Here is a 57,671-nt window from a genome sequence, read left to right on the forward strand (position 1 = left end):
GAAAGGGCAGTTAATGAAAAGTCTCCATACTGCTTTTTCGTTTGCACCACCTTCGATTCTTTCCTTAACGATTTATCTTTTTCTTTCTGAAAATGGGCAATTCCGCAATGGAACTGCCCATATATCTTTAAAATATGCGATTTTTAAGGCTCTGCACCGTTTCAAGCACCATTTGGTGTAAATTTGGTGTATTTGTGTATTTTCAGAGCTTTTTCACAAATGAAGTACATCCCGTTTTGTAAGGTAAAACGGTACTTCTTAATAGAGCTTTGCACCTGCCGGAATATGGTCATCTACCATAAGGAGATGAAGCTTTTCTTCGCCTTCTTCTTCGTGTACTGCACTGAGAAGCATACCACAAGAGTCAATGCCCATCATTGCTCTTGGAGGAAGATTTGTGATTGCGATAAGTGTCTTACCAACAAGTTCTTCCGGCTCGTAATATGCGTGAATACCGCTTAAAATGGTTCTATCTATGCCTGTTCCGTCATCAAGAGTGAACTGAAGGAGTTTCTTTGACTTCGGTACAGCAACGCATTCTTTAACCTTAACTGCTCTGAAATCTGACTTTGAGAATGTATCAAAATCAACATCTTCTTCAAACAAAGGCTCAACCTTTATCTTAGAAAAATCAATTTTTTCCGGCTCTGAATTTGGTGTAGAAACCTCTTTAGAACTTACACCATTTTCGGATTTTACACCACCGAGGGTCTTCATTGTCGGGATTTCTAACTGCATACATCTTATACAATTTAATTCCCTTTATTAAAACACTTTACAGCCTTTCATCATTTATTCTCTAAACCTTTAGAACTGATTAAGGCTCTTTAATTTGTCGTACTCTTGTCGTACTATACAAATTTTGTCGTACCTCCTCAGCAAAACTAAATCAGACTCTTTCCTAAAATACATCTAATTTTTTTGCTAATTCCTGCATCGACTCATGCTTTTTTGTTTCTGTAACTTCTGCATAAATGTCCATCGTAGTTTCAATATTTGCATGTCCCATGATAGACTGAATTACCTTTAAATTTGTCTCATTTTCACAAAACCTCGAACAAAAAGTATGTCTCAAATGATGACATGAAAAATGCGGTATAAGAATCGGCTCTCTCTTTTCTTTGGCAGCTTTTAGCACCTCTTCTACATTATATGCTTCGTATATACGCTTAATTGCTCTATTGATAGCCTGTGGATTATGTACATTTCCAAAACGATTAGAAAAAACAAATCCAGACATTCCATCAATTTCTGTTTCATTGAACCCGTTTTCTTCTTGAAATGCATACTCTCTTTTAAGAGCTTCATAAACTGTATCAAGCATAGGAATCATTCTTATGCCCGCCTCTGTTTTAGGTAATGATACGGCAAATGAACAAATACCATGTCCCTTATATTCCCTGCTATAATAAACCAAACTATGATTGATACTAATTATCCGCTTCTCAAAATCAATGTCATCCCACCGGATTCCAATCGCCTCACCTATTCTGCAGCCAGTGCCAAGTAAAAACTTGAATAATGTCACCCAGCTTTCAAACCTTTCATTATTCTCTATGTATCTTATGAAAGCTCTCTGTTGCTCCAAGGTTAGTGCATGTCTCACACCATGATTTCGCCCCGGTAGCTTTTTTACTTGTGCCATTACCCCATCACTCGGATTAGTTCTGATAATATTATCCCTTACTGCTAACTGAAAGGTTGGATGTAACACCGTATGAATAGTCTCTAGCGTATTCACTTGCATTTTCTTATCTTTCAATAAGTATTGATAAAATTGTAGGACATCTGAAAACTTAATCACAGCAATCTTCTTTTTGCCAAACCCATCTTTCACGAAACGATCATACATATATTTATAATTCGTTCTTGTTGTTTCTCTCAATTCTGATTTTGTAGAAATATATCTATCAAAAACAAAATTAACTGTTGCACTGCCTGCAACATAGGTGTCCAGACCGTCTAGCTGATCTTTAACTAACTGTTCTTCACGTTCTCTTAATGTCTTAATATCTTTTGAATAAATGCTGCGTCTTCTGCCTAATGTATCCATATATGTATACACATACTTTCCATCGCATTTACGTTGTGTTTCGCCTTTTCTTAATACCCTCCCTTTTCTATCCTTCCTTGAATATGCCATTTTTCTCCTTTCTCAAGGAAAGAATTTTCACACTTAGCTTCTTTGGGAATCTTCCATTGCATACTGCAAATCAATTCCTTTTTGTAGCACTTCTGTTACGGTCATGTCATGTTTGGACGCATATTCTCTAAGTTTTGTGGCTTCTTCCTCTGTCAGTTTCAATCCAATCAACGTATTTTTCGGATTCGCTGACTTTGGTCTTCCCATTTTAGCCACATCGTACACCTCCATCCATTTCTCCTTTATTATACTTTTGGTTTAACCGTAAGTCAAGTGTATTTTCCTTTTCTCTGAAAATCTTTCCTTATCAAAAATAATTCTTTTACTGCACCCGGAATGTTTCAAGATATTGATCAAAAATATCTAAGTCAACCAATACCATTCTGTCTATCTTCAAGATGGCTCCCGCATCCTTTGCTAATGTCTGAAATTTATTCATTCCCATACTGTACATTTCTGCACCCTCTTTATATCTGACTAACCTTTTCTTTTCCACTTTTTTTGTTGCTCTTTGCATATTCTTTTATTCCTTTTCTCTCTATATTAATATAAAAATTCTGCAGGCGGCTGTCGGGAAACAGCCTCATTGGAATCACACCATCTTTTCAGACCGGGCAGCCATCCCGGAAGTATCATTATCAGAAACAGTGTCTTCGCCACAAAGTTCCCACACTCTGCCTACAGCCAGATATGAATCGCTCATGTCAATTTCTCATAAACACGTATTCACGTACTCCAACCTTGCGACACGGTGTCGCAAAGTTACCATCATGACATTCATGGCGTATCCGCTGCCAGGCTATACTGTTTCATTTGTCCCGCAGAATAAAATATTCTGTTATCAAGGTGCAATTTATTTCTTAAAATCAACTTTTATACGTTAAATGTCTCCTATCAGAAGCCAGCAGAAAGGGATACTGGTTTCCAGTCATTCTTAACGTACTATTTTAAATTCTAAAATCGTTTTCAGCAGTTTCGCTTCTAATCTGTCACGCAGAGTTTTATCTACGCAGTAATGAACGTTTCCATATTCATCATACATTTTTCTGGTTGCCAGCTTTGCTATGTAGCCTTCATAATGTTTCATTACCGTATTAATTGCCATAACATTACCTGTTGTAGCATCCTCAATAATGCAAAATGGAAGCAGCCATTTTTCTTCTGTATTTTTATTTTTTACACTCACTTTTGTTTTCCTCCATTATCTGCTTCAGCAATTCCAATGAACGTGTCCGGTGCTCATGCACCGTACTTCTAACAAGATTCATTTTCCTTGCAATCGCAGCATCACTCATCTCCATAAAATATGACAGCAGAATTACTTCTCTTTTTCTATCCGTCAACGCATTCAATGCCTCTGTCAGTAAAGAACTTTTCACTTTCACATCATACTCACATGTTTTAAAAAAGTAGGATGTTTCATTATATTCATCCACTACTGACAGTTTCCCTGTCTGACATTCAGATAGTTCTGAAAACAATATTTCATGTTTTCTCCGATAATCCATATGCCTGTCATAATCTACCACTTCGCCATCCAGCGCCAGTTTGCACTTTCGATCAAACTGATGCCTGACCGTTGTTTCGTCATAGGAAGAAGATTGCTCCATAGAGTTCACCTCCTTCCCGATCGCAAGATATGAGCAAAGGTCTTTTCCCTTTCACCCATATCCCGTATGGAAAGTACGCGATGTTCGGGTCTGGAAGAATTTTTTTATCTTTATAATAAGAAACGCCTCCTGAGCCGAAGCCTAGCAGACGTTTTTCATTACCGAAACAGTGTTGCTTATAAAAAATAAACGATTCTTTTATCCTCAAATAAAATAAGCGGAAATAATAGATTTCGTCTACTATTCCCGCTTATTATCTCTTTTCTATTTTATACTTTACTACCCCAATATATTGTGAAATCAAAACTGCTGCCATTGTCACTGCAACCAAAGACACTATTGCATTCATCCCAGTAAGTGTACAAATCCCCGCAAACACATATATGCCCACAATAATTTTTACAGCTACCTTTCTGCAGTGTTTTTTTTCATCTGCATCAAGTTCCCGGTTAATGCTTTGTACCGGAGCCATATTCCAAATTAGAACACTGCTCAACACAATTATTCCCCACGCAAGATTTAAAGGTTGTGTATACAAACGATTAACAACCAGTACCAATGTCTGCACAGTAACAGAACACATAAAGCAGGCATCAAAGCTGTTTAGATGCACTCCACCAACAAAACTGCGCAACATCATAAAAATTCCTGTAACCACTGCAAATTCCGGAATCATATGCAAATATACCGCAATTCCAAAACAGGCCAAAAGACAGCTCAACATTTCAAGTCCTATTTGAAACCCATATTGGTATATTTCATATGATTCTTCTGGAACAGCACCGGATTTAACAATATAACTTGTCAGTTTTTCAGAAAAATATTTCATGTTACATCTTTTTCATTTTCCTCAGTGTTTCCGGCATTTTAGGCTGATGGAAGATATAGCAGCATGCACTATCCGCTGACATTTTTCCAAGTTTCAAAGATACGTTTGCTAATGCTTTAGCTGACTGTTTTTTTACATTTTTAGAATTCATAATCTGAATCTCCTTTCATTTGTTTCCTCTACACTACTACAAAAAAAACTGAATTTGTCTTTCTTGTAAAAAAAACGAGTGTTGATGTAACTTTTTCTATTTCCCTTTAAAAATAAAAAGTAGCGGCGACATTTATATCACTGCTACTTCTCTTTTAACCCGTATTTTCCTAAATACCAATTCCATCGGGCAACATCTTCTATTTTCTTTCTATACTCCTCTGAACTCTTGGCTATTTCTAAGTAGTCATAGGCGCCCGCCATTAACGTTGAAAAAATATTTTGCGGTGTTCCTTCTTCCATCAGCGTAAGGATTGGTATCCTTTGTCCCAGCCTCCCCTTTACCTGAACAATTGTTTTAAATGTACCTTTCTTAACCATTTCTTTATCAAAGTACATAATAACTATATCCAGCATGTCCATTAAATGTTCAGGATGCATAGAATGTCTCAAAATGGTGTCATACTGATCTGTATTTCTTATGATGTGTCTTACCTGAACGCCTGAAAATTTCTTTATTACATCTCTAAAACAAGAGTCATCTTTAAGCTCCAAAAACGCATCATACACATATGAAAATCCCGTCAATATTTCATTAATGTATTTTTTTACATTCCTAGAATATTTCTCTGAAAATGGCAAGTTTTTTGCACCTTTAATCTGAACTCTTTGTTTTTCATACCTAACCATATCCGTATACATATTTATTGGCACTAAAACCTCATCCATCACGTATCCCTTACCGTTAATTGCACTAATATCTATGCCTTCATTTACATCATTTTGACGAAGTCTGCTTTCCAAAAGTAGTGTTCTTTTTACACTATCAAATTCATAATTAATTTTCTCGTTTAAAACATCATCATTAAAACTGTTGGGCTGTTGTATAAAAGTTTCTAAATCAATTATTACCGGATATTCTCCATATGCAATTAAATTTTCCATATGCAAATCCGTAGCATTTAATATATATGACAACGCTAAGATTTCTCCAAATCTAATATAAAAATTCTGTAACTCATATTCTGTTTCGCATAAACAATGGTCTAAAAATTCTTCATATCCATGGTCTTCAAATGAGAGAGATTTTAGCTTCTTTAATACATGTATCTTTCCAGTTTTATTAAGAAAATCAATAAGATTATTATATGCCTCATTAATTTTTAAATTTCTAGGTTTATAAACTAGTTTTTTATTATTGGCAAACTCAAGTATAGTAACTGTTTTACCAAAATTATGCGTATCACCTATTCCAATAGCTACTTTATTTAATACGAACTCCCCGTCAACTATCCCAAATTCTTCCTTGAGAATTTCTTTATCATTTTTTATAAAATCCCATATTTCTTTGATATTATTAATAAACAAAATCGAAAGTTCCGTATAGAGTCTTGCAAGTACAGAATATTTTTCATAAAAGCTTTTCAAAAATTCCATATTTTCAAATAATGAAATAAAATATTTGAATCTTTCTGCAGAAGTATCTCCTTTTAGGTTCTGAGATTCTTTAAGATGATTTAATTCCATTATCATTGCTTTATTTCCCAAATCCACTAACTTTAATGTAAATTGACGCAAGATGCCATCCAAACAGTCTTTTGTGAATTTAATTCCCTCCAAAGACTCAATTAATTGTTTTTCTACATATTTCACAAAATGTCTAACAATGTAATTAAACCCCTCATCTTGACCCCAGTACGATTTCTCTTCGTAAAGGATATTAGTATTTAATATTTCCCAATAAGTACAACGCCATATATGTTCAACTTCACTCTTTTCATATAGTTTTACGATATTTTCGTCTGGCTCTCGTGTTACAGCATAAGAAAAAATCTTTTTATCATACTGATTGTACTGTAACATCTTTTGGAACTGTTTTTGTGACAAAAGGCTCATATCATTACGCCACTGAATCAATGCATCAGTATTCTCTTTTTCAATTTTTCCAAACTCTTTTAAAATATTGTATCTTTCATTTATTGTTAATGATTTATAAGACATTATTTCACTCGTATGATGTTTATAGAAGCTAAAACATCACATTTCCCTTTCTTTTAGTGATGTGACATAATACATTCACATGCTATGAACTTTAGATTGTTTTTCTATTTCCCAACTACTTGAAGGAATGTATTACTACGGTTTTATTTTTATTATTTATATTCAGGATGTGCCACGTAGATATTCCTATCAAAGCACTTATTTCAATAACATTCAAAACTTACTACGCAAAAAATGTTATGAAGAAAAATTCCATTACAATGCAAATTGTGTCGTAAAACTAACTCGCATCATTTTTAGGCTACTCACTGACAACATTCTGTTTAACTTAGATTAATAACTAACTATTCATATAAATTTATGAAAAAAACTCTTATGGTGGAATTAAATTTATGGTTGATTTTTCATAGCTAATTTTATATTTTTAGTAAAAAGAACATGTCTAAATTTTTGAAATTTTAAACATGTTCTTTTATTAGCAAGCACTTCATTGTTTGTTATTATTCTTTACATAAAATTGCTGTCGTTAAGTATGATCCTACTGCTGTAAATAGTGCACTGCAGATAAATGTAGACCGCGGAGATACGGTTGGATCATCCCCACCATATATTTCATTTAACTCATTATGAGAAAGTTCTCTCATACTTTCTCCCACAACATTTTTTTTATTCATAATGTTTCTCCTATCCTAAGCATTCTTTATTATAAGAAAAAATACCTGAAATTGCTGATAAAGAAGCACCGATACAAACTTTTGAACTGTTCACCACAGACTTTGAAACTACAGAAACCGTCTTTGCAACTGAACAAGGGATCGTAGAGATAGGTGTTGCTGTATCTGCTCCATAAATATTTACTAACTCCTCCGTTGACAATTCTCTCATACTATTTCCGCATGGATTAATTTTTTTATTCATGTTAGACCTCCTTCAAAATGACTCCGATTTAAGTGCTTGCAATTACATCATAATCTAAGTTTTGAAACAATTTTTGTTTATGTAAAAAAAACTTGTACTATTGTTATTTTTCCTATCGCTGAAACTAAAGCAAGATTCGCCCAAGTAACTCAAAACCCACTTTGTGGATTTTGGTTACGGGCAATCTTGATGGGGATTCCGTTTCCCCATTCCCTCGGTTTCTTACACAGCAAGCTGTGTTTTTCGGCTTCTATATAGAATATAGTCGCAGCGTGATGGTTTCCATCACGAGAAAGGATAAAACATGGCAAGACCAAAAAAGCAAAAGGAACTGAAACGAAATCATCACATCATGCTCCGTCTTAATGATACGGAATATGATATTGTCACAGAAAATGCCCAAACAGCTAATCTGCCTGTAGCGGAATATGCACGTAAGCAAGTGATGAACCAGCGTATTACGATGAAATATGAAGTAGTGGCTGATGTGCCGGAACTGAAAAAACTGATTTCTGAATTTGGAAAGATAGGCAGTAACCTGAACCAGATTGCAAAATATTTTAATCAGGGTGGAATCCATTCACAGGAAATGAGGGCAGCAATTAACCAGTGTATTACCGAACTTTATGAGATGAAATATAAAGTGACCAAAATGGCAGGAGTTTTTCATGGCGATACTGAAACACATAGCAAGTAAAAATGCCGATTACGGAGAGGCACAGCGGTATTTGATTTTTCAATATGATGAATCCACAAAGAAACCGCTGCTTGATGAGAACGGACATCTGCAGCCTCGTGAAGAATATTATCTGGACGGAATCAACTGTGATCCCTTTACCTTTGATACGGAATGTATGGAACTAAATGCAGCTTACCATAAAAACCAAAATTATAATGAAATTAAATCGCACCATTATATTCTCAGCTTTGATCCGAATGACAAGGATGAGCATGGATTAACAGGAGAACGTGCCCAACAGTTAGGTCTGGAATATGCAAAAAAGAATTTTCCCGGACATCAGGCTCTCGTCTGCACACATACAGACGGACACAATGGAAGTGGCAATATTCATGTACATATTGTAATCAACAGCCTGCGGAAATTTGATGTAGAACGTCAGGACTTTATGGAACGTCCCTGTGATTCCCTTGCAGGGAACAAACATCATCTAACAAAAAAATATCTGATTCATCTCAAGCAGGAAGTGATGGATATGTGCCGCCGGGAAAATCTGAATCAGGTGGATTTGCTGACTCCTGCCGAAAGGAAAATTACTGAAAAAGAATATTGGGCAAACCGCAGAGGGCAGGAAAAACTTGATACGAAAAATCAACGTATGATTGCCGATGGCGTCACTCCCCGTAATACTAAATTCCAGACACAGAAACAATTTTTACGGGACTCCATTGATAGTGCCGTTTCATCAGCGCATACTCTGGAAGAATTTCAAAAGATTCTTTCTGAAAAGTATGGGATACTTATAAAAGAAAGCAGAGGACGATTCAGTTATCTCCATCCGGAACGTACTAAACCGATTACCGGAAGAAATCTGGGAACCCATTATGAAAAGAATTATCTTCTGCAGGTAATAGGAAATAATGTAAAATGTCACGATGAAGAGGTTGTAACTCCCGTTCCGAAAGCCGCCATACCTGCACCGGAAATGTATGCTGCTCAAAATAGTTCCATTCCACATGAAACTGCGTTTGCCATTCTTTTTATAAAATCAGATTTACATTTGGTTACGGATTTGCAAAACTGTGTAAAAGCTCAGCAGAATGCCGCCTACGCCAGAAAAGTAAAACTGTCCAATCTGAAAGAAATGGCAAAAACGGTAGCCTATGTTCAGGAACATGGTTACGATTCTCTCGATGCTCTGGAAACTTCCTTTTCATCTGTAAAAGAGCATACAGACACTTTCCGAAAAAATCTAAAATCAACGGAAAGAGACTTACGGGAAATCAACGAACAGCTTCACTACACAGGACAGTACCTTGCGAATAAAGCTATCTATACTAAATTTTGTCAGAGTAAAAATAAGGGTGTTTTCCGTAAAGAGCATTCCGCTGAAATTGCACTTTATGAAACTGCCCGGAAATTCCTGAAGGAGAAATCCGGCAATATAAAACTCCCTTCTATGAAATTGCTGAAAGAAAAGAAAGAAGAATTGTTAAAACAGAAAAAGTCAGCCCAAGAGCAGTATCAATATTATCGAGATTATCAAAAAGAATTGAATACGGTTCGTTCTAATATAAATTCTATTCTAGGAAAAGAATATCCTCACCAAAAAACTCATACAAAAGAACAGACTCTCACGTAATATTGGAATTATACAATGCTTTCAGATACCTTGTTTCAAATGAGTTGCTCTTGATAATTCAGGTATAATATGGTATGTTGATTGAAAGAAATATGAGAAAAGGATAGAATTACATGAATATTGATCTGAATAAAGTACAAAGATTTTTAGACTGGCTCAAAACACAGCTCTATTTAGATACGTTGGTTGTAAACGCAAGCAGACGAGTTGTAAAACGTGGACAAGTATATCGTTGCAATTTCGGTATGGGGATCGGAAGTGAAATGCAAAAAGAACGACCTGCTGTTATTGTACAAAATAGCATCGGAAATTTAAAATCTGGGAATACTATCGTGATTCCCATTACACATGATACAAGCACTTTACCTTGTGTTGCTGTCATTACCACACAATATGAAGCAGATGGTACAACTACCAAACTGGACGGACAGGCAAATGCCTCAAATATCATGTGTGTAAGTAAATCCCGTTTGGGTACATATATCTGTGATTTACCTGCCAGTGATATGAAGAAAGTTGACGAAGCTCTTGCAAAAACAATGGGGCTGATTGGTTACTATGCAGACTTAAATAAAAAGCTTTCTGATAAACTTACATATATTTCCAAAATTAAAGCAGAACGAAATACTGCACAAGATACATTAAAAGAAATTTATTCTGTTTTGGGTCTTGAAGAAACAGGCGATACAACCGAATTACTGGATTATTTAAAAAACCATATTGACACAAAACAATAAATCATGTACTATATAAGTACAAAGAAATCCCTTTCCGGTGTGTTGGGGACATTACCAAATTTTCAAAGGAAAGGGACTCAGGGTGAGTTCCTTTTTGCTACATATTTTATTTTTAATTAACATATGATAAGAACACAAAGTAGCTTTGGATCGGATATCCAAAGTTTTACCGGAGAAGGGAATCCGTTGAACGGTTTTCCCTTCTCTGTTTTTATAAAACGTTACAACCTTTATTTCCGTCTGCGCTCCATATCTTCCGCCACTGCCATCTGCGGTACTTCCTTTCCGCTTCGTTTTGCAATCTCTGCCTGTTTTTGGTGCAGCTTTACCAATACCGATGTCCTGGTCTTTTTCGGAGGCATATTGTTCCGTCTGCCGTCAATCATATTGTAGTTTTGTTCTTCACTGATTTCCGAACTGCGGAGATATTCCCCATTTTCCATATACTTCTGCCAGTTTTCAAGCGGCGGCTTTTCCTCTGGCTTCTGCACAGGCTTTGGTGGGTGCAGATACTCTCTGATCTGCTGCTTTGCGTTCTCATCAAAGCCGTTCCGGTTATCCTCCGCCACAATTTTCCCTTCTGCATCCAGTATCACATAGGCAGCATTCCTGCCGTATTCCATATGTTCCATAAGAAAAAATTCCCTGCCGTCTATAATCAGGGTGTCCAGCACCAGCCAGCTTCCTGCTTTGCCTTCAATATGAAAATTCGTAGTTTCAAAGGTAAGCAGCGCCCCGGATGAGCCAATGCGGATAAAACCTGCAATGACGGTAAAACCTTCTTTTTCTACATAGTAAGCGGTAATCTCGCCCTCTCGGTTCAAAACCAGCACATCACTGACACTGAGGGAATGACCGTCGAAGCTTTTCGGTATTTTCTTTTGCAGGCGTTCTCTTATGTTTTCGGGAGTATCCTGCCGCTGCATTTTGCCAAGATACACCTCCCTGTAATATTCGTACCGCACCTGAATCCCGCTTTGCTGCAGTTTTTCATAAGACCGGAAACGCATCTGTCTCGTCTCCGGCCCGTTTTTTAACTGATATACCGCAAACTGGTTTATATCCATTCCTTATCCTCCAAAAGTTCTGTCAAATACGGGGTTAAATCCATTTTGGAAAATTCCTCCTCTGTCAGATGTTCCATCTTCTCCAATGTCCCCTTTACAAGAGCAGTCATCTCTGTATCATGCTTCAAAAACGGAAGTATCTTTTTCATCTCTTCCTTCGTCTGTTCGCAAGTATCCTCCTGACAAATCGCCATAAGAAGGCATTCATCCTGTTCAAATTTTTTCATCATAATTCCGGTTCTCCTTTTCTGCGTCCCTGTGTTTTCTGTTCTGTCTGTCCTGTCTCCTGCGCTTTCAGCTTCGCCTGCCGTTCCCTGAGCGCCTGTAAGACAGACTGTTTCTTCCCTTTACCCTTGGCTGTCTGTATGTCCGCTTTCGGTGCTTTTTCAGCCGTTTTCTCCAGCTCCAAAGGCTTTTCTTTTTCCGGTTCCGTCAGTTCCTTCTCTTTCCATTTATCTAAAATTTTCTCCATATCCACGATAGCCTGCTGTACCAGCGGACTGTCCCGGTAATGCGGGATTTCATTAATAAATTCCGTCTGCATTTTTCCCGCCGTCATCAGTTCATATGTCCCGTCATAGATACTGCCGTCCTCCAGACGGAAACCAATCCCTTTGATCCCGTTCATCCGGTCTGCCGGGATGGTCTGGTACAGTTCTGCCGCTTCCTGAAGGCTCAAATCTTCATGATATTCTCCAAGAATGTGAAACTCTGTACACTCTGCCACATAAAAGCTGATTTTGGGTTCCGGTTCTTTTCCATCAGAAGCAGATAAGGAATGTCTCGCTTCTTCTATCTCTTCCTGTGCCGCTTTTTCTGTTTTCTCCTGCAGTTCTTCACAGTCTATACGTGTACAGTCCTCCAGCGCATAACCCTCTTCTGCAAGAAGATCCCCCGCAGCTTCCTCGATTGTCATATCATCGCTGTCCTCATAAATGCCGCCGTCTATCTCCCGGTAATCCATACCATAAAATGTATAATCATAACCGCCTTCTGTATCCTGGATAAACAAAAATCGGTCTTCCGCCTGATATGCAAGTTCTGTCTCCTGACCAGAAAGATTCCATATATCATTTTGTCCCATTTCCTGTTCATGGTTCATCTCCTGCCCTGCTTTACGGAACAAATTTACAAATCCATCCAATACTGCCGGATGGCTGTTTACAATATAATCTGCATTCAAGTCTGTTCCCCTGCTGACATTCTCCGGTATTTGAATCGTTTCTGCCCATGCTTTATTGTCTCTGGAATATCTGCCGTCATAAGAATGCTTCTGTATCGTGTTTGCAAGCACAAAGGAAATTCTCTCTGCACCATATGCCTCCAATACCTTTTCTGCAGTTTCCTGTGCAAGATGCATCCCATCAAAATTTTCCTTAATTGCTTCTTCAATGGCATTTTTACAGTCTAAATTCAGCTTTCTGGAATCCAGATAATCATCCGCAGCGCCATGTTCCATCGCATAGGATAATGTGTGAGGATAAACGGGCGGATAATTTTTCTCCAAAGATGTACCCTGTTCGCTCTCCGGGTGTTCCGGTTCCCACGTCATCCCTTTTTCCGCAAGATACTCCTGAATTGCTTCCATTGCACCCTTATCAAAACCATTCTCCAATTCCTGCGCCACCAGTTCGCCGTCTGCATTGACAATGACAGCCGCAACCGAATCACCATATTCATTGTTTTTCATAAGATAAAATATCTCATCCTTGATTTCCCGTACATCAGCGGTATGCCAAAGACCGTCATGCTGCTCAATCTCAATTCCGGAAGTATCCAGTGTTACAGCGGAATCTTCTCTTTTATGGTTCATTTTTACTTCATGCTGACGCTGCAGGATAAAGTCCGGTAATTCTGCAAATCCCATACTGTCCACATAATATGCCTTTGCACTGCCCCCGTTTGTCAAAACAACTACATCACTGACAGAAAGTGAATGTCCCTCATATCCTGCCGGATGGTTGATATTAAACCGTTCATACAGTCCCTCTAGAGTTTCTCCTTCTGACAGCTTTCCTCCATAGACCAGACGGTAATCTTCTGCATTTATTTTTAAATTATGGGCAGTCACAAAATCCATTCCCATAAAACGGTAATCTCTTCCTTTTTCAGAATCACCAAGCTGATAAATGGCATACCGCTCTTCCTTACCGGACAGATATAGATTTTCATTTGCCCGTCCGATGGCATTTTCCATTTTTTCCTGTTCTATGTTCAGGTCTATGGCATTCATTTTTTCCTGATACTCCGCAAGTGTCACCATCTCGCCTGTGAAATTCAGTTCATCTCCAAGCCGGAAATATCCCTGTTCTGGGAGGGAAAGCGGAACTGCTGTGAGAATGGTTGCGGCATGATTGACCATTACCTGTTTTTCTATGGTAAGCGGATAACCGGGATCATAATCTGCCCCTCGTAGTTCATAGCGGTGCAATCCCTCCGGGACAGCTTCCCCGGCTACACGTTCATTTATAAAAAGTGCCGGGACATCAAACAATTCTACTTCCTGATACTTTTGTTCCTTTTCCGGCATTCCGCTTTCTTCTCTGACTGCTTCCCTCCTGTGGTACTTCTCCCACACTGCCTTTTCTATCCCGAAAAGACCGTCATGCGTATCAAGTTCTCCTTCATCATCCAGCATTGCCTCCGTATCATCCGGATACAGGGCGAATATCTCAAAACCTTCCTGAAACAATTCATGTGCCCTCTCCCTTTCAACCGGAAGCATTCCCTCATTCTGATAGCCATAACGATGCAGTTCCGTCATTCCCACCATGCCATCAGGGAGAAACTCGATTTCTTTTTGTATATCCCGGCAGATTTCTGTGGCGGAACGAAGATCTGGAATCGCCTTTGCCTCCGCCAGTTTTCGGATAAGTTTCTCCGTTTCCTCTGCATTGTCAAACTTATACGCATAATTGACCAGCAGATTTCTCTCTTCGCCGCTAAAAAGTGTCCGTTCCTGTTCTACCCTGTCTATCAGTATTTCTGCCTGCTTCATGGCAGACAGTGACAGTTCCGGTTGTTCCCGCATAAGCCGCTGTATCACTTCTGTCATGCTGTCAATAAAAGAACCTGCCGTTTTCCGTATCGTATCCATCGAGGTACGCAGCTCTTTCATATCCATGCTGCTGCTCCATCCGGCAATGTAAGGAAAAGAATAATCCGAAGTATCCAAACCAAAATACTGGCAGACTGTATAGGCAACACTTTCCGCTTCTACTTCCTTTGTCATCTGGTTCTTTTTCTCTCCCTGTTCTTCCATAAAATCCCGGTCATGCAGCATCGCATGGGTAACCTCATGGATGCCTGTTTTCATTGTCTGACTCTCGCTCATACCGTTTTGGATAACAATTTCTTTCTCCGTATTACTGTAATATCCCTTTGCCCCACTGCTGATTTCATCGAAACGTACAGGCACAGGAGACACTTCCTGCACCGCTTTCATAAAAACTTTAAAGTTTTCGACACTCCCCATCAGTTCCGGCGTCTCCAGTTCCGGAAGCGGCTCTCCATCCGTCTGTGAGATGTCAAAGACACTGGCCACACGAAACCGTGGAATCACAATTTCCACCTCTTCTGTTTCCGGCTGTCCGTCAAACCGCAGCACAGGTTCCTGTGTTTCCGGATCAATCTTTTCCACTTCCTGCTTCTCCCGGATAGGTGCAGGTGCGATAATCTGGATTGCCTTCTCCCCTCGCCGCACCTGCCGCTTGAACTTCTTCTGCCATGCCTGATACCCGGCTACCAGTGTGGCGTCTGGTTTCTGCATGGCAATCAAAAGTGTATTGTTAAAACTATAATTATGGAATTGGGACATGGTTCGGAGATATTCTGTATACATTTCTGATGTAAACAGTTCTTTCACTCCCTGTTCCAGCTGTTCTGTGATTTCTTTCATCTGCAGTTCCCTTTTTTCTGCCATAAATCTCCTTTCCAAAAATCCCGTCTCCGATTTGATTTTTCGGGACGGGATTCTCTGCTCTTTATTTTGATTTTCTTTATAACTGTTGTTCTTTTTTCTTTGCGGTATGTTTCCAATTCTTCGCCTCATGGGAAAGCCGTTCTTGTGCCTGCTTCAGCTTTCCAAGCACTGACGGTTTCTGTACACTGTCTGCGGTATGGGAAAGCTCTGATACCCTCCCTGCCATCGTGACTGCACATCTCGGACTATCTGCCACCGCCGCTATATCTTCCCCCATGCCAAGTGCTTCGGATGTTCCTTTTTCATCCATGTTCAGCAGGGAATTTAATTCTGCCAGACGTTCCATTTTTTCTGTCAGTTCCGCCTCTTTCGGAAATGGCTTTTCCACCTCCTCCTGTGCTGTGGCAAGCTGACTTAACAGATTCTCCATTTTCTGTTCTGCTTCTGTCAGACGTTTTTCTATCCCGGTCAGGGCATTACTAATACGCTGCAGGTTGCCCAGAACATCCTTTCCAATCTCAATCTGATAACTGCACTGCCGTTTTATTGTCAGTTTATAGGTCTGGTAAAAGCTGTCATAAGATGCATTTAAGGAAAAGCCATGAAATTCCCCAATCTGCCCATTGCTTTTTACTGCTTTTAACCCGGCACAGGCAGCAAGGATTGCGGTTCCTGCCTCCTTCCTGTCTGTGTACGTCTTTCCTCCAATCATCATTGAAAAATTGTCTTTTTCCTTCTCTTCCAGAATCGGCTTTACTGCCTCCCTGTCCGCCCGAAGCCCTGCAATCTGCTCTTTTTGTGCGGCAATCTGTACCGGATAATTTTTAGCAATGTCTGTCTCCAGATGGTATTTCTGGCTGGTATGGTTCGCTTTCATCAGTTTTAATTTACTGACCTGAATATCCAAATCCATTTTTTCACGGATATACGGATTTCCTGTTGCAAGTGCCTTAATTTCCGCATAAGAAAGCGCCGCATCATCCACATCCTCACAGGCACGCACAGGGGATTTGCTTGTCATGATCTGGCTGATAAATTTCTGCTTGTTCTCCAAAATCTGCCACATATAAGCATCAAATGTATTTTCCGTAACATAACGGAATATCTTTACCTTCTCATTCTGGTTACCCTGACGAAGGATACGTCCCTCCTGCTGTTCCAGATCCGAAGGTTTCCAGGGGCAGTCTAAATGATGCAGGGCAATAAGCCTGTCCTGTATATTCGTCCCTGCTCCTAATTTCGGCGTGGAACCAAGCAGGATACGCACCTGTCCGGCACGTACCTTTGCAAACAATTCCGCTTTTTTTGCTTCTGTGCCCGCTTCATGGATAAATGCAATTTCCTCCCTCGGTATTCCTTTTTCCACCAGTTTTTCACGAATGTCATCATATACATTGAATGTCCCGTCATTCTTCGGTGTGGACAAATCGCAAAAGATAAGCTGCGTTGATTTCTTTTCTGCCGTTTCTTCCCATATGTCATATGCATTTTTTGCGCAACGGTTTACCTTGCTGTCCGCTTCATCCGGCAGCATGTCGTTTAACAGCCGCTGGTCTAACGCACACTTTCTTCCATCATTGGTAATTTTCAGCATGTTATCCACTGTTGGCTCTACCAAACCGCTTCTAACCGCCTCTGCCCTGTCGGCAAATGCACTGACCATATCCTGCTGTATCTCGCTGGGTTTTAGCACCTCATTGATATATTCCGCTTCTGGTACAGGCAGATTCAGCATATCCGCAGTCTGGATATCTGCACTTTCTTTAAAAAGAGAAATCAATTCCGGAAGATTAAAAAACCGGGCAAACCGTGTTTTCGCACGATAGCCCGTCCCTTCCGGCGAAAGTTCAATCGCCGTAACCGTCTCCCCAAAAGCCGCCGCCCAGGAATCAAAATGTCCGAGGCCCATTTTCTGGATTGTATCATATTGTAAATACCGCATGATGGTGTAGAGTTCAACCATACTATTGGACACTGGGGTCCCCGTTGCAAAGGTAACTCCTTTTCCTCCGGTCAGTTCATCTAAATACTGGCATTTCATAAACATATCGGAGCTTTTCTGTGCGTCCGTCTGGGCGATTCCGGCAATGTTCCTCATTTTTGTGTAGAGGAACAAATTTTTATAATTATGGCTCTCATCCACAAAGAGCCTGTCTACGCCAAGCTGTTCAAAGGTCACCACATCGTCTTTCCTCGTCTGGTCATTTAATTTATCCAGTCTTGTCTGCAGGGATTTTCTTGTCTTTTCCATCTGCTTGACTGTATAACGGGTTCCCTCCTGCCCTTCTGCATCCTCAATCGCCATAGTAATATCACGAATCTGTTTCTCAATCGCTGCCGCCTGACGTTCTACAGAAAGAGGAATACGTTCAAACTGGCTGTGCCCGATGATAATGGCATCATAATCCCCGGTAGCAATCCGGGAACAGAATTTCTTTCGGTTGGCAGGTTCAAAATCCTTCTTTGTGGCAACAAGGACGTTTGCCCCCGGATAGAGCCGCAAAAAATCACTGCCCCACTGTTCTGTCAGATGGTTCGGTACCACATATAAATTTTTCTGGGATAATCCAAGCCTTCTGCTTTCCATACCTGCCGCAATCATCTGGAAAGTTTTTCCTGCACCGACACAATGGGCAAGCAGTGTATTATTTCCATATAAGATGTGGGCAACCGCATTTTTCTGATGCGGCATCAGCGTGATTTCCGGTGTCATACCCGTAAACTGAATATGGCTTCCATCGTATTCACGTGGACGGCTGCTATTGAATAATTCATTATACTTTTTGCATAATGCCTCTCTTCGGTCTATGTCACGGAAAATCCACTCTTTAAAGGCTTCCTTTATCATCTCCTGTTTCTGTTGTGCCAGCATGGTTTCCTTTTTATTCAAAACCCTGTGTTCCCCGTCCGCATCCTCAATGGTATCGTAGATTTTCGTATCACGCAGGTTTAAGGCATCCTCTAAGAGACGGTACGCATTTGCTCTCTGGGTTCCATAAGTAGACTGCACAAGGGCATTACCCCTGTTGTCCATATTTTTCCCGGTAATGTTCCACTGCCCATTAACGGCTGCATACCGGACATCAATCTTGCTTCCCAGATAATAGCCCGGTGTATGAAAGGTTTCCCCCATAAACTGTGTTATATACTCTGTATCAACCCAGGTTGCCCCCAGGCGGACTTCAATCTCCGAAGCATCCAGGTCTTTCGGCTGTACTTTTTTAAGATACTGCACATTGCCTTCATACTCCGGATGGTTTTCGGCAAATCTCTCTGCAATCCCCAGCTTTTCACGTACATTTCCGGACAAATATTCATCCGAGGTTTCCCACTTGTCTGTCAGTGGATTCCGGAAAATTGCGCCTGCCAGTTCTTCCGTGATTTGTTCCTCTGTTTTTCCCGATAATTCTGCCATAAACGGCAAATCCACTTTTGCACGTTCCCCGATGGATACGGCAAGGGCTTCACTGGCGGTATCCACACTGGTCACTGGTTCTGCCCTGCGGATGGTACGCTTGCTGAAAATATCTGCTTTACGCTTCAGCTTTCCTTCCTCATCCAGATATTCCAGAGATGCCAGCAGACAATAGCTGCTGTCCTGCGAAAATGCCCTGCGGTTTGCCGTACTGCTGATCAACCCATACCGGGAAGAAAAACGGTCATACTGCTGATTCAATTTTTTCTGCAGAAGAGCTATCTCTTCATCACTGCCATCCTCCATCTGACACTGGATAAGTTCCTGTGTCACATTTCTCAGCTCAATCATCCCAAGTACACGTTCCGCTGTCAAAGCTGGCAGTTCCACCGGATTCATCTTTGAGTTTTCCCGGTAATATACTTTCCCGTCTACATTTGTAAAACTGAAATTCCTTACCGCCGGGTCTGCCGGAATGGAACGGTCTGTTTCTGTCAGTTCAAAATCGTCCAGTGTATTCTCCGTAATCTCTCCCTGTATATGGCTTATCGCCTCTTTTAACTGTACCGCAAGTTCCATCCCTTCAATGGGTTTTACTGTCACTTCCTGTTTTCCGTACTGTGTACTTTCTACAGAAAGTTCCCCTAACACCATTTCCGGATGACGGACAAAGTAGGCATTCATCCTATATCCTTCCGGTGTTGTATCAAGCTGTACCCATTCCGGCTGTTCCAAAGATGCACAATCTCTTTTCTGGAGAAACAAAATATCTGACACCACATCTGTCCCTGCATTCTTTCGGAAAGCATTATCCGGCAGACGGATGGCTCCAAGTAAGTCAGCACGATTGGCAATATACTGACGGACAGCCGGGTTCTGCTTATCCAGTGTGCCGCTGGAAGTGACCACTGCCACAACACCGCCCGGACGAACAAGGTCAAGGGATTTTGCAATGAAATAATCGTGTATCATAAAATTGTGGCGGTCGTACTTTCGGTCAGCTACTTTATAGCTTCCAAATGGCACATTGCCAATCACACAGTCAAAGAAGCTGTCTGGGTACTGCGCCGTTTCAAATCCCTGCACAGAAATATTATTTTTCTGGTAAAGCTGTTTTGCTATCCTCCCTGAAATGCTGTCCAGTTCCACCCCATACATTTTCAAATCTTCCATGCTCTTTGGTACAAGTCCCATGAAATTTCCAACACCACAGGATGGTTCCAGTACGTTTCCTGATTCCAGCCCCATATTGGAAAGTGCTTCATACATGGCATGGATCACAACCGGAGATGTATAAAAAGCATTTAAGGTAGAAGCCCTCGCCGCCCGGTATTCTTCTGGAGACAGTTCTGAATATAATTCCGTAAATTCCCCTGCCCACTGATTGTTTCCTTCCTCAAACGCCTGTGAAAGTCCGCCCCATCCTACATAACGGGATAAAATTTCCTGTTCCTGCGGAGTTGCCAGACGGTTTTCAAGTTCCAGTTCATGCAGTAACTTCACCGCTTCCATATTGGCACGAAATTTCTGCTTCGGTCCGCCTTCCCCCAAGTGTTCATCCGTAATACGGAAATTAATCAGTTCCGGTCTGATGGTTTCCTGTGCTGTGTCCGCATGTTCCACTGCTTCCGCCTTTTGCTGTTTTGTCGGCTCCTGAAATGGGATTTCCTCTGCTTTTTCTGTCCCTTCTACTGTCTCCGGTACAACTTTCTCCTGCTCTGCTTCTTTCTCTAATGGCTCTTTTTTTTCTTCTTTATCCTGTATATCAGATTCCATCCAATCAAACAAAGACAACTGCTTTCCATTTTCCACCGCTGTTTCCTGCACACGTTCCGGGAAGATGGTATACGTCCCCTCCACATATCCATGTAAGTCCACAAGGAACTGTACCTTTGCTTCATAGCCTTCAAAATCCAGTGGTAAGGATGCAAGGGCGGCATCCATCTTTTCCACTAATTCTGCTGCTGTTTCCGTATCTTCCAGTGCTGCAGCCAGTTCAATTCTTGCGTCATCATGGAAAAAATCATCTGTAAACGGACGTTCTGTTTCTTTTGGCAGACGGGCATAAAAACTAAGGATACGGTTTACCATCTGTTCCCGTTCGTATCCCGGCATTCTGGAATAATCTGCAGCTTTTAGAAATTTATCATTTTCAATCAGATACGTTACCCTCTTCGCTACCTGCGGCCATTTCAATAGTACCTGCGTATCCGGGTTTCCAAAACTTCCCCTCGCCAGCTTTAATCCTTTTCCGTTATAGTCCGCATGAGAATCATCCGCACCGTCAAGTGCATGACTGCATCCGCCTGTCCCGTACCGTTCCTTTAAAAAATCTGCCATTTCCTTTTCCGTTTTATTCTGGAGATAAAAAGCATAGGTACTCAACCTTCCATCTGAATAGGAACCGCCACGGGCAAGAAACGAATCTATCTCATCCTGTGTAATAAACAGCGGATGTTCCTCCCATGCAAATCCGTCTCTTGCGCCAAATGGCACTGCCTCTTTTGCAAATTTTTTAAACTGTGCCGATACCTTATCCGGACGGTAGAAATGAAAACGCATGATGTCTTTGTCCTCCGCATAGGCCAATGCTGCGCCCTCCAGGCGCTCGTTTATTTCCGACAGATATTCCGGCTGTGCCAGCAGTTCACTGAGGTTTTTTACCGTATCCGGGAATCCATGATGAAAAATCTCTGTGTCACCAAACACAATCTCTGCTACGCCTTCCGCCATATCGTGTTTCATGTATGCCAATACTGTCGCATGTTCTTCCAAAGCATTCAAACGTGCCGCATCCAGCACCACCTGGGGAGCGTATTCCCCCTGACGCAAAAGCTGGTGGATACGCCCGCTTACCTCTTCCCATGAAAGAAATACCTTATCCAAAATCCTGTCCGTTACCGTATGCCCCACTGCAACCTGCATTCCCAGCTCATCAAACCAGACGGAATACTCTGTACCGTCAATGACAAGTCCCTTTCCGCCTGTTCCATATTCCCGGCGTACAAATTCTGTATATTCCTCCGGTGTCTGCTCAATCATAAAATTATAGATGATACGAAGCTGGCTTCCTTCCCGGTTGCCGCCCACACGCAGCACTTCATCCACCACATCCGGGGATATGGAAATCTCCCCGGCATATAATGCAGCCATACGTTCCTCAATCTCCCGTATCTGTTCCTTTGCAGTCGGAAGTGCAGGCAAAGAAAAAGCAGAGGCTTCTATCTCCTCTGCTTCACTCAAATCCTGTTCTGTTGTTTCTTCACTTAACTGTATACCAATTCCGTCAAGATGCTCTCCTCCGCCATCGCTGTCAGGCTGTTCATATGGGCTGTCCATGCCATCGGATCGCTCTCCTTCTCCGGAGCCGGATAACGTTCCAGCAGCCCTTTCATCAGTACTTCCATTCTCTCCTGCGCTGCCTTCTCGGTCTGTGCCAGATGATTCTCCAGTTTCCCGGTCAGCATCATACTCTGATACCAGTTCTTCCGATGTTCCTTCAGAAATGTCTTCCGAAGCATCCCGTATTTCCCGATTGCCACTGTCTCCTCTTTGATTATCAGGTTCGGAAACAGATAATCTCCCTTTCTGTGATAGGTCAGTTCCATGTTCTATCTCTCCTTTGCTCTTACTTTTGCGAATTAACGTGTTAAATTCATTATAGCCGATGTAGTTTTGATCTGCAACCGTTTTTTCCTGTTCTTCCATTTGGATTTTTCGTATGGTTTTCCCAATATCCATAAGTATAGGCTCCACAAGCTGACTGACTGCATTTCCAAGAAATGATAAAACCGAAAGTCGGTTAAAATCCGTAATCCCGAAAAAATGTTCCTCCTCCAGATATTCCATTGGGTCAATACCACATCGGCGTGATAAAATATAAAAAGCACTGTTTGAATACAGTTCCCGGAACATGACACGGATACTGTCCTCGTCCAGTCCATACAGGAAACTGTCCTCAATCTCATACTGCAGCCCCTCCATCGCTTCCTCCAGATTCTCCTCTGCCATATAAGAAGCTACTGCCATCAGTGCATTGGAAAGGCTTTCCGTATCTCCCCCTTCAAGCCCATAGGCATCTGCCAGATGGTCTAGCACCGCCTCCTCCTGTTCTTTCTGGAGCTGCCACAAATTCGGTGTCCTTCCGCCTTTTACCATGTGTGTGTCTGAAACATCAAATACATAACGAAGCTGCCGTCTCGGTCCTGTGTCATCTATCAGGGCGATTCCTTTCGCCCCACGATTTACCCATCGACCCATCCTCTGATTCCATGCTTCCAGTGACACACAGGCGGTTGCATCCGGACGCTGGGCATGGATCAGAAGTGTATCCGAGAACGGATAGCGGTACAGCTTTGCCGCCGTATCCAGATACTTCATCCAATCCTTCGGTGAACTGCTCACATCCTTTGCCGTGTATTCCGCCAGTCCCCTTATCTCCTGCAATCTTGCCATGATAATCCACCTCTTTCTTTTCTATTCCATTTCCATGCTTACACTTTTCCTTTGTATTTTCTGCCTCTTTTTTTAGGAAACTCCATCTGGAAAGCCACCCTTCCCTCACTGGTATCCAACAATAAATCCGCAGAAAATAATTTTCCTGTTTTACGGGAATAAAAATCATCTGCATGGGTACGCCCACCTGTCAAAAGCTCCACTGCCATCTTTTTGTCAAGCTGTTTTCTCATACCGGAAAGATAATGGTTTTCTTTCCACAAGGCAAAGGAACACTCCCGGCTGGAACAGTAAAAATTCTGTTTTCCCTCATATACCGGGCTGCCGCAAAGCGGGCAGATGCCAATCTGTTCCCTCGGATGGAATCGCTGCAGTTCTTCCTCCGGTATTTCTTTACATCCCTCCATGACAGTTTTTACAAGTTCTGTAACCCCTTCCAGAAACTCTTTGCCATCAAGCTGCCCTCTTTCTATCAAAAGCAGGCGGTTCTCCCATTCTGCTGTCATGGCGGCAGATTTCAGATACGTTGGAATCACTGCCGTCAATGCTTTTCCATCCACTGTTGGAAGTATCTGTTTTCCTTTGCGGAGGGCATAACCGGAAGACACCAGCTTTTCGATAACAGCAGCTCTTGTGGCAGGTGTGCCAAGCCCTTTTTTCTCTGTTTCTGCATCAAACTCTTTGTTTCCTGCAGTCTCCATTGCCATTAACAGAGTATCTTCCGTAAATGCTTTCGGAGGTGATGTAAAATGTCTGTCTGCCTCCGCCTGTATACGGGAAAACTCCATCCCCTCCTGTAGATTCTCTTCCAATAATTCCTCTTTATTTGTATCCGTTTCTTCCTCTCCTGATTTTTTCAGGGATGCCCTAAACCCGGTGGCAATTTTCCAAAATCCAGGTTCTGTCATACGCTTTCCTTTTGCCATAAATTCATGTCCCGCACACTGTACCGTAATCTGTGTTTCTTCATATGTACATTCTTTGGAAACTGCCTGAGCAAGACGCTGTCCGATCATACAATATAGGTTCCTCTGTTTTTCCGTAAGCTGTGAGAATCCTTTTTTGACCGATTCCTTTGTAGGAAGCAGTGCATGGTGGTCAGAAACCTTGTCATTATTGATAATTCTGCCTACATCGTATCCCATATTCCCCTCTAAAAAGGGCAGTATCTCCGGCAGCACCTCCAAGAGTTCCATCGTTGACTGTTCCATATCTTCCGTAATATACTGGCTGTCTGTACGGGGATAAGTTACCAGCTTGTCCTCATAAAGTTCCTGAAGCTCCTGTAATGTTTCCTGTGCTGTGTACCCAAAGAATCGGTTTGCCTCCCTCTGTAATGTCGTAAGGTCATAGAGTTTCGGCGGCATCGTTTTCTTCTGCTTCTTTTCTACCTTTACAATTACCGCCTTTTCTCCCTGACAGCTCTCTGCCAGTCTCCTTGCTTCTGTCTCTTCCTTAAAATTTTCAGATACCGCAGTAAATCCATCTCCTGTAAGCGTAACTTTGTAAAAAGGTTCTTTTACAAAAGTATCTATTTTTTCCTGCCGTTCCACCAGCATGGCAAGCGTTGGCGTCTGGACTCTTCCGATCACCAGACGTTTATAATATTTCGTTGTAAAGGCTCTGGTTGCATTCATGCCGATAAGCCAGTCCGCCTTTGCCCTGCACACAGCAGCTTCACAGAGATTCCCATACTCCCTGCCGTCCTTTAAATGAGCAAATCCGTCACGAACTGCACCATCCTCCATCGAACTGATCCACAGTCTTTTTACGGGAAGCCTGCTTCCGGACAAGTCATAAACACGCTTAAAAATCAGTTCCCCTTCCCTTCCGGCATCACAGGCATTCACCACATACTCTAAATCCGGACGGTTCAGCAGTTTTTTCAATACCTCAAATTGTTTTTTCTTATCCCTTGCCACCGCAAGCTGCCAATGTTCCGGTAAAATAGGAAGCTGTGAAAACTCCCATTTCTCATAGCGGCTGTCATATACCTCCGGGGACACGTATTCCGCCAGATGTCCGAGACACCAGCTAACGATACAGTCTGCACCTGACAGATAACCATCCTGTCTTTTTCCTGCTCCCAATACTTTCGCCAATGTCTGAGATACACTGGGTTTCTCTCCAATCACTAAATACATTCCATTCTCCTTTCCAAAAAAGGACAGCCGTTTTCTTTTCGGCTGCCCTTTTCCTATCCATCCTTAACTTTGTTTTTTATTCTTCTGTGTCATCCTCGTCCATGTGGTTTTCAGAATCTTCGTTGATGTAATCTCCTTCATAAAATTCCAAATCCTCATCTCCGGCATCCTCTTCCTCTTTTTTAGGCTTTACAACCTTAAAATAATAAACACCACCGCATCCTGCTACGGCAAGCAGCGCAATGGCAAGCAACGCCCCGGTATTAGTCTCTTTACTTTCTTTTTCCGGCTCCTTTTCCGTTTCCTCAACTGCAGGTTTTGTCTCCGGCTGTGGTGTAATGACTGTTGGCTGTTCTGTTTCCTGTTTCTTTGTTTCCGTAACAAACTCTGCCAGATCATCCTCATCAATCATGGAAAGCATATATACGTTTTCTTTGTTACTGGAACGGTCCAACACAAGAAAAAACGTATTGCCGTTCTTTGTCTGTACCGTAAGGAACTCTTTTGTGCTGTCCCCTGATTTATCATCTGCCAGACTTCCGTTCCCCGGAACAGAAAAAGGTGTTTCCTCTGTCTTCGGCGGTTCTTCCTCCTGTACTGGCGTCTCTGTTGGCGCAGGTGCTTCCACCGCCTGCTGAGCCGCTTCATCCGTAAAGGCAAAGGCAGTCGTGGCAGGCAAGACCATCCCTGCCGCCACTGTAAACGCTGCCAGCCACTTTTTAATTTTCATTCTCACGATGTTCATCCTCCTTTTCTTCTGCCCTATGTCCCGGCAGTTTTCTTTCTTCTGCAATATCCTTCCAATCCTCTTCTTTTTTTGTATCCGGCACAGTAGTTTCTTCCGTCAGATACGGAAAAACAGCCGTTCCATTCTGGATTTTGTCCAATACTACCAGAAGTTCCCGGCTGTTTAATTTCATGGAACGGATACTTTTAATAATCTCCGCATCCTCCAACTGCTTTTTTCGGATATTCAGTTCCCTTAAATGTTCCTGCCACTCGGTAATTCTTTCCTCTGTTTTCTGGATTTCATCCAGAACCTTTTTTAATTTCATATTCACTTTCTTAACCTCCTACTGGATTCTTCCAAACGCCATGAAATGTTCCTGCCAATATGCAGAACTGATATTCGCATACTGGATGGGATTGCCGCAGTGGATCATCATGTTGTCTCCTACATAGATTCCCACATGACTGGCTCCCGGCGTATTGTAAGTACCCTGAAAGAAAATCAGATCTCCCGGTTTTGCTTCGGACGGCGATACATATGCACAGCAGGAACGAAGCCCGTCTGCCGTCTGCCTTCCTACATTCCAGCCGTTTCCGCAGTTATTGATTACCCAACTGACAAATCCGGAACAGTCAAAACTGGTACTGGGCGAAGCGCCGCCCCACACATACGGGTATCCCAGATATTTTTCTGCTTCATGGATCATGTTTGCAAATTTTTCATCTGACAATGCCTCTGCCGGAATTTCATAGCCAAAACCACCGGAACCTCCGCCACTGGGCAGCGTATTTACATCAAACAGATAATCACGGTTCCCATATGTCAGATTGTAATAATCATACCGCTGTTCTTCCTCGTCATTCATTCTGTTTCTGAGCACAGTATCCAGATTATGGTTTGTCAGCACTGTTTCCAGCCTGTTTACCTCTCTGGTACTGGTCACTTCCACTTCCTGACTTCCATTGTCATCTGCTATGTATGCTTCCCATGTCTGATGTCCGTGTGCAGAAGCGGCTGCATGGTCTCCATAATAAACATCGAACTGCACCCCGTACTGGTCAAAAGCGCCTGTATCTTCTACAACATACTCCACACCATTCATCACAATCTTCGTGCCCAGAGGTACAAAAGGATTGGAAGCGTCTACCGCAATCGTGTGGTTTGCCTGCGGCATGGCTCCGCTGGCTGTCGATCCGCCGGACCAGACGCCGCAGCAGATCGGACAGTTGCAATATCCACTGGTTACTACCTGTCCCAGTGATTCCCCAACCCGTACCGTCTGTGTTTCTGTCACTGTTTCACGCACACTCTCCGTATGTATGCTGTACTGTTCCCGGAAGATTTCTTCAATCTCCGAAGCCACCTGTGCATATGTAAAATCCCCGTATTTAACTGTCAGGTAGGAGATAAGGTGGTATGGATTATGGCTGATTTCGTCTACCTGATAGCGGTATTCCTCATATTCTGGATGTGTGGCTTCCATGCTGTTAATCTGATTATTCAATGCCGCTTCAAGCTGTGCATAAGCATTTTCTGCCGCATAAATATCTTCATCCTCGCTGGCATAGGTGGTAGAAATAATTGTGGTACTGCCGCCCTGAATGCTGGCGCTGCAGCTGCTGAGTGAGGCTGCCATCACTGCGAACAACAATACGCAGACACCTATACCTGCGAAAATTGCCCGGTTCCTGCAAAGAATCTCCTGCAGTACCTTCTTTGCTTTGACCGCAATGGTTTCTGTAACCCGGATGGTATCCTCCGTTGCTTTTTTCCCTTCCTTCGCCGCAGCATAAGCCTGTTTGTAACGCCTTTTCTGCCAGAAGCGTAAAATAGCATTCTTCTTTGACTGTTCCACCTCGGCAGCGTGTTTCCCCACTTCTTTTCCGCTTTTTTTCATCGCCTCAAACTGCAGGCGGCCCGCTTCCGCTGTTTTTTCTGCCTGCCGTTCCGTGTGCAGGGATTCCTGCAGTCTGCGGCTTGACCGGGAAACGGCATATCGGACAGTCTTTTCTCCCAACAGTTCCGCTTTATGTGCCCCTTCCACTGCCGCATTTTCCTGTTCTGCTTCGTGACTCTTCCCATGAACATAAGCAGATGCAGCAACAGTACCTGCTGAAACAGCCTTCTTTGCCATCCCAATTCCGGCTCCCTGTATCATCCCGCTGCTTTCATCCCCAAAAGAAAGTCTTCCTGCCTGTTTCTTCTGTTCTTTATGGAGCTGTTCCCGCTTTATCTTTCCCTTGATTTCCTCACGGAACCCTTCCATCGACTGCTCCGCTGTTTCCTGGTTCTTACGAAAACGGGAAGATTCTTTTTCTTTCTGAGCCGTCTGTTTTTCTTCTGCCGTTTTTTCTGCCCTTTCTCTTCGGACATAGGACTGCACCTGCTGTTTTTTTCGGCTATGGCTTGTCCATGCAGCAGCTTCTGCATATTCCCTCGCCCCGGACGGATGCCCCCTGATACTTTCCACACGGGAAGAATAATCAGACAAACGTTCCCCTGTATTGCTGTCTGCTTCCTCTATTTCTTCCTGCCATCTGGCACTCTCCGATTCCGGTATCCGCATTTTTCTGGAAGCCGCCCGTTTTTTTCCACTTTCCTCCATGTCCTGCCCGACTGTTTCCGCAGCTTCTGTTCTGCCTGCTTTTTCCGAATACAGCTTCTTTTTCGCAGACTTCGTATCTTCCGCCCTTTCTCCCCGCTTTGAAAAATCTTCCATATCCTCTGCCTGTGTTGCGCAGAAAAAATCATCTGTTTCCCGGTTACTTACCCGGATGGATTTTCTGCTGTGCAGATTTTCCTCCTTCAGTCCATCCCGGCTCATTTTCTTTACGGTTTTGTCTCTTGCCCTGTACTCATGCTCCTGCATGATTTCTCATCTCCTTACATATATGGCTGTGCATACTCTTCCCATTTTTCCAGTGTCGCATCTGCCATTTTCGGAATGGAGGCAGCAAATTTCCATGCCTCCGGCGGCAGGGGATTTCCATGAAGCATCAGAAGATGCAGCATAGAACTCTGCATGTCCACCAGTGCCGCAAGATAAATCAAATCCTCCGGCATATGGGAAAAGACCTCTTCTCCATTGCTGTCTTTTCCATTCTCCAAAAGCATTTGCAATTCTTTTGGTATATCTTCTCTTTTTACTTTTACGGTGTGAACCATTATTTTGTTATCTCCTTTTCTGCTATTTTCTTTGCCACTACAACCAGCCTTCCGTTTTCCTGCGAATATTCACAAGTGGAAAGTGTCAGCAGCTTCTCTCCATAATCTGCCGTAATCCCGGTATCATAAAATGACCGTTCCTTTACAGCTTCTATAAATGTTTCATATGACTTTCTGTTTTCCGCTTTCGTGAACGTATAATAGGCAAAATCACTTCCCGTATAAACCGGAGTGGAAAAGACTGCAAACACCTGATATTTTTCTTCCCCCTGCAGCGTATTGAAAAAAATAAAAGGATGCTCTTTAAAGAACTTCCTCTCACGATACCCTTCCAATGCGGCAAACATCTTTCCGCTGTTCATGTGGTGTCCATAGATGATCAGATTGTCGCAATCTTTCAGGGAACAGTTTTCTGAAAGAAACAAGCTTCCATTTGCAGAGTATTCTCTGAAAAAATCCCGTTTCAGATAATAATTCACTTCTTCCGGATGGTACATAACGGGGTAGTCAATAAGCGTATCCGGTATCGTCAGCCAGCCGATACAATCCTTGTTTTTTTCATGAAGGGCAAGAAGCCCCTCATGGATGAGGTTCTGCTCTTCTTCATCCTGTCGGGGCTTCTCTTTTGTTTCTTCTTTTTGGTTTTCATAAATTTCTTTTAACTGTTCCTGTAAAATATCCGCTTTTTCTTCCTGTTTTGCATAGTCTGCGAGGAAGTGTCCGCTGATTCCCAATAATGCCAGTGACAGAAAACAAAGCAGATAGGCTGCCCATTTTCTCATACGCATCCTTCTCCGATTTTTTTGTCTCCTGACACCTTTTTTATCCGTTCTTCCGCCAGCCTGCAGTATTCCTCGTTCAATTCAATCCCGATATACTGTCGGTTTAACCCTTTTGCCACAGCCCCGGTTGTCCCGCTTCCCATAAACGGATCAAGGACAATCCCCTGTTTTGGGCATCCCGCAAGGATACAGGTTTCCGCCAAACGTGGCGGAAATGCTGCAAAATGTGCCCCTTTATATGGAACGGTATTGATATTCCACACATCCCGCTTATTCCTTAAAGGGTTGATTTCTGTTTTTCCATACCTGCAGGGATTGTTGATCTGCTGTCTGGACATCTGCCCCGGTATGCCGTCCGCATATTTTGTGTTTTCCTTTCTCCCATAGCGGTAACGGATGGCGGTACTTAAAGCAATCGGCTCGGCAACGGCAAGATTGTCGTAAAAATATTTCCCGGACTTTGTAAGCAGGAAGATATGTTCATAACATCGGCTCGGTCGGTCTTTTGCACTCTCCGGCATGGGATTATCCTTCTGCCAGATAATATCACTGCGAAGAAACCAGCCCTCTTTTCTCAGGGTAAGTGCCAGCAGCCACGGAAGTCCCATCAATTCTTTTGGCTTGCAGCCGGACAACCCATGATAGGATTTCCGGCTGTAGCAGTCTGCTATATTAAGCCAGAACGTACCATCTGACCGCAGGACTCTTTTTAATTCACAAAACACAGAAACCAAATGTCCGATATATTCCTCCGGTGCGCCTTCCCTGCCAATCTGGTTTTCCTTTCCATAATCCCGTAAAGCATAATACGGCGGAGAAGTCACACAACAATGGATACTTTCATCCGGCAGACTTTTAGCACCTCCAGACAGTCCCCATTGATAATCGTATCCGTTTTTAACATTCTGCTTTTCCCGCCTTTTCTCCTGTTCCTTCCAAATCCGAAGGTTTGGTTGTCATCAAAGCATACAGACGCAGGGATTTATCAAACTTATCCTTAAACGGGATAATGGTACTGCCATAAAAAATCAATCCCTCTCCCTCGCCGCTGTTGGTCACATAGGAAAGCTGGTGGGGCGAAATGTTCAACTGCTTCGCCAAAATCTGCCTGTCCCCTGCCGCCTGGTTGAGCATATAGATGAAGTCCGAGTTTTCAAATATGTTTTCGATTTCCCGGCTGGCAAGCAAATCCTTGATATTCTGCGTGATTCCTGTCGGGATACCGCCCCATTTACGGAAACGCTTCCAAATCTCCACGGAATAAGCCGCCGTCTGTTCCTCCTTCAGAAGCAGATGGAACTCATCAATATAGTATCTGGTAGATTTATGCAGCGCCCGGTTGACCGTCACACGGTTCCACACCTGATCCTGCACGATCAGCATCCCAAGCTTTTTAAGCTGTTTTCCCAAATCCTTAATATCAAAACAGACAATCCGGTTATTCAGTTCCACGTTGGTACGGTGGTTGAACACCTTTAAGGAACCGTTGACATAGATTTCCAATGCTGTCGCAATCCTCTGTGCCTGAACCTCTTTCTGTTCCCGCAGGCATTGGTACAAATCTCCCAATACAGGCATATTCTCCGGCACAGGGTTTTCAAAATATTTCTGGTATACAATCGGCAAGCATCGGTCAATGACAGACTTTTCTTCTGCTTCAATACCATTTCTGGAACCCATAATCAGCTCACACAAGGACAGAATGAAATCACTCTTAAAGCCCAGCGGGTTATCATCATCAGAATAATCCAGGTTGATGTCCATTGGATTGATGTAATCGTGACTGGTAGGCGAGATATGGATAACCTGCCCTCCAAGTGCGTTGACAAGGGGATAGTATTCTCCTTCCGGATCTCCGATAATAATGTCATCCTGCGTGACAAAAAAAGCATTGGTAATTTCCCTTTTGGCAGAAAAAGATTTTCCGGAACCGGGCGTACCAAGAATCAGTCCGTTAGGATTTTTCAGTTTCTTCCTGTCCACCATGATCATGTTGTTGGAAAGGGCGTTCAAACCGTAATACAAAGATTCTCCCGCCATGAACAATTCCTGTGTGGTAAATGGCACAAAAATAGCAGTGGATGTAGTTGTCAGCGCTCTCTTAATCGGAATCAGATTCAATCCCAACGGAACACTGCTCATCAATCCCTGCTCCTGCATATAGTCCAATCTTCTTAATGAACAATTATATTTCTGTGCAATCCCTCCTGTCTGGAACACCGCATTATCAAGTTCCTGCTTTGTCTTTGCCGTATTTAAAAACAATACCGTCACAAGGAACATCCTTTCATTTCTGGACTGCAAATCTTCCAAAAGACGCTTCGCTTCCCCGCCATACGTGTTCAAATCTGACGGAATGATGTCCATATCGTACCCTGAACGTACTGCTTTTTTCTGTTCTTCTATCTTCATGCGGTTAATATCCGTCACTTTACTTTTTACCAGCTTAATCGCTTTCATCTGATCCAGAGACTGGATATGAAGATTTACAATCAGATTTCTGTCCATATCCAAAAACTCTGCCAGCATCTTATCTGTCAGCTCCGGTGCAAGTATCTGTAAATAAGATGCTGCACCGATGGTATTTCCCATCTGAAAGGTCTTTCCGTCCCGGAACACAAAACTGGTAGGTGCAATAAAGTCTTTTGTCCCCATTCCGCTTCGCAGTACCCTGTCATAAGAGAACTGGAACGGCACTTTTTCTTCCGGGTTAAAGGTTTCATAGAGAATCTGAAGCCGTTCCTCCCCGGACAGCGGATAAGCCGACACTCCGAGAACCTTGAAGTTATTTAAAATATCCGCTTCGATACGTTCCAGCTTCGGCTTTGCTTCCCGGATGTTCTCCGCCTTAATTCCAAATGTAATGTATTTCGTCCGTACCAGGCCATTATTTCCTTTTGCCAGCTGATTTTTTAACATCTGTGCATACTCCATACGCACATCGTCAAATGCGTCATTCTGCGGTCTGATCTGAATAGCGGATTCAAATTCTTTCATACTGCTGTGATGGTTGATAAAGGACACCTGAAAATGGATACTGCTGTCAAAATAATTGAGGAAGTCACACCAGTTTTCAAAAATGGCATTCTTATCTTCGTTCTGTGCCAACTGGTAGTTAATGTCATAAAATCGGATGGTTTTGGAATAATATTTCTCCTGTACCCGGCAGATACCGTCCTTTGCCATTTCCCGGTATGGTATGGATTTCTGTGCCGAAAGACGCTTCTCCTTTTCCTTTTTCAATTCTGCTTTTGAAGGTTTCTTCTCCACAATCTTCTGTGATCCGACTGTATTTCGTCCCTTTCTTTTTCTCCCCGGTTTCTCGGATGCCGCAGAATAATTTACCGTTTTATGCTTTTTCTTTTTTTCCTTTTTTAAAGCGGCTCTTTCTTCTTTTGCTGCCAGCTTTGCTTCTTTTTTAGCTGCCTTTTTCTCTGCTTTTTCCTGCTCTCTGCGCAGCTTCTCATTCATTTTTTCTGCTTTTTTCATAGCCCTTTTTTCACGCCTGGTAAGTTTTCTGGGTGGTTTTCTCCTGCCCCTTCTGCGTTCCAGAGCTTCATAACCGGACACCACAGGCTGTCCCCTTACAAGGCCTGCCATTTTTTCTGTATCATAGGCTTCTGCCTCTCCATAATCCGGATATTCCTCGTCCGCATCATCCAGCCAGCCTCTTTCATAGGCTTCCTGCCTTTTGATATGAGACTGGTACGCCTGTCTATCATTTCCTTTTCTTTTTCTCTGCATGTCCGCTTCCTCCTCTCTTTCTTTTCTCAGTCGTTACTGTTTCCTGTATTTCGTACAGATTCTCAATCTCATACCTGCGGATGGCAGGATACCGCAGTTTTACATGAATGACATTTAAGAGAATCTTTTCCAAAGGCAGGCCGTCCTTTTCATACATGGCAAACATAAATGCCGGAAGCATAAGAATGACCATACCTGTTGCCGCATTGCTTGTTCCAATCCATTCCCTTGTCAGAAAATAAAATGGAAGCCCCACAGCCGCCGCAATCACCAGACAGATAAGCTGCCGTTTCGTGAGGTTTAAAACAACCTTATTTTTTACCTTTGTCAAATCTTTGGGTACTGATACAAATGCCACGATTACCATCTCCTTTCCCTGCATTTTCTAAAATCCGGGACGATGCAGAACCTTCAACTTCATTTCCCCACACATCCCATCCGGATGTTTTCTGCCTTGCAAACAGTTCAATTCTCGGCAGTTCTCCAAATAATTCCACAATCCTCTTCCGGACTTCATCCGGCTTTTTACTGTGCTGTTCCAATGGGCTTATGATAAGCTGAGAGATACTTTTCGATATCCGCTTTGGATGTCCCTTAATCCCAAGCAGACAGATTTCCACATTGGAACGTGTCCAATAGCCCATCCCGAAAAAGAATCCTTTTCCGGATTTATTCTGTTTTACCCATGCAAACCCAAGTGTCTTATAGGTAAATCCCCATGCTTCAAAAAGTTTCATTGCATCCTGAAGCTGCGGAAATGTTACCCATAAAAACAAAGCACAGTCCTTTGCTGCAAGTTCTGCAACAGGAAGTCTGCATATTTCCTGAATACTCATAGTTGGATAGTGGTTTTCTGCCGCCCCCTGTCCCCGGTTCATGTCATATCTCCAGGGCGGATCAGCATAAATAATGTTATATTTTTTCTCCATTGTTTCCTTAGTGTGCATTGAAAATAGAGCGTGACAGGTTTCCGGTTTTCATCAGACTAAAGCAGAGAATGACCGTATATGCCGCCACTCCAAACAATGCTGAATGCATATTGTCTGAAATCTGGATAATGGATACAAGCACCGCATAAATGCCTACACACACCATCATAAAAAATCCCTGAAATCCGAGTGCCAGAAGCCCCCGGAAATAATTTGTTCCTACCTGCCCCCATTCCCGGTTGGACATGGTTGCAAACGGAATCGGTGCAATCGAAGTATAGAGGTAAATTTCTATCATCCTTCCAAACAGGATGACGGTAATCAGTACAGACATCACCTTCATGCACAGGCTGACCACCATCGTCTCCAGTGCCAGTGTGACCAATTCCCCTATTTCCATAGACTCCATTGCCGTATTCATGGCTTCAATCATGGAATCTACGTTAATAGCCGTTTGCGAATTGATAGAGCCGCCTGCGGCATTTACTACATGCTGTCCCACATCAAAGACTGCCATCGCAATCGTGAAGGTATTGCTGACAAGATAAACTGCCACCCACATCTTGAAAAAATACTTGAAAAACATCCAAGTATCTATCTCGTGCATATTATTTTTCTCTGTCAGCATGGTAATCAGTTCATAACACAGGACAAATGTAATAATCACGCCTGCAATCGGCACAATGACCGAATTGGAAAGATTCTGTATCAGACTGAAAATACTTCCATTCCAGCCTTGCGGGGTTTGTCCGACCTGCGCAGCGATTTCTCCTGTCTTTTCATTGACATCGGTAAACATGGTTGTCAGGTTGGACGTGACCATCCCCGTCAAAAGCTCCCTCATCCATTCCTCGATTGCTTCAAAAATGCCATCGAACATGGGTGGTTCTCCTTTCCTCTATGCTTAAAACAGTCCTCCCAGAAGCGGGATAAGCTGTGTTCCGATTAACACACCCCCTCCTCCGGCCATAAGCTGCTTAATTCCCTGTGATTTTGCACCTGGGTTATCATTTCCGTATCCTTCCAGAAGATTGATAACTCCCCATACGGCAAGTCCGGCACCGATTGCCACCACAAGGGTCTGTAAAATATTAATTGCTGAAGCAAAAAACGCCATATAATCACTTGAAAGTCCAATATAGAAAACAGGATTTTCTCTATTTGTCCCGTTTTTGCACATTAAAAAACCGCCGTTTCTTCCGGCGGTCAGCTCTTTCCATATTGGTTTCTTCTCCTTTCCAATTTTTTTGTTTTAATTTTTGTATTTGTGCAATGAGCCTGTATTCCATATTTCCGGTTCAGCACGAATAGGTGGGTAAACATATCTGCCACCTGTTTCTATGTAAAACTGCATTTTCCCCTTTCCGGACTTTGCGACACGGTGTCGCAAAGTTCCTTAATTTACTGTTTTTTCTGTTTCATGTTCTTCTGCTTCATTTCCATCCACCTCATATAAGTCAAATTCTTCCTGTCTCCTGATTTTAAGCTGATGCTTCATATATGCTTCCACATCAAAAGCATTCTTCTCGTCATAATCGGACAACTCCCGGTATCGCTTATGCTTCGTAATGTCAAACTTGTCACTCAAAAACGGACGCACCCCTCTAAGCTGCAAAATACATTTATTTCCATCCATAACCGATAGTTCATCCCGGCTCATCAATTCCTTCCCTGTTTTTTGATAATTAAGCCCATAGGAACGGCTTTGTCCACGTGTGTCAGATGTGTTATAAAGGTCAATGGTTTCCTTTCCAAGTGTCTCTGATATTTCCTTTAAAGTTGTACTTTCCTTTCCTCCCAGAAACAGCATCGTGTCGCAATTCCCGCTGATTGTTTCGGCTGCATCCTTATAAATCGTCTTTAACTGGCTCTGGGACTGCAAGATAATGGAGGCAGAAATTTCTCTGCTTCGGATGGTTGCAATCAGCTTGTCAAATTTTGGAATCTGTCCGATGTTTGCAAATTCGTCTAAAAGCAAACGTACATGGTAAGGTAATCTTCCTCCATGTACATCATCTGCCCTGTCACATAACAGGTTAAAAAGCTGCGTGTACATAATCGCAACAATAAAATTGAAGGTATCATCCGTATCAGAGATAATGACAAACATTGCCGTCCTCTGGTCTCCAAGCATATCCAGTTCCATCTCATCATAAGAAGTCAGTTCCCGAAGTTCCGCAATATCAAATGGCGCAAGTCTCGCACCACAGGAAATCAGGATACTTTTTGCTGTCTTACCTGCCGCCAGTTTGTATTTTTTGTACTGTCGCACAGCAAAGTGTTCCGGGTTTTCTGCCTCCAATTCCTCAAACAGCTCGTCCACCGCATTTTTAAATTCCTCATCATCCTCTCTTGCCTCAGAAGCATTGATAAATTCAAGCAGTGTGGCAAAATTCTGTTCGTCCTCCGGTGCTTCATAATAGATGTACCCAATCAGGGCACAATACAGAAGCCTTTCGGCCTTTACCCAAAAATCTTCGGAAGATTTTTCTCCTTCGCCTTTGGTATTGGCAATGATGGTATTGACCAGCTTTAAGATGTCTTTTTCACTGCGGATATAGCGGAAGGGATTATAATGCATACTTTTTTTGAAATTTATGGTATTCAACACTTTAATCCGGTATGGTTCATAAATAACCTTTCCCTGTTTATCCCTGACTGGCTTGCCGTTTTTCATCTTCGGTGTACCACGGCGGAGCATTTTCCCGCACTCCACCAGAATCGTCCCCTTCGGATCAGTTACAACATAGGAAACATTGGATGGCATCTGCATTAAATTCGGCTTTACATAGAACCTTGTTTTACCGGAACCGGAACCGCCGATAATGATTACATTTTTGTTTCTTGCATATTTAGGCTGTTTCGGGCGGCTGTTCATGGTAAGCCGTTCCGTCTGTGTCAAAAGGATATTATTTTCAAACACTGGATCAATAAAAGGTGCGATGTCTTTCTGGTTTCCCCATCGGGCAGAACCGTATTCCTCTCCCTGCCGGAATTTCTTTGCATTTTTCCCTTTCAGGTACACCATTGCCTTAATCACTACAGTGGTAATCATCCCAACTGCCATATCAAAGATATGGAGACTGAGAATTGGATTTGAGAACGCCATCTGGAAATTCAAAAACAGCACCCCCAGACGTTCTATTGCGGATTCCCCAACACAGAACCGATACAGCCATGCCAGCTTATCTGCCAGGTAAAAAACAATTACATAGGGAATATTCATCATAAGCAGACGTTTCTTATCCACCGCAGGCATCTGTCCGGCAATGTCCTGTCCTATTTTTTTCAAAACTGTCATAACTTCTGACTCCGGCTTCTTTTTATGCTTCCTGCTCAATGTTCCTGCCCCCGATTCTTCTGTTTCATCTTTTCCCTCTGCCTGTGCTTTGCCACACGTTCCATTGCCAAATACAGTTTCTTCCGGACAGATACTTTTTTGCTTTTCTTTAACTGCCATCCGGTATATTCCTTAAAAGCGGCAGTTATGGAATCCACTTCTTTCGCCTTAAAAAAGACATAATATTTCGGAGGTTCTGCCGACCTGTCTTTCTTCAGGCAGTAGTCTATATCATATTTTCTGGCATATTTTTCAAAAGACCGGATATTCCCATCTGTAACCTCAATATTAGAAAGCTCCTGATTGTGTGCTTTCAGTTTTTCCATGCTCTGTTTCCCATGATATACGGTTTCTTTTTTCTGCCCCTTTCCAGAAATTTTTTGCCGCTTTTGGGACTGTTCCATCTCCCTGAGCAGCTTCTGCAGCGATGCTTTTAAAATCTGTGCAGAAATTTTCCCTCCCCGTATACACAAAGACACCACCTTTTCATTTACTTCATCCTGCAAGACAATCACCTTCCTTCTCCCTGACTGCTTTCTTCTGTTTTATTTCCAGCAGAATCTTCTGCAGGCAGTACCCGATGCAAGGAGAATATCTTCCATAAGGGCATCCCTCACAGCACCAAGTCTCCTCTTTCTCTTCAAAAGGTTCCTCCGGCAAAAGCCGATAATAGCATTCTTCTTTGGAACATCCATTCTTCCGGCTATTCCAAAAATAACAGTAAGAGCAGTCCTTTGGCTTATCCTCTGCATATTTCTGATTATCCGCTTTCTTCTGCATCCTGTTTTGCTCTCCTGTCCAATTCTTCCAATCTCCTGTCCTCCTCTGCCCCTACACGAATACAGCAATATAGGCTAACTGCTATGACCACTGCAGCTCCGCCGATAATAATTCCAATCATCTCCATACACCTCTTTCGTCCATCAACAAAAAAACAGGGTGTTTCCAAAATGACCAGCACTTCGGAAACACCCAATATTTCTTTTTTATTTTTTCTTTTTTAACAGGAACAGTGAACCCCCTGTTCCGCACAATGCAAGACCAGCAAGAAGCAGCCACAGCCGTATATTGCTATCATCACCTGTTTTCGGTGTGTCTGTCGGCTTTGAAGGTTCCTGCGGTGTCTGCGGCGTTTCCGAAGGTTTCTTTTCATCCTTCATGGATACCTTCTGAATCTCTCCGGTATCTTTTACAGAAAACTCCACATCCTCCGCTATCAGATATCCTTCCGGTGCTGTTTCCTCTCGCAGTATATAATCTCCAATCGGAAGTTTTTCCATATAATGCGGCTTGTCTGTAGAAGTCCAGCTTTCCACCGCATTTCCATCTTTATCAAGCACCGTCATTTTTGCCCCCGGCAATTCTTTCCCCGAAATATCCGTTTTGGAAATCTCAACCTTTGTCACATCGTCTTTCATTTCCACTTTCTGAACTTCTGCAGTATTTTCAACAGTGAACGTAATACTTTCCGCTGTCACATAACCATCTGCCGGAAGTGTTTCTGTCAGAGTATATTCTTTGCCGACTTCCAGTTCTTTGATAATGTGCGGCTCCGTACCGGATGTCCACTCATCTACCACAGTTCCGTCCTGATCGGTTACTTCCAGTTTTGCACCCGGTAACTCTTCTCCTGTGGTAAGGTCAGATTTTGTGATTTCAAAGATAGTTGCCTCATTTTCAAAGGTGTGCTCAAAAGTAACTTCCGGCACATCCGCTCCAGCATACTCGAAAGTAAATTCTTTTACTTCTTCTGTCGTAACAAAACCTGCAGGTGCTTTTACTTCCTTCACATAGAAGCTGCCACCTACCGGAAGATCTGCAGTAAAGAAGATTTTTCCATCCTTGTCAGTCGCTTTCTGCTCCATAATGGTATCTGCTTTTACAAGCACATCACCGTCAGTATTCTTAATATCTTCTTTGGCACAAAGGGCAAATACGCCGCCCTCCAGCACACGGTCAGAATCTTTCTCTTTTTTGGTTACGATCACTTTTGCTTTCTGACGGCTGTTCTGCCATTCAGAATCGAAAGTTACCACCGGAGTATCCTGATCACGATAAGTCAGATCAATGTCTCTCGGCTCTCCGTCCAACACAAAACCATCGGCTGTTTCTTTTTCTACCACATAGTATTTTCCAAGCGGCAGGTCATCGGTTCTTGCAATGCCAAGTTCATCGGTTTTGATGGTTGCTACCAGTTCATCCTTTTTGTAATAATCATCACTTTCTCCGTCAGCGGCTTTAATATCTTCTCTGGCATAAATTTCAAAGGTAACGTCTTTCAAAGAGCCTGTCACATAACCCCAGATGGAATCCATTGCTCCTGCAACCATGTCATTCCAGCTCACTTCACTTAAGAATTCACCTTTTTTGTTGATGATGATACGTCCAATCGGAACGTCATCCTTCATTTCCACTTTCTGAATCTCTGCAGTATCCGTGATTGTAAATTCCACTTCTTCTGCTTTTAAGTAGCCATATGGCGCAAATTCTTCACGCAGGATATAGGTTTCCCCGACATGCAGACGTTTGATGATATGCGGTTCCCCTTTTACGGAAGTCCATTTATCAATTTCATTTCCATCTTTATCAAGAACCGTTAGAGTTGCACCATCCAGTTCCACGCCTGTGGTAAGGTCAGATTTTCTAAACTCAACCGTTGTAGGCTGATTCTTAAAGATTTCTTTCAGGCGGACAACTTCTACATCCTGACCCTGATAAGAAACAGTCACTTCGATAATCTCATCAGAAGAAACAAATCCGTCCGGTGCCTGTAATTCTTTGATATAGTAGCTTCCAAATGGTAAATTCTGTTCAAAAATTGCTGTTCCATCTTCGCCTGTGACGGCTGTACAAAGCTGCTCATCTGCTTTCACAATCACTTTTCCCCCGGCTTTGATGTCTTCTTTTGCATATAAACCAAACTCTGCTCCGGCGATGGTGCTGCCATTTTCCGCATCCTGTTTTTCCACGGAAATTTCCACTTTCTGACGCTCATTGATGAACTCTACGCTTTCCACCACGGCAGGAGTATCCTGATCCACATAGACAAACTGCACATTCTGCTCTGCTTTGTTATGTACAAAACCATCCGGTGCTGTTTTTTCTACAACCCTGTAATTTCCAAGTGGAAGATTTTTGATTGTGGCACTTCCTGTTTCATCTGTTGTAAGCTCTGCCACCAAAGTATCTTTGGCATACTCTAAAATACGGTTTCCGGCATCGTCTTTCTGAAAATCTGCAGTATAAATATCTTCTGCAGCGTAGATTGCAAAGACTGCTCCGGCAAGGTTTTCCATCTCATATTTGAAGTCCTTTCCGTAGTCTTTCAGAACTTCACCTTTTTTCACTACTGTAAGTTCCCCTTTTACCGGATGATTTTCATAAACCACTTCGATAATGGCATCTCCTGAAACCGGTTCAATCTGATACAGAGTATCGCTATCTACTTTAATTTCCGCATAATTCTTGTTGATGGTATATCCATCGGGCGCTGTCACTTCTTCAATACGATAATGACCGATTTTCAAATTCTGCGGAAGGATTAAATATCCATCAGCATCGGTAAAATAGGATTTATGTACAATAGTAGTCGGATAGGTCGTTACCTGTTCTACATATTTCTCATTATCCATATCGTAAATCTTAAATTCTGTTCCAGCAGCCAGCACTGTTTTCTTTGTTTCATCGTCCTGTTTCGTGATTTTCAATTTGGCAGAAAACTCATCATCCAAAAGCACACGCCATACCTGCGGCTCTGTCGGCTTATGCTCTGTGATTCTTACAATAAAATCATCCACTGGTTTATAATTATGCGGTGTCGTTGTCTCTCTTACCACATAAGTTCCATATGGAAGTGGAATGGATACTGCATAGCCTTTTTTATCGGTAAAGATTTCAGTTGCCCCATTTTCTCCAAGTACCACCGGAGTAACGGAATCAAAGTCATAAGTTCCATCTTCTTTCACAGTTAAAGAAGATACCAGATAAGCAGTAAATCCTGCGCCTTCAAGAAGTGCTGCATCGGTATTCCCGTTATTTGCAGCCTTAATAATCTGGAACGGCTGCTTCTTGACCTGCTCTAAGGATGTACAGCTTCGTTCCACCACAGCCACTAAATCCCCTTCATAATCACAGACAAGATCATATTCATTTTTATCTGTCAGATAACCTGTCGGCGGTGTAATTTCTTTCACAAAATATTTACCGAGATACAGGTTTTCTGCAACTGCTTCCCCTTTTTCATTGGTTGTCAGTGATGCCACCTTATCCCCGGCTTTATAAATCACACCTGTTGCCCCATCCGGATGTACGATATCTTCACGTGCATACAAACCATATACTGCTTTTTCCAATGTGGCATCGCCCTGCGGTTCTGCTTTGTTTGTTTCTGCATCTTTTTTCTTCAGGAAAATCTTTGCTGTCACACGTTCATTTACAAATGTATGGGAGAAAGAAACGTCAGCTTCGCTGTCATTGGTATATGAAAATTTAAAAGAATATATATCTTCTTTATTTCTCTGATACCCGGACGGAGCCTGTTCTTCTTTTACATAGTAAGAATTTCCAATCGGAAGATCCGCTGTAAATATCGCTGTCCCATCCTCACCTGTGACTGCCTTTTCAATCAGAGAACCTTTCTTCACAACCACAATGCCGTCTGCGTTTACAATATCATTTCCGGCATACAAACCGAAAATACCGCCATCCAAAGGTTTTTCTGTATCCTTATCTTTCTTTACCACGGATACTTTTGCTTTCTGTCTGTCATTGATAAAAGTAGTCTCTGAAAATACCGCTTCTGCATTCTGCCCTGCATAAGATAACGTCACTGTCTTTTCTTCTTTTGCGTTATAAAAGTTTTCTGGTGCCTGCATTTCCTTCACAATATAAGTTCCGAGATGGAGATTTTTTAATACTGCCGCACCGTTATCTCCCGTTACCAGATGCTCTTTTACCAGCTCGCCTTTCTTATATACCTGTGCCCCATAAGCGGTCATTATATCCTCTCCTGCATATACAGAATAAACAGCACCTTTTTGTCGGCGTTTCTCATAGCGGAACACAATGCCTTTCTCGCTTAAATCTGCACCCGTCAATACCTGTCCCTCTTTATATACAGTGAGCTCTCCAAGCTGTTCTTTATCCGGAACAGTTACAGAAGTAGACTGATTTGCTACAAGTTTCACATTATATGCGGATGTATTGATACGATACCCGGTTGGTGCCGTAATCTCTTTTAAATATACCGTATCTTGTGTTTTCACAATTTCCACAGAGGCCGTACCGTTCTTATCTGTCTTTGGCATCTCCTTGATAAGCTGTGTACAGTTTTTATCTTTATAAATGCCGAACACTGCACCGGACAGTTTCGCATCCTCTTTTTCAGAATCTACTTTTACAACCTGAACTTTTGCAAGTTCCAGCCATGTAACCTGAAAAGAAGCCGTAGTTTCTTCCTCTATTCCCTCTCCAAAAACCAGTGCCAGATTTTGCGTATCGGAACCTGTGGTAATTTTATAAGCAGAATAATCCTTTGTTATGCTTCCTTTCATCTTTGCAGACCAGTTTTGTCCCACATCTTCCGTCTGGGTCAACGGCGCTGAAAGAAAAAACGTTGTACCTCCTTTTACTACAACATCTGCCCCTGCATTGCTGATTTTTCCTGTGGATACGTTATGAAACTTTACGCCCTTTGGCAGTTTCATGGTAATGGACTGTCTGCTGTCTGCCTGAAACGTTACTTCTTTTGTTCTCTGGATATTTCCATCTACATAAGCAGTTACTTTGTCATCTGAAAATGCCATAGCCGCATCCGGGATTTCCGGCTGGCTGACCGCATAACTATATAATTCTTTTGCCAATGCGATTCCGGTATCATTCGCCCCATAAAAAGCATCTTCACTTCCCTCTGCATAGGATGCCGCAAGATGTGTCACGACAAATCTTTTTCCGGCTGAAAAATCGGGATATTTCTTATCAAAAAAACAATCCTCTCCGCTTGCATTTGTCCCATAATAACACACTTTGGACAATTCTTTGCCGTCTCCCAGTTTTGTAATTTCATATACTTCGCTGCCCGGTCCCGGCTTTGACGGCTGGATGCAGTATGCGGTTGCCGTCACGCTTCCAAACTTTACGGTAAACGGACAAGTCAGGTAGGAACCCAGACCATAGTCTGCATAATAATACCAGCCGCCGGAACTTACCTCTACCTGTGATGAACGCAGCATTTTAGGATTGTATGCAGTAAAAGTAACCGTTTCTCCTTCCTCCAATGCCAAAAGGTCCACATTCCCTGCAATCATATGGTTTTTAAACTGTTCCATAACATCTAAAAGTTTCAGGCCACTTTCCTCATCATAAGTGTCCTGCCCTTTTAATGCTTCTAATGCCTGATTCAGTTCTGTTTCCGAAAGTTTTTTCTTATGCGAGTCCGTCTCGCCTTCCTCTGCATCCTCTCCCCCGGTCTGATCATTTCCGTCAGAATCCTGTGCATTTTTCTCTTTATGGATTTCCGCTGACGGCTCTCTTACCACAATATTTCTTTGCACATGATAAGACGGATGACCACTGACAGGCTCTACAAAATACACTGCATGATACGTATCTGCTTTATTTCCATCAAATGCCTGTCCATTCTGGTTCTTTGCCTCGTGGTACGTGACCTTTACTTTTTCCGGATGAATCTTCATTCCTGAGAAATCACTTTTCACGTCAAAACCCGTTCCTGCTTCTACTTCATAATCTTCCGCCGTTACAATCTCATCTTCAGCAAGGGCACCCTTTACTTTTTCCATGTCAGGATATTCTGCTTCGTAAGCCGCTGGCTCCGCTTCTGCCGCATAAGTGGTAACTGGCTGCATAATAGAAGAAATGATTGTCAATGCCGAGAGAAATCCCGATACGATTCTCTTTGATTTCCCTTTCATTCGCTAAGTACCTCTCTTTCTTTGTTTTTTGCCATTCTAATACTGTCCTGTTTCAAAAATTTTTCCTAAGTTCCCATATCTCTTTACCTCCTTTTTTACTTGTACTGCCCATAACAGTACATGAATACAGGGAACTTCCCTAAGCGGAACTTCCCTGCATGGTATCTACTGTTATACAGCCCGTAACCGGACTGTTTTTTTATTGAGCGTTTTTCCTGTTCTCATCCTGAACCCGTTCCCTGCTCCGGTTTTCTTTCCGCAGCGTTTTCTCCGAAAGGGTGGGCAGAATGCCCACTCCATGCCGGGTATCTATTCAGGCAGGCTATGAAATTATCAAGGTACATATAAAGGGATTTTTGAAATAAGAAAATACCCTCTCACTAATCGCAGGCTGGAGAGGGTAAAAATTGACCGTTTATAGAAATTTTTTGTTATATGGATTTCAAAGAATTGTCAGTGTGTTTTCTATCGCAACAAACACCAGCATTATTAAAGAGAATTGTTAAAACAACACTAGCGTATTTGATACAAAAAACGGGAGAGAACTGCATAAAAAACAATTCTCTCCCGTAATCATTATTCACATTAATTTTTAATTAGCCCAATCAAGATATGTAGAATCAACCAATATACCTCTACTTTCCTTAAATGTGTCTACCAATGTACATTCTTTAGTATTCAGTCTCTTTTTTACATTCATTATATGAATATAACGTATTAAGATAATTATGGTATTTTATAGAATCAGTTTCTATTTCACCAACATCTATTCCATGAAGAATCGTAATATACATTTCAAGCATGGCACAATTACTATATAGTCTATCCGTATCATTATCATACACAACACAAAGAAAAGGTTCTAATGCATATCTGCTATGAAAATACAAATAGAAACTATGGCTTATTTCATTGTCTTTAACTATATAAATATCTGACACATTTAAATTTTTAATTGGTAAAGTTTCCAACGTGGCACGTGTTATAGCGTCCATCTTTTGTATGGATACTTTTTGATATAAAACAAATTTTTTCATAAGAATTTCAAGAACATCTCTTGTTTTCTTATACGGTTTTACAATGCTGTTATTATATTCTCGTTTTAAGTCATTTATAAACGATTCTGTCTCTGGATTTATTAAAACTTTTTTACACATCAACCCATCCACCTATTTCATTAAATTTAATCCAATAATCTTCGTTGTAAAAATAGCATCGGAGATTATTTGTTGAAATATATACACTTTCTTCAGTGTCAGGAATCACGCAAGTACCTATTGAACGATATCCTTGTGTTGCAGATAATCCATCAATAAGAAAACCTTTACTATAATATTGTGAATCACCTACAATATATAGGTTATCAGCCCTTAACGCTTGAACCGCATTAGAACCTTGCCAACGAATATAAATCGTATATAAGGTAGGAATTCCACCAGTTCTTCCACTCAGGACACATGTTACCGTTGTAAAGCCACTACGAAGTTGCCCTGAATAGTTACCGTTTTCATCCAAAAACAGACGTCCATCAAATGTCGTAGAAGGTCCATCGAGAGACATTATATCAGCATTCGTATTTGTCTCTATGTCGGAAGCAAATACTGTTTCAAAATTTATCGACAACAACAAACAACAAGCCAAAAATATGCTCATTACTTTTCTAATTTTTTTCATATCCATCTTTATATGGTTTTTATTAAATCTGAACATTATCGCTACCTCCAATCGTAGAATTATCAGTTGTTATTCTTTACATTAAGCATACGTATATTTATCTTTTTCAAAGAAAATAACCTACTGAACAAATTTTAATGTATCAAAGTCAATCTCTGGTACCGTAACTGCTCTTCCTGCACTTTGGGCAGCACTTAAATAGATATAGTCATTCACGATCCATCCCGGATAACCGATTGAGCTGTCAGACACCTGCCACCAAATATAGTTTTCATTCAAAGAATAATTATCATTTAACAAAACCCAATCTTTTCTGGTTTCATACAATAACCCATTAATTACTCCGGAAGTGCTCGGTGTGCTTCTTAAACGAACACCATTTCCTTTTACATATGCGAGATAGTAATATTCTTTTGACTTCATCAGTGTCTTCACATCTGGATTTTCTTCCCAGATTTTTTCAATCTCATTCTGATCTGTGATAATTTCAAGATCGGCAAATACTTCGTTTTGGTCTAAATACTTTTGAATTCTGGGATTCTCTGAAACAATTTCATTAATGGTTTCTTTGTCAGTCACAACTTCTAAATTTGCAAAGGGCTCTTTAACTTTCTCTGCCGCAAATGCAGTCACAGAACTGGTTACTACAACACAACAACAAATGAATAAACCACATAAACGCTTAATTTTTCTCATATTTCTTCCTCCTAATGTGGTGCATGTGAATATGCAAACTGCCAATCAGAAAGACTCTTTAGAGCAGCGCCACAGCATTTGCACATAATAACTCTTTTGGTATAGACCCAGCATTCAGTAGGACTTACTTTCGCATGACCATAAAGAGTTGTCTTAACCTGATTGCATGGAATATGCGTACAGGAAGCTCTTAAATTTTTATCTGAGACAATGTTTACCTCTTTATCAACATCCAACTGTTCCATAAAAGAATCTGCTATTTCCTCTGATACGCTAACTTCCTCGCCATTTTCATTAAAAAATGAAACTTCAACCTTTTCCGGCTCCTGTTCTGCTGCTGAAACACTAATCGTCGGCACCAAAATCAGTCCACATACTAATAATATGCTCCATATTTTTTTGATTGTTTTCATATTCTTCCTCCGTTTTATTATTTTTTTAACATTTCAACACTACACTGTCCATCTCTCCTTTCCAATATCAATGTAATTCTTTCGACCATTTTTCCGTCATAATTACATACTTCAATATTTAGTGTTGAACTGTCAGTTTCTGGTATTTTAATAACATTCCCGTCCTGATCTCTGAAATTTATACTATTCATTCCATCTGGCATCCAAAAAATCTTATTTCCATTTCTGAAAATATTATCAGCATTCAAGTTTTGTTCATTTTCTATCGTATAATATCTGCTTCCTTCTTCCACACTCATTTCCAGAACATACCCATATCCCAATGGAGTTCTTTGTTTTTCCAAGTTTACTCTCTCATTTAGTCTTAATTGCACCATTTTATCCCCAGTTGCCGCATAAACTACTAAATCAGGAGATTGCAGGTAATAATTTACAGAAAACATTATCATCATAGCTAATGCAACTACTGCTACACGATAATATCCTCTCATAAGAACTTTTTTTCTTCTTTGGGATTCAATTCTCTTTTTGTATGCTATAAAGAGTTTTCTCTCATTCTGCTCTGTCAGCACAATATCATCTGCTAATTTTGATATATTCTCTAATTTTTTTTCCAATTTTATCTGCCCTCACTTTCATATTTTTCTTTTAATCTTTTTCTTGCCCGTTCTAGTTTTTTCTTCACTGCACTCTCTGAAACCTTCAACATATCAGCAATCTCCTTGCAAGAATAGCCTTCTATATAATAAAGAATTAGTACTTCTTTATCCTTTGCATTTAATGTCATCAATGTATCCATAATTCCTGTTTCTTCAGGTTTATGGTAATGTAGTGCAAGAGTTTCGTAATCTACCGTTGGATGCATCCTTCTGAAACGGAGTATGTTTTTACAAATATTAATATTAACTCTTGTCAGCCATGCTCTTTCATGGCTTTCGTCATTAAAGTCCTTTTTTGTATTTAAATATTTCAAAAATGATTCCTGCACTGCATCATAAGCATCCTCTTCGCTACACAGCATAATAATTGATATTTTATACAACAGTTTACAATATTTATTAAAAATCTGATCAGCATTTCTTTTCATCTTTTTTTCTCCTCATATATATCACACATATAATACATAATTGGTGACACCTAAACCAAAAAAGCAAAAAAATATTTAACCACCTGCTACTCACCAAAGATTTTTCCATTCTTCTGCTTGTATTCTATATCATAATTATAGAAGCTAACTTCGGATACATAAACAGCTTTGTAAACTGACAGCTCTTCCCACCAATTTACAAAGCTGTTTTCATTTCATATACGTTGTCTTATACTGATACTATAACTTTAAATTTATATGATTTTAGAACAATTTTCCACTATTTTAATTGAAATAAATACATCCTCCCTCAATTCCAAGTTCTTTCATTATATTTTTAAGTGTCTTCAAAATTCGTTTTTTTCTGTTCTGTATTGTTTTACGGCTACATCCACAAATTTGTGCCGCTTCTTTCACTGTAACCTCTTCAAAAAATAACAGATAAATCAGATATGCCTCCTGTTCCGGTAACTGTTCTAAACTCTCCTTCAATTTTTTCAGGCATTCACTGCGTACTGCCATCTCCTCCGGCTGTCCTTCCTGCGATATAGAAGTTTTTGCAAAACTGCCTTCCTGCACCACATCAAGACTGCAAACACCGTATTTCTGTTTCTGTTCCTGCTGGTATTTTTCCCTTCTCCGGGACTGATACCATTCCAGATAAACCTCCCTGGTTACTTCCACAAGTGTTTCGTTTTCTGTCCGCAAAATATAATTTTTTCGTTCTTTCGGCTTCTTTCCACGCATATCTTCTTTCCTCCCACTATCTTATCTCTTTTCGATTGCAGCCACCTGACCGTACATCTGCATAATATCTCCGCATCCTGTTCATCGCCCTTGACAGGGTTCTGGACACCGCAGACGGAGAAATTCCCAATTCTTTTGACAGTTCATTCTGTGTTTTTTGATGAAAGAAACATCCGTAAAATACCCTTTTCTGCAGTTCCGTCAAAACCTCAAATATTTCATTTACAGACTCTCTGCCAACCAGCATCTCCAATGGAGACTTTTCTTCTGTCTGAAGCATTCCCCATTCTTCCGAAACATCACTGTATGAGATTGTCCAGCCCTGTTCTTTCGATTCCTGATTACGACTCAAACGGTCTTCTCCTTCCAATACCAGACGGATATACCACTCCCTTTGATTAAAAAACTCTTCCGAAATACAGTCCGCCTGTTCCGCATTGTATTGATATTCCCCACAAAAACAAATCGGAAATACCGTAGTGAACCGACTAACCTGATACAACGCATAGCCATTTTGAAATGCCAAGATTTCTGTCTCACAACCCATGCTCTTTTTGGCAATGACCGTTCCATATTCTTTTAATTTTTTTGCAGTTGGAATTTTCATGCCCGGATATGGGACATCTACGATCTGTTTTAATTCCTGTAATGTCAGCATAACTACCACCTCTTCCGGGTGGCAGAAAATAAAAACATCACAGACGAAAAAACAGTAAAAGACAGCTCCCGGCACACCCGTTTTTTTTTAACGGGAGCCTGAAACTCCTTTTACTGCCACATAAATTTCTTATGCTTTATTTTGTTCTGATAATTCCGGCTGTGAAGCAGCCACTTCATTATCCCTGCTATCTTCCTTTTTCTCCGAAAAAACAGAGAAATCGCCCATTGCATCATATGGGCATCTTTGTCTGTATGCAAGGCACTCTTCCCTTGTCATATCCTGCCTCCTTTCTGTCCGCATCTGTTCTCTTTCCTGACTTAAAGTTTAACAACATTGGCTTTCCATTACCTCATCAGATATGGGGATATTTCTAAATATTCCCACCATATCTGTTGAATTTCTACAATTCCGTACCAAATCCCTCAATCAACACTTCCATTGTCTTTTCCAAAATTTTCTGTTCTTTCCGTTTCAGTTTTTTCGCACGACAAATCAAATCATACAGACGATGGTTTTCTTCTTCCTTACATTCCCCCAATAGTGTTCCTGCATCGGTTTTCAGAATCACCGCCAGCTTCCTGAATATCTCAATAGACATTGCTGTCTGTCCTCCCTCAATCCTGCTGATCGTGTTGGGGCTGATACCTGTTTTTTCTGCTAATACTTCCTGTGATAAGTGAATTTCCTGCCGCCTTTTGCGAATACGGTTTCCTAAGTCAATCAAATCCTGCGATTCCGCACGATTACCCAACACACATCCTCCTTTACTTTGCGACACCGTGTCGCAAGGTTTTTCTTAAAAAGGGCAAAAAAGCAGCCAATATTTTTTACGCATTGGCTGCTTTTCACACTCTATATTCTATTTTTTATACTTTGTTTTTTCTCTTTGAAATCATGTTCTAAATGCTTTTCTCACTATCCACAAACCACCATATCCAATACTCTTTAACAGATATGTTCCCACCATAAGCAAACGCCATGTCAAAACCACGCTGCCTATCATTCCTCCTATCAGCAGATTAAAAGCAAACATTCCAACAGTACCGCCTATATCAAACCCTTTTGGAATCATCCAGAAATACATTTTTTGTATGCCAAAGGGAATCCCTGAAACTATCCACAATTTCCGGTAATCACACACACCGTTTTCCACACAAAACAGATAAACAATAAACATTACCACAGCTATCCCTAAAAGCGGAACTGCCACATTCTCCAAAAATTCTTTTCTTCTCATCCGTTTTATCCTCCTCCATACATATCGTGATTCACTTCTGCTCTGTAATAATTTTCTATGGTCATGGTTGAATTGTAGAGTGTTGTCAGAAGATACGCCCGGATATTTCCTACCTTGCTGGTATTCTTCTCAAGGCAGCCAACGACATATTCAATATGCCCATGTTCCACCTTCATAAAGCGGTTCTTCACAATCACCACAGGCTTGTCCACTCCGCCAATGCGAACAGTGCTGTTATCCGGCATGACCATAACCTCTACCATCAGTTCCACAAGTTCATCCACTTCCTCCTGTTGTCGATACCTGCTGTCCTCAAAACACTCATACGAAATATTTTCCCTGATAATTTTCCGATAGGCTTCCATCTCTTCCACCATATCTATCATTCCTGCTGTTTTCCTCACTGATAGATGAGAAAGATTAGATAAGATATTATCTGTCTCGTTAAAATCAGTTTCACTACTCTCAATGTCACTATACTCATTTTCACTAAAATCAGTATTGTTAATATCAGTATTATTAGATTGTGATTTTGGACATTCAGGAGTTGTGATTTTCACTATTCCAGAATTGTGATTTTCATCATTCTTGAATTGTGATTCTGCACATTCTTGAATTGTGGTTTTCATCATTCCAGAATTGTGATTTTCATCATTCTTGAATTGTGATTTTGGACATTCCTGAATTGTGGTTTTCACAACTCTTGAATTGTGATTTTCACAATTCTGTGTATTTACAGGCTTTTCCGGCTCTTTTTCTTCCTTTTCAGGCTGTTTGACCATAAAATTCTTCACATAAATCACGTTGGGTTTCCCCAATCCAAGCCGCCTTTTTTCCACCAGGCCAATGCCCTTTTCACTATCCAGTTCCTTTAATAACCGCACTGCCTTCTGTGTGCCACAGTTCATAAGCTCCGCAATTTCTTCCACAGTAAAAATAATGTATACCCTGTCCTCTTCATCGAACCAGCGATTTTTAATACTCAGGCTCATACGGTCCAGCAACAGACCGTATAAAACCTTTGCTTCGCAGGAAATAGTTTTGAAGCATTCTGCGGTAAATAAAATTTTCGGAATCCGGTAAAAGGTATACTGTTCCGCTTCCATTCCATGAAAATAATCAAACTGTATCTCCTGCATCTTCCTGTTCCTCCTTCCCTTTCTTCTTTCTCCACTGTTCCAACAGCGTATAAATTACTTCCTCAACCTGCTCTTTTGTATAGGCTGGCGGAAAATACGAGCGTACCTTCTTTGCCGAAAGAGTTACCTTTGTTTCTGCTTCCTTTTTCTGCAATAAAACAGAATAGATAATTCCCTGATTCAACGTCTTTTCCCTGCTATGATTCTTGAATAACTCCGCCTGTTTATCTGTTACCGTCAAAACTGCATTATCTATTGCCTCTAACACCCATTCCTGTTCTTCTACCGTCAGAAAAGAAAGTTTCTCTCCCGCTTTCATGGAAAGTCTTTTATTGTCTACATAGTCTAATAATCTGGAAATAAGGAATGATAGACGGATATACCGCTGAACCGTCCTTCCGCTTTCGCCAGCAGCTTCTCCTACCAGATCAGCCGTATGCTTCTCTCCCTTGCTTCCCTGATGTTTCATGGCTTCATATTTCATTTTATAAGCATGGGCTTTCTCACTGGGCAGAATATCTTCCCTCTGGATGTTCGTATCCACCATTATCACCGTAGCAGTATCATCAGGGATAAAATCCACCCCTTCTTCATGATGGATAATTCCTTCTCCCGGCTCCGGTTCCTTGTCATTGATAAGTTTTTCCATAATATTGACCAGTGTCTCATCCAGCTCGTCCGGTTCCTGAATCCCAAGACTGACCGCCATGCTTCCCTGTGCATCTGCTTCAATCAGAAGCACTTTTTTCCCTTCCCTTGCAAGACCGATTCCTAAATTCACACAGGTAGTTGTCTTTCCGACACCACCTTTTTGGTTTGCGACTGCGATTACTCTACACATACTTTCTTCCTGCCTTTCTCCTGTCATGCTTTACTGCATGGTATTTTCTCTTTTCTCTATTTCTGCGTATACACGAAAATATTTGTTTGTTCCTTTATTTGCAAACGGTTTCGATACTCCAAGCACCCGGATTTTCGGGTGCTGTTCCAAAAGTTTCCCAAACCACTGTATATCCTTAACTGTTCCCTGTAATCTAACCTTCAGCATATGAATCCTCCCAATCCCGATAAAAACAATACTCCGGATAACGGATTTTGACTGCCTCCCAAAAGTACCTTGCATAGCCACAGCAGAATAAATCACTGACCGAATATTCCCTGCATTCATCTACCTGTCTGTCACTGTCTCCTTCATAATCATAAACACTGGGAGTACCGTCACAATATAGGTTAAATGCCAGCCGTATAATCCTTACGCTGCCGCTTGTCTGCCAGCCTTCATGCAGGCATTCCGTTTTCACGTATCCTGTCTTAAAATCGTATATCTGTTCTGCGTTTTCTCTTGTATCCCGGTCAATTCCAAGACAATACACCAATGCCTTGTGGTATACATCCTGATATCTGCACTTTGGCAGATAGGTGTAATAAAATTTTTCGTGCTCCTTATTTTTGAAAGTAATTGTGCGAGTAGTATCTTTACCTGCTCTTAACGCTGTGTTATTTGCCATTTTAATTTCCTCCTGTTTTTTTGTACATGACCGTAACAAAAAAGACACTCTTCTAAAATTTCTCTTAGAAAAGTGTCCTCATAATGTAAAAATATTGATTTCATTTTGCATGGACTATTTAAAATCATTTATTATAGCCCATTAAGGAGGTTTTATTTGTCGTACCTTTGTCGTACTCTACATCAAAAAGCCTACATTTTTTAATCCTTTATCGGATTTTTAATACAGCTTTGCACCAGCCGGAATATGTTCATCTACCATCAGTAAATGTAATCCCTCTCTTCCGTCTTCCTCGTGTACTGCTGAAATCAGCATACCTTCGGAATCAATGCCCATCATCTTTCTCGGCGGAAGGTTTACGATTGCAATCGCTGTTTTTCCTACCAGTTCTTCCGGTTCATAATACTCGTGAATACCGCTTAAAATCGTGCGTTTACGGTCTGTTCCGTCATTCAGAGTGAACTTTAAAAGCTTCTTACTCTTCGGAACTGCCTCACACGCTTCAATCTTTACGGCTCGAAAATCTGACTTGCTGAAAGTGTCAAAGTCAACGTTTTCTTCAAAAAGCGGTTCGATTTTTACATTGGAAAAATCAATCTTCTCAGCAGGTTTTTCCTCTGCTTTTACAGCCGGTGCTGCCTGTGCCGCATTGTTTGCTTCGTTCTTGGAAGCGCCCTGTGACTTCATTGTCGGGAAGAGCAGTACGTCACGGATGGCCTGGCTATCGGTGAGAAGCATAACCAGACGGTCGATTCCGTATCCAATACCACCTGTGGGCGGCATACCAATCTCAAGTGCATTCAGGAAATCTTCATCTGTATGGTTTGCTTCTTCATCACCAGCATCTGCAAGTGCATCCTGCGCCTTGAAACGTTCGCGCTGATCAATCGGATCATTCAGCTCGGAATATGCGTTACACATTTCCCATGTATTAATGAAAAGCTCAAAACGCTCTACCTTGTTTGGATCAGAAGGTTTCTTCTTAGTCAACGGAGAAATCTCGATTGGGTGATCCATAATAAATGTAGGCTGAATCAGCTCTTTCTCACAATATTCTTCGAAGAAGAGATTGATAATATCGCCTTTCTTGTGACGCTCCTCATACTCGATATGATGTTCGGCAGCAAGCTTCTTGGCAGCTTCATCATCTGCAACCTGGTCAAAGTCAATTCCTGCATATTTCTTGATCGCATCATTCATGGTCAGACGCTCAAATGGCTTTCCAAGATCAATCTCGATACCATTGTAAGAAATCTTGGTGGAACCGCAGACCTTCTCTGCCAGATAGCGGAACATGGATTCCGTAAGTTCCATCATTCCTTCATAATCTGTATATGCCTGGTAAAGCTCCATCAGTGTAAATTCCGGATTATGACGGGTATCAACACCCTCATTACGGAATACACGGCCAATCTCGTAGACTCTTTCAAGTCCGCCAACGATCAGTCGTTTCAGATAAAGTTCCAGTGAAATACGAAGCTTAACATCTTCGTTCAGTGCATTGTAATGTGTCTCAAATGGTCTGGCAGCTGCACCACCAGCATTGGAAACCAGCATTGGAGTCTCTACTTCCATGAAGTCACGGCCAGCAAGGAAGTTTCGGATCTCTTTAATGACCTGAGAGCGCTTGATAAATACGTTCTTGCTCTCCTGGTTCATGATCAGGTCTACATATCTCTGACGATAACGCATATCTGTATCTGTCAGTCCGTGGAATTTCTCCGGAAGGATCTGCAGGCTCTTTGATAAAAGAGTCATTTTCTCTGCATGAATAGAAATCTCACCGGTTCTGGTTCTGAATGCAAAACCTTCCAGACCGAAGATATCGCCGATATCAGATTTCTTAAAGTCTGCATAAGAATCTGCTCCGATAGCGTCTCTTGCAACATATACCTGAATGTTTCCCTGTAAGTCCTGGATATTGCAGAAAGAAGCTTTTCCCATGACTCTCTTGAACATCATACGTCCAGCGATTGCCACATGGAGCGGGCTGGCATCCATAATACTTCTTCTCTCTTCGTAGTCGTTCTTCTGAACTTCCTTCGCCTGCTCTTCATCAAGACCTGTTACATCCGGCTCTGTACGATCCTTCAGCAGCTCTGCTTCGTGTGCCTCATAAAGGTTCTTTACTTCCAATGAATGATGGGTCTGATTAAATTTTGTTATCTGAAATGGATCCTTGCCATTCGCCTGAAGCTCTGCCAGTTTATCACGGCGGATTTTCAGAAGCTGATTCAGATCCTGATTCTTCTGTTCTGCCACTTTTGTGCCTCCTTAAATATTACGCTGGATTTCCAGCACTTTGTACTTCATGATACCGGATGGCAGCTCTACTTCTACAATATCACCTGTGTGTGCGCCCATAAGAGCCTTTCCTACAGGAGATTCGTTAGAAATCTTGCCTTCCAGGCTGTTTGCCTCTGTGGAGCCAACCAGCTTCAGTTCTATATCTTCGTCAAACTCGAAGTCATGTACTCTTACTTTACATCCTACGCTGATCTTGTCAAGATCGACTTCGTCCTCAACTACAACCTCAGCGTTCTTCAGGATTTTCTCAATTTCTTCAATACGCGCTTCGATATCTCTCTGCTCATCTTTAGCTGCATCGTACTCTGCATTCTCGGACAGGTCTCCCTGCTCTCTTGCCTCTTTGATCTTACCTGCTACTTCTTTTCTTTTTACTACCTTTAAATCATGCAGCTCTTCTTCCAGTTTTTTAAGTCCTGCATAGGTTAGTAAGTTCTTCTTTTCTTCCATTATAGCCTTACTCCCTTTCATTCCGGCGGCTTGTCGCCCCGTATCATACATTTCTTATATGCTGTTTCTCCCGGAAAATTCCATTACTATAAAAGTCCTGAACAAAAAGCTGCAGAAATATACCAACCACAGATAACATTCATTCGCCAAACAGTCCACTTTTATAATTGGTAATGCCTGCAGAAGCAGACATTTCATTACCCAAAAGGGTACAAATTCACTAGGATATTCACAGTTTCACCATTATAGCTAAATCAACAGGCATTGTCAAGACAGAAAAATAGCGAACAAATGTAAAAAAAGATGCCGCAGAACCACCATTTTCCGTGATTCTGCGGCATCTTACTTCTTAATTATGCTATTCTCTCAGAATATGCTTCTGAAGGGGGAAAAGTTATCCTTCGATGGCAATGTGTTTCTT

General features: G+C 41.7%; 54 protein-coding genes and 1 pseudogene (1 of these 55 running past the window's edge). 4 read left to right on the forward strand and 51 right to left on the reverse strand.

Going from position 1 to position 57,671, the window contains the following annotated elements:
* Positions 1-181 (forward strand): hypothetical protein (locus ABHC48_RS04395; protein WP_272066986.1); only part of this gene is annotated, 181 nt, incomplete at its 5' end.
* Between the two features lie 77 nt (positions 182-258).
* On the opposite strand, the gene ABHC48_RS04400 is transcribed toward ABHC48_RS04395, so the two are convergent.
* The 11 genes from ABHC48_RS04400 to ABHC48_RS04450 all read right to left on the reverse strand — a co-directional run bounded on the left by ABHC48_RS04400 (position 259) and on the right by ABHC48_RS04450 (position 7,651).
* Positions 259-738 (reverse strand): methionine--tRNA ligase subunit beta, encoded by a 480-nt coding sequence (locus tag ABHC48_RS04400; RefSeq protein ID WP_331667794.1) that lies wholly within the window; start codon positions 736-738, stop codon positions 259-261.
* A 163-nt stretch (positions 739-901) separates the two neighbouring features.
* The gene (locus tag ABHC48_RS04405) at positions 902-2,143 is read right to left on the reverse strand and encodes a tyrosine-type recombinase/integrase (RefSeq protein WP_144167544.1); all 1,242 of its coding nucleotides are present in this window, start codon (positions 2,141-2,143) and stop codon (positions 902-904) included.
* A 33-nt stretch (positions 2,144-2,176) separates the two neighbouring features.
* A complete protein-coding gene (locus ABHC48_RS04410; RefSeq protein ID WP_144167542.1) occupies positions 2,177-2,374 on the reverse strand; it encodes a hypothetical protein in 198 nt (65 codons plus the stop codon).
* 91 nt (positions 2,375-2,465) lie between these two features.
* Positions 2,466-2,660 carry a DUF6462 family protein gene (locus ABHC48_RS04415; RefSeq protein WP_117639540.1) on the reverse strand — a complete coding sequence of 65 codons (195 nt, stop codon included), beginning with the start codon at positions 2,658-2,660 and terminating at the stop codon, positions 2,466-2,468.
* A gap of 417 nt (positions 2,661-3,077) precedes the next feature.
* A complete protein-coding gene (locus tag ABHC48_RS04420) occupies positions 3,078-3,329 on the reverse strand; it encodes a helix-turn-helix domain-containing protein (RefSeq protein ID WP_144167540.1) in 252 nt (83 codons plus the stop codon).
* Positions 3,313-3,753: a sigma-70 family RNA polymerase sigma factor gene (locus tag ABHC48_RS04425; RefSeq protein ID WP_195699253.1), complete on the reverse strand. Its 441-nt coding sequence runs from the start codon at positions 3,751-3,753 to the stop codon at positions 3,313-3,315. Before ABHC48_RS04425 ends, ABHC48_RS04420 begins: the two co-directional genes overlap by 17 nt.
* Positions 3,754-4,006: 253 nt before the next feature.
* A complete protein-coding gene (locus tag ABHC48_RS04430) occupies positions 4,007-4,582 on the reverse strand; it encodes an accessory gene regulator B family protein (protein WP_144167535.1) in 576 nt (191 codons plus the stop codon).
* 1 nt (position 4,583) lies between these two features.
* Positions 4,584-4,733 (reverse strand): cyclic lactone autoinducer peptide, encoded by a 150-nt coding sequence (locus ABHC48_RS04435; protein WP_144167533.1) that lies wholly within the window; start codon positions 4,731-4,733, stop codon positions 4,584-4,586.
* Positions 4,734-4,876: 143 nt separating this feature from the next.
* The gene (gene lanM / locus ABHC48_RS04440) at positions 4,877-6,733 is read right to left on the reverse strand and encodes a type 2 lanthipeptide synthetase LanM (protein ID WP_195699254.1); all 1,857 of its coding nucleotides are present in this window, start codon (positions 6,731-6,733) and stop codon (positions 4,877-4,879) included.
* A gap of 500 nt (positions 6,734-7,233) precedes the next feature.
* Positions 7,234-7,407, reverse strand: a complete 174-nt coding sequence (locus tag ABHC48_RS04445) for a lichenicidin A2 family type 2 lantibiotic (RefSeq protein WP_144167516.1) — start codon at positions 7,405-7,407, stop codon at positions 7,234-7,236.
* Positions 7,408-7,417: 10 nt separating this feature from the next.
* Entirely contained in the window at positions 7,418-7,651 is a 234-nt protein-coding gene (locus ABHC48_RS04450) for a mersacidin family lantibiotic (protein ID WP_144167514.1), read from the reverse strand.
* A 304-nt stretch (positions 7,652-7,955) separates the two neighbouring features.
* Between ABHC48_RS04450 and mobC the strand changes: the two genes are divergently transcribed.
* The 3 genes from mobC (at position 7,956) to ABHC48_RS04465 (ending at position 10,709) form a co-directional block, all read left to right on the forward strand.
* Entirely contained in the window at positions 7,956-8,348 is a 393-nt protein-coding gene (gene mobC, locus ABHC48_RS04455; RefSeq protein ID WP_144167512.1) for a plasmid mobilization relaxosome protein MobC, read from the forward strand.
* The gene (locus tag ABHC48_RS04460) at positions 8,320-9,972 is read left to right on the forward strand and encodes a relaxase/mobilization nuclease domain-containing protein (protein ID WP_144167510.1); all 1,653 of its coding nucleotides are present in this window, start codon (positions 8,320-8,322) and stop codon (positions 9,970-9,972) included. The genes mobC and ABHC48_RS04460 overlap by 29 nt, the downstream gene beginning before the upstream one ends.
* 113 nt (positions 9,973-10,085) lie before the next feature.
* The gene (locus ABHC48_RS04465; protein WP_144167508.1) at positions 10,086-10,709 is read left to right on the forward strand and encodes a type II toxin-antitoxin system PemK/MazF family toxin; all 624 of its coding nucleotides are present in this window, start codon (positions 10,086-10,088) and stop codon (positions 10,707-10,709) included.
* A 230-nt stretch (positions 10,710-10,939) separates the two neighbouring features.
* Here the strand turns inward: ABHC48_RS04465 and ABHC48_RS04470 are convergent, their stop codons facing one another.
* The 40 genes and pseudogenes from ABHC48_RS04470 to ABHC48_RS04665 all read right to left on the reverse strand — a co-directional run.
* On the reverse strand, positions 10,940-11,776 hold the full coding sequence (locus ABHC48_RS04470) for a YodL domain-containing protein (protein ID WP_144167505.1): 837 nt from the start codon (positions 11,774-11,776) through the stop codon (positions 10,940-10,942).
* Entirely contained in the window at positions 11,767-12,006 is a 240-nt protein-coding gene (locus ABHC48_RS04475) for a transposon-transfer assisting family protein (protein ID WP_144167501.1), read from the reverse strand. Before ABHC48_RS04475 ends, ABHC48_RS04470 begins: the two co-directional genes overlap by 10 nt.
* Complete coding sequence (locus ABHC48_RS04480) at positions 12,003-15,698, reverse strand: DUF3849 domain-containing protein (protein WP_243132395.1); 3,696 nt, start codon at positions 15,696-15,698, stop codon at positions 12,003-12,005. The genes ABHC48_RS04475 and ABHC48_RS04480 overlap by 4 nt, the downstream gene beginning before the upstream one ends.
* A 76-nt stretch (positions 15,699-15,774) precedes the next feature.
* Entirely contained in the window at positions 15,775-22,452 is a 6,678-nt protein-coding gene (locus ABHC48_RS04485) for a helicase-related protein (protein ID WP_334285689.1), read from the reverse strand.
* A complete protein-coding gene (locus ABHC48_RS04490) occupies positions 22,380-22,721 on the reverse strand; it encodes a TnpV protein (protein WP_226855158.1) in 342 nt (113 codons plus the stop codon). Before ABHC48_RS04490 ends, ABHC48_RS04485 begins: the two co-directional genes overlap by 73 nt.
* 885 nt (positions 22,722-23,606) lie before the next feature.
* The gene (locus tag ABHC48_RS04495) at positions 23,607-25,712 is read right to left on the reverse strand and encodes a type IA DNA topoisomerase (RefSeq protein WP_158422708.1); all 2,106 of its coding nucleotides are present in this window, start codon (positions 25,710-25,712) and stop codon (positions 23,607-23,609) included.
* A 76-nt stretch (positions 25,713-25,788) separates the two neighbouring features.
* Positions 25,789-26,442, reverse strand: coding sequence for a CD1107 family mobile element protein (locus ABHC48_RS04500; RefSeq protein ID WP_226855168.1), 654 nt, complete (start codon positions 26,440-26,442; stop codon positions 25,789-25,791).
* On the reverse strand, positions 26,432-26,767 hold the full coding sequence (locus ABHC48_RS04505; protein WP_180006317.1) for a DUF4315 family protein: 336 nt from the start codon (positions 26,765-26,767) through the stop codon (positions 26,432-26,434). The genes ABHC48_RS04500 and ABHC48_RS04505 overlap by 11 nt, the downstream gene beginning before the upstream one ends.
* A gap of 18 nt (positions 26,768-26,785) precedes the next feature.
* On the reverse strand, positions 26,786-29,311 hold the full coding sequence (locus ABHC48_RS04510) for a CD1108 family mobile element protein (RefSeq protein ID WP_173770313.1): 2,526 nt from the start codon (positions 29,309-29,311) through the stop codon (positions 26,786-26,788).
* Positions 29,312-29,325: 14 nt separating this feature from the next.
* Positions 29,326-29,607, reverse strand: coding sequence for a hypothetical protein (locus ABHC48_RS04515; RefSeq protein ID WP_158422712.1), 282 nt, complete (start codon positions 29,605-29,607; stop codon positions 29,326-29,328).
* Complete coding sequence (gene srtB, locus ABHC48_RS04520; RefSeq protein WP_158422713.1) at positions 29,607-30,389, reverse strand: class B sortase; 783 nt, start codon at positions 30,387-30,389, stop codon at positions 29,607-29,609. The genes ABHC48_RS04515 and srtB overlap by 1 nt, the downstream gene beginning before the upstream one ends.
* Positions 30,386-31,293: pseudogene (locus ABHC48_RS04525) on the reverse strand (site-specific DNA-methyltransferase). Before ABHC48_RS04525 ends, srtB begins: the two are co-directional and overlap by 4 nt.
* The gene (locus ABHC48_RS04530) at positions 31,287-34,133 is read right to left on the reverse strand and encodes a VirB4-like conjugal transfer ATPase, CD1110 family (RefSeq protein ID WP_158422714.1); all 2,847 of its coding nucleotides are present in this window, start codon (positions 34,131-34,133) and stop codon (positions 31,287-31,289) included. Before ABHC48_RS04530 ends, ABHC48_RS04525 begins: the two are co-directional and overlap by 7 nt.
* On the reverse strand, positions 34,108-34,491 hold the full coding sequence (locus tag ABHC48_RS04535) for a PrgI family protein (protein WP_158422715.1): 384 nt from the start codon (positions 34,489-34,491) through the stop codon (positions 34,108-34,110). Before ABHC48_RS04535 ends, ABHC48_RS04530 begins: the two co-directional genes overlap by 26 nt.
* Positions 34,445-35,062, reverse strand: coding sequence for an MT-A70 family methyltransferase (locus ABHC48_RS04540; RefSeq protein ID WP_158422716.1), 618 nt, complete (start codon positions 35,060-35,062; stop codon positions 34,445-34,447). Before ABHC48_RS04540 ends, ABHC48_RS04535 begins: the two co-directional genes overlap by 47 nt.
* Positions 35,063-35,069: 7 nt before the next feature.
* The gene (locus ABHC48_RS04545) at positions 35,070-35,942 is read right to left on the reverse strand and encodes a VirB6/TrbL-like conjugal transfer protein, CD1112 family (RefSeq protein WP_187565287.1); all 873 of its coding nucleotides are present in this window, start codon (positions 35,940-35,942) and stop codon (positions 35,070-35,072) included.
* 24 nt (positions 35,943-35,966) lie between these two features.
* Complete coding sequence (locus tag ABHC48_RS04550; RefSeq protein ID WP_195699306.1) at positions 35,967-36,179, reverse strand: Maff2 family mobile element protein; 213 nt, start codon at positions 36,177-36,179, stop codon at positions 35,967-35,969.
* Between the two features lie 279 nt (positions 36,180-36,458).
* On the reverse strand, positions 36,459-38,321 hold the full coding sequence (locus ABHC48_RS04555; protein WP_173770153.1) for a VirD4-like conjugal transfer protein, CD1115 family: 1,863 nt from the start codon (positions 38,319-38,321) through the stop codon (positions 36,459-36,461).
* 77 nt (positions 38,322-38,398) lie between these two features.
* Positions 38,399-38,908 carry a PcfB family protein gene (locus ABHC48_RS04560; protein ID WP_158422091.1) on the reverse strand — a complete coding sequence of 170 codons (510 nt, stop codon included), beginning with the start codon at positions 38,906-38,908 and terminating at the stop codon, positions 38,399-38,401.
* The gene (locus ABHC48_RS04565; protein WP_158422086.1) at positions 38,898-39,182 is read right to left on the reverse strand and encodes a hypothetical protein; all 285 of its coding nucleotides are present in this window, start codon (positions 39,180-39,182) and stop codon (positions 38,898-38,900) included. Before ABHC48_RS04565 ends, ABHC48_RS04560 begins: the two co-directional genes overlap by 11 nt.
* Positions 39,163-39,303, reverse strand: coding sequence for a hypothetical protein (locus tag ABHC48_RS04570; RefSeq protein WP_173770139.1), 141 nt, complete (start codon positions 39,301-39,303; stop codon positions 39,163-39,165). Before ABHC48_RS04570 ends, ABHC48_RS04565 begins: the two co-directional genes overlap by 20 nt.
* An 85-nt stretch (positions 39,304-39,388) precedes the next feature.
* Complete coding sequence (locus ABHC48_RS04575) at positions 39,389-45,331, reverse strand: SpaA isopeptide-forming pilin-related protein (protein WP_347505158.1); 5,943 nt, start codon at positions 45,329-45,331, stop codon at positions 39,389-39,391.
* A 671-nt stretch (positions 45,332-46,002) separates the two neighbouring features.
* On the reverse strand, positions 46,003-46,488 hold the full coding sequence (locus tag ABHC48_RS04580) for a hypothetical protein (protein ID WP_117639532.1): 486 nt from the start codon (positions 46,486-46,488) through the stop codon (positions 46,003-46,005).
* Positions 46,481-47,041, reverse strand: a complete 561-nt coding sequence (locus ABHC48_RS04585; RefSeq protein WP_117639530.1) for a hypothetical protein — start codon at positions 47,039-47,041, stop codon at positions 46,481-46,483. The genes ABHC48_RS04580 and ABHC48_RS04585 overlap by 8 nt, the downstream gene beginning before the upstream one ends.
* Positions 47,042-47,125: 84 nt before the next feature.
* Complete coding sequence (locus ABHC48_RS04590; RefSeq protein ID WP_151190353.1) at positions 47,126-47,701, reverse strand: hypothetical protein; 576 nt, start codon at positions 47,699-47,701, stop codon at positions 47,126-47,128.
* Positions 47,702-47,712: 11 nt separating this feature from the next.
* Positions 47,713-48,114: a hypothetical protein gene (locus ABHC48_RS04595; RefSeq protein WP_117639526.1), complete on the reverse strand. Its 402-nt coding sequence runs from the start codon at positions 48,112-48,114 to the stop codon at positions 47,713-47,715.
* Positions 48,115-48,131: 17 nt separating this feature from the next.
* Positions 48,132-48,731 (reverse strand): hypothetical protein, encoded by a 600-nt coding sequence (locus ABHC48_RS04600; RefSeq protein WP_151190354.1) that lies wholly within the window; start codon positions 48,729-48,731, stop codon positions 48,132-48,134.
* Positions 48,732-48,733: 2 nt separating this feature from the next.
* Positions 48,734-49,201, reverse strand: coding sequence for a sigma-70 family RNA polymerase sigma factor (locus ABHC48_RS04605; RefSeq protein ID WP_151190355.1), 468 nt, complete (start codon positions 49,199-49,201; stop codon positions 48,734-48,736).
* A 285-nt stretch (positions 49,202-49,486) separates the two neighbouring features.
* Positions 49,487-49,948, reverse strand: a complete 462-nt coding sequence (locus ABHC48_RS04610; RefSeq protein ID WP_187565290.1) for a sigma-70 family RNA polymerase sigma factor — start codon at positions 49,946-49,948, stop codon at positions 49,487-49,489.
* 16 nt (positions 49,949-49,964) lie between these two features.
* Positions 49,965-50,606 carry a sigma-70 family RNA polymerase sigma factor gene (locus ABHC48_RS04615; protein WP_151190434.1) on the reverse strand — a complete coding sequence of 214 codons (642 nt, stop codon included), beginning with the start codon at positions 50,604-50,606 and terminating at the stop codon, positions 49,965-49,967.
* A 129-nt stretch (positions 50,607-50,735) separates the two neighbouring features.
* Positions 50,736-50,885: a hypothetical protein gene (locus ABHC48_RS04620; RefSeq protein ID WP_173770149.1), complete on the reverse strand. Its 150-nt coding sequence runs from the start codon at positions 50,883-50,885 to the stop codon at positions 50,736-50,738.
* A 124-nt stretch (positions 50,886-51,009) separates the two neighbouring features.
* On the reverse strand, positions 51,010-51,363 hold the full coding sequence (locus ABHC48_RS04625) for a helix-turn-helix transcriptional regulator (RefSeq protein ID WP_334284918.1): 354 nt from the start codon (positions 51,361-51,363) through the stop codon (positions 51,010-51,012).
* Between the two features lie 138 nt (positions 51,364-51,501).
* Positions 51,502-51,846 (reverse strand): DUF6050 family protein, encoded by a 345-nt coding sequence (locus tag ABHC48_RS04630; RefSeq protein WP_151190433.1) that lies wholly within the window; start codon positions 51,844-51,846, stop codon positions 51,502-51,504.
* A gap of 5 nt (positions 51,847-51,851) precedes the next feature.
* Entirely contained in the window at positions 51,852-52,985 is a 1,134-nt protein-coding gene (locus ABHC48_RS04635) for a DUF6017 domain-containing protein (RefSeq protein WP_347505164.1), read from the reverse strand.
* On the reverse strand, positions 52,966-53,826 hold the full coding sequence (locus ABHC48_RS04640; RefSeq protein ID WP_243284481.1) for an AAA family ATPase: 861 nt from the start codon (positions 53,824-53,826) through the stop codon (positions 52,966-52,968). Before ABHC48_RS04640 ends, ABHC48_RS04635 begins: the two co-directional genes overlap by 20 nt.
* 30 nt (positions 53,827-53,856) lie before the next feature.
* Positions 53,857-54,033, reverse strand: a complete 177-nt coding sequence (locus tag ABHC48_RS04645; RefSeq protein ID WP_173770147.1) for a hypothetical protein — start codon at positions 54,031-54,033, stop codon at positions 53,857-53,859.
* Positions 54,020-54,493 (reverse strand): DUF6075 family protein, encoded by a 474-nt coding sequence (locus ABHC48_RS04650; protein WP_151190430.1) that lies wholly within the window; start codon positions 54,491-54,493, stop codon positions 54,020-54,022. The genes ABHC48_RS04645 and ABHC48_RS04650 overlap by 14 nt, the downstream gene beginning before the upstream one ends.
* Before the next feature lie 219 nt (positions 54,494-54,712).
* Complete coding sequence (lysS, locus tag ABHC48_RS04655; protein WP_173770609.1) at positions 54,713-56,755, reverse strand: lysine--tRNA ligase; 2,043 nt, start codon at positions 56,753-56,755, stop codon at positions 54,713-54,715.
* Positions 56,756-56,767: 12 nt separating this feature from the next.
* Positions 56,768-57,250: a transcription elongation factor GreA gene (gene greA, locus ABHC48_RS04660; RefSeq protein ID WP_148461413.1), complete on the reverse strand. Its 483-nt coding sequence runs from the start codon at positions 57,248-57,250 to the stop codon at positions 56,768-56,770.
* A gap of 394 nt (positions 57,251-57,644) precedes the next feature.
* Positions 57,645-57,671 carry the end of an Hsp20/alpha crystallin family protein gene (locus ABHC48_RS04665; protein WP_148461412.1) on the reverse strand. Its footprint extends 441 nt past the window's final position, so the window shows 27 of its 468 coding nt (coding positions 442-468); the start codon falls outside the window, past its right edge; its stop codon occupies positions 57,645-57,647.

The organism is Ruminococcus sp. 1001136sp1 (assembly GCF_039841815.1).
Lineage (GTDB): Bacteria > Bacillota > Clostridia > Lachnospirales > Lachnospiraceae > Blautia_A > Blautia_A faecis.

Coding starts and splice junctions, on each gene's coding strand:
- ABHC48_RS04400 (WP_331667794.1), bottom strand. CDS start 738: ATGCAGTTAGAAATCCCGACAATGAAGACCCTCGGTGGTGTAAAATCC.
- ABHC48_RS04405 (WP_144167544.1), bottom strand. CDS start 2,143: ATGGCATATTCAAGGAAGGATAGAAAAGGGAGGGTATTAAGAAAAGGC.
- ABHC48_RS04410 (WP_144167542.1), bottom strand. CDS start 2,374: ATGGAGGTGTACGATGTGGCTAAAATGGGAAGACCAAAGTCAGCGAAT.
- ABHC48_RS04415 (WP_117639540.1), bottom strand. CDS start 2,660: ATGCAAAGAGCAACAAAAAAAGTGGAAAAGAAAAGGTTAGTCAGATAT.
- ABHC48_RS04425 (WP_195699253.1), bottom strand. CDS start 3,753: ATGGAGCAATCTTCTTCCTATGACGAAACAACGGTCAGGCATCAGTTT.
- ABHC48_RS04430 (WP_144167535.1), bottom strand. CDS start 4,582: ATGAAATATTTTTCTGAAAAACTGACAAGTTATATTGTTAAATCCGGT.
- ABHC48_RS04435 (WP_144167533.1), bottom strand. CDS start 4,733: ATGAATTCTAAAAATGTAAAAAAACAGTCAGCTAAAGCATTAGCAAAC.
- lanM (WP_195699254.1), bottom strand. CDS start 6,733: ATGTCTTATAAATCATTAACAATAAATGAAAGATACAATATTTTAAAA.
- ABHC48_RS04445 (WP_144167516.1), bottom strand. CDS start 7,407: ATGAATAAAAAAAATGTTGTGGGAGAAAGTATGAGAGAACTTTCTCAT.
- ABHC48_RS04450 (WP_144167514.1), bottom strand. CDS start 7,651: ATGAATAAAAAAATTAATCCATGCGGAAATAGTATGAGAGAATTGTCA.
- mobC (WP_144167512.1), top strand. CDS start 7,956: ATGGCAAGACCAAAAAAGCAAAAGGAACTGAAACGAAATCATCACATC.
- ABHC48_RS04460 (WP_144167510.1), top strand. CDS start 8,320: ATGGCGATACTGAAACACATAGCAAGTAAAAATGCCGATTACGGAGAG.
- ABHC48_RS04465 (WP_144167508.1), top strand. CDS start 10,086: ATGAATATTGATCTGAATAAAGTACAAAGATTTTTAGACTGGCTCAAA.
- ABHC48_RS04470 (WP_144167505.1), bottom strand. CDS start 11,776: ATGGATATAAACCAGTTTGCGGTATATCAGTTAAAAAACGGGCCGGAG.
- ABHC48_RS04475 (WP_144167501.1), bottom strand. CDS start 12,006: ATGATGAAAAAATTTGAACAGGATGAATGCCTTCTTATGGCGATTTGT.
- ABHC48_RS04480 (WP_243132395.1), bottom strand. CDS start 15,698: ATGGCAGAAAAAAGGGAACTGCAGATGAAAGAAATCACAGAACAGCTG.
- ABHC48_RS04485 (WP_334285689.1), bottom strand. CDS start 22,452: ATGGACAGCCCATATGAACAGCCTGACAGCGATGGCGGAGGAGAGCAT.
- ABHC48_RS04490 (WP_226855158.1), bottom strand. CDS start 22,721: ATGGAACTGACCTATCACAGAAAGGGAGATTATCTGTTTCCGAACCTG.
- ABHC48_RS04495 (WP_158422708.1), bottom strand. CDS start 25,712: ATGTATTTAGTGATTGGAGAGAAACCCAGTGTATCTCAGACATTGGCG.
- ABHC48_RS04500 (WP_226855168.1), bottom strand. CDS start 26,442: ATGAAAATTAAAAAGTGGCTGGCAGCGTTTACAGTGGCGGCAGGGATG.
- ABHC48_RS04505 (WP_180006317.1), bottom strand. CDS start 26,767: ATGAAATTAAAAAAGGTTCTGGATGAAATCCAGAAAACAGAGGAAAGA.
- ABHC48_RS04510 (WP_173770313.1), bottom strand. CDS start 29,311: ATGCAGGAGCATGAGTACAGGGCAAGAGACAAAACCGTAAAGAAAATG.
- ABHC48_RS04515 (WP_158422712.1), bottom strand. CDS start 29,607: ATGGTTCACACCGTAAAAGTAAAAAGAGAAGATATACCAAAAGAATTG.
- srtB (WP_158422713.1), bottom strand. CDS start 30,389: ATGAGAAAATGGGCAGCCTATCTGCTTTGTTTTCTGTCACTGGCATTA.
- ABHC48_RS04530 (WP_158422714.1), bottom strand. CDS start 34,133: ATGCAGAGAAAAAGAAAAGGAAATGATAGACAGGCGTACCAGTCTCAT.
- ABHC48_RS04540 (WP_158422716.1), bottom strand. CDS start 35,062: ATGGAGAAAAAATATAACATTATTTATGCTGATCCGCCCTGGAGATAT.
- ABHC48_RS04545 (WP_187565287.1), bottom strand. CDS start 35,942: ATGTTCGATGGCATTTTTGAAGCAATCGAGGAATGGATGAGGGAGCTT.
- ABHC48_RS04550 (WP_195699306.1), bottom strand. CDS start 36,179: ATGGCGTTTTTTGCTTCAGCAATTAATATTTTACAGACCCTTGTGGTG.
- ABHC48_RS04555 (WP_173770153.1), bottom strand. CDS start 38,321: ATGCCTGCGGTGGATAAGAAACGTCTGCTTATGATGAATATTCCCTAT.
- ABHC48_RS04565 (WP_158422086.1), bottom strand. CDS start 39,182: ATGCAGAAGAAAGCGGATAATCAGAAATATGCAGAGGATAAGCCAAAG.
- ABHC48_RS04570 (WP_173770139.1), bottom strand. CDS start 39,303: ATGATTGGAATTATTATCGGCGGAGCTGCAGTGGTCATAGCAGTTAGC.
- ABHC48_RS04575 (WP_347505158.1), bottom strand. CDS start 45,331: ATGAAAGGGAAATCAAAGAGAATCGTATCGGGATTTCTCTCGGCATTG.
- ABHC48_RS04580 (WP_117639532.1), bottom strand. CDS start 46,488: ATGTGTAAAAAAGTTTTAATAAATCCAGAGACAGAATCGTTTATAAAT.
- ABHC48_RS04585 (WP_117639530.1), bottom strand. CDS start 47,041: ATGTTCAGATTTAATAAAAACCATATAAAGATGGATATGAAAAAAATT.
- ABHC48_RS04590 (WP_151190353.1), bottom strand. CDS start 47,701: ATGAGAAAAATTAAGCGTTTATGTGGTTTATTCATTTGTTGTTGTGTT.
- ABHC48_RS04595 (WP_117639526.1), bottom strand. CDS start 48,114: ATGAAAACAATCAAAAAAATATGGAGCATATTATTAGTATGTGGACTG.
- ABHC48_RS04605 (WP_151190355.1), bottom strand. CDS start 49,201: ATGAAAAGAAATGCTGATCAGATTTTTAATAAATATTGTAAACTGTTG.
- ABHC48_RS04610 (WP_187565290.1), bottom strand. CDS start 49,948: ATGCGTGGAAAGAAGCCGAAAGAACGAAAAAATTATATTTTGCGGACA.
- ABHC48_RS04615 (WP_151190434.1), bottom strand. CDS start 50,606: ATGCTGACATTACAGGAATTAAAACAGATCGTAGATGTCCCATATCCG.
- ABHC48_RS04620 (WP_173770149.1), bottom strand. CDS start 50,885: ATGACAAGGGAAGAGTGCCTTGCATACAGACAAAGATGCCCATATGAT.
- ABHC48_RS04630 (WP_151190433.1), bottom strand. CDS start 51,846: ATGAGAAGAAAAGAATTTTTGGAGAATGTGGCAGTTCCGCTTTTAGGG.
- ABHC48_RS04635 (WP_347505164.1), bottom strand. CDS start 52,985: ATGCAGGAGATACAGTTTGATTATTTTCATGGAATGGAAGCGGAACAG.
- ABHC48_RS04640 (WP_243284481.1), bottom strand. CDS start 53,826: ATGTGTAGAGTAATCGCAGTCGCAAACCAAAAAGGTGGTGTCGGAAAG.
- ABHC48_RS04645 (WP_173770147.1), bottom strand. CDS start 54,033: ATGCTGAAGGTTAGATTACAGGGAACAGTTAAGGATATACAGTGGTTT.
- ABHC48_RS04650 (WP_151190430.1), bottom strand. CDS start 54,493: ATGGCAAATAACACAGCGTTAAGAGCAGGTAAAGATACTACTCGCACA.
- greA (WP_148461413.1), bottom strand. CDS start 57,250: ATGGAAGAAAAGAAGAACTTACTAACCTATGCAGGACTTAAAAAACTG.